Genomic DNA, 57,671 nt, shown 5'->3' with positions numbered 1-57,671 from the left:
CGAACCGAATGAAGTGGCGCGCGCAGTCCTTTTCCTGGCATCCAGCGAGAGTAGCTTTGTCGCCGGACATGAACTTTTCGTCGATGGCGGTGTTGCTGCGGTTTAGGCCTTGGGGCAAGTCTCGTCCGGTTCGTCACGGACAACTCCCCATCACGTAATACCCCGCTGCCGTCTGCGCCAACGTGCTGGTCAAAAACACGTTGTACAACCCCATCACCTGATTCGACCCGTTTGCGCGCGCATAGCCGCTGGACACATACGCGCGGCCCGCCCCCACGTGCGCGTAGCTGCTGGCCGTGCTCGTCGTGCAGGTGAACGTGGGCGGTGGCGTGCCGGGGTCGGGTTCAGGCCCCGGCCCCTGCGCCACGCGCAGATTGTGATCGAACCAGAAATCCATGACAAAGGCCGGGTAGTTCACCCGCGTCGCATTGACGTAGTTGGCGTTCTGCCCGCCGCTGCCGGCCGGCCAGGCATGGGCCAGACCAGTCACCGTGACCTGCGAGGTGCGCACTTTGCCGTTGGTGTCCAGGTGGCGCACGTCGCTGCCGCTGCCCGGCACGCTCACGGCCGCCGCCTGCGTCCAGGCGCCGCCATACACCTGGCGCATCGCCGCCGCGTCGAGCGGGCCGTAGGCTTGCGCCACCGTGTAGTCGCTCGTGCCCAAGATGACGCCCGCGATTTGCGTGGCGAATGCGCCCGCTGCGCTGCCGGCCATCGCGCTGCATGCACTGGCGGCCGTGCTGGCGCTGTAGCCGGACGGGACCAGCGAAATCTGGCCGGTCGTCACACCGGGCGGCGGCGCGGCGGAGAGGCCCAGGCCGGCGAATACCTCGGGCGCCGTGCAGCCGAGTACCATCGCCTTGGCGCCGCCCGACGACAGCCCGGTGACGTACACCTGTTTCGGATCGATCGCATACTGCGGGTTGTTCAGAAAGCGGTTGATCAGGTCGAGCAGCACTGCCGTGTGGCCGTAGCTGCGGCTGCGGTTGGTGGCGGCCCAGTCCCAGCAATGCGCACTGTACAGGTTGCCGGTGGCGTTGGGCGCCAGGATCACGGCGCCATAGGTGTCGGCGACCGCCTTCCAGTTGTAGCCGGCGTCGCCGCTGCCGTTGATGACGTCGCCGCCGGCAGTCTGGCCGCAGCCGTGCAGCACCAGCACCAGCGCGCGCCCACTGTTCAGCAGGGGGGGCGTGGCGGGCCAGTAGTAATAGCCGTTCAGGGCGCCGCCGTGGGTGGTGTCGTTGGCCCAGACCTGGTTGGCGCTCCAGGCGCCGGGGCCGGCCTGAATGGGTGTTTGCGCCGCTGCATGGGGCGTCGGCAGGCATAGCGCAACGCAGAGCGCGGCGTACGCCGCCAGTCGGTGGAAGGTAGTCATGCGGTGTCTCCGTCGATGTTGTCGTGGGCCGGTTCTTGCGACCGTCCAGTTTCATCATAGTTCGGGAGAAACCACGCACAAGCGCGCGTGGAAGCACGCTGCTTGTGCGGTTTTGCACAGTTATTGCATCAGTTCCGAGATCATCTTCACGGGCGCATTGCCGTAGCTGAGGAACTGGTCGTGGAACTGCTTGAGGTTGAAGCGCTCGCCCAATGCTGCCTTGCGGCGTTCGCGCAGTTCCATGATCTGCTCGTAGCCGCTGTAGTAGCTGGTCAGCTGCACCGACGTGAGCGTCGCGCGGCGCCATTTTTCATCGGCTTCCTGGCGCGTCTGGAAGGCCTGGCGCGTCAGCAGGTCGATCGCCTGCGCCTGGTTCATGCCGTTCACGTGCACGCTGTAGTCGAGGATCGTGTTGGTCACGCTGCGCAGGTTCCACTTCGAGTACATCAGCCACATCTCGGGCGCGTTGTCGCCGTAGCCAGATTCGAGCATCATGCGCTCGCCATATACCGCCCAGCCCTCGACCATCGCGCCATTGCCGAACAGCGACTTGATCAGCGACGGCGAGCGATTGGCGTGCACCAGCTGCGCGTAGTGGCCCGGAATTGCTTCGTGGATGTTCAGGATCTGCAGGATCCATTCGTTGTACTCGCGCAGGCTGCTCTCGGCCTGGGCGTCGGTCAGGCTGTCCATCGGCGTGACGTTGTAATACGTCTTGTCCTTCGAGCGGTACGGGCCCGGCGCGTCGATGCTGGCGCCCGCCACGCCGCGCTGGTACATCGGCGTCTCGCGCACCTCGAGCGGCTTGCTCGGGTCGAGCGTCAACAGGTCATGCTTGATCACCCAATCCTGCAGCAGCGGAATCTGGCGCCGGATCTCGGTGAAGAAGTCCTCGCGCTTGACGTGGCGGCTTGATAACTTGTCGATCATCATGCCGATCTTCTGGAAGCGCTCGGCCGGTTTCGCCACGCCCGCCATATAGCGCGGCCACAGCTCGTCCGAGATCTTGTCCATGTGCGTGAGCAGCTCTTCGCGCGTGGCCAGCGCCTTCTTGTAGGTCTGCTCGGCGCTGCTCGACGACTGGATGTCGAGCGCGAACTTCTGCTCGTACATCGCCTTGCCGATGCGGAAAGGACGGGCCTGGCCATTGGCGGCCTGGCGCTTCTCGACGCCGGTCAAAAAGTCGACATAGCCCAACACCGCAGTGCCGGCGTTGGCGATGCGCTGCGCGAAGATGGCTTTCTCTTGCGTGGTCAGGATCGACTCTTGCGCCGCCTTGCCCAGGTCGGCCAGCACGGCCAGCGTGCCCGGCGCCTGGCTGATCGCGAGCTGCGTGTGCTCGCGCGTCGGCGTCGTGATCGACGCCTGCGCGGCCGCGTAATAGGCCGGCACATCGGTCAGGCGCTTGAGGATCGTGCGCAGGCGCTGCGGCTTGGCGGCGTAATCGGTATTCAGGATCAGGTCGAGCGGCGCGGCGATATTGTAGGCCGACGGGTTCCACTCGAATTCACGCCAGGTGGTCAAGGCCCAGCGGTCTTTTTCCAGCTTGTTGATCAACAGGACCAGGTCGGTGCGGTAGCGCGGCGAGAGCTGCTTCGGATCGAGCTTGCCGAATTTTTCCAGCCACTCGTTGGCAAACGCCAGCTGTTTCGCGCGGGTGGCGGGGTCGGGCAGGGTCAGGTTGGCGGCCTGGTCGAACTTGCCGGCATAGATGCCGCCTTCCGGGTCGACGCGCCACAGCGCCGTCAGGTATTGCATGCTCAGGGTGGACATGCGGCGATCCAGGCGGGCTTCACTGGCCTGGGTCGACGTGGCCGCAGACGTGCTGGCTGCGGCGGCAGCGCCACCAAGCGCGGCGGCGCCGACGACGGCCTTCTTGGCCTTGGTCGACTTCTTGACGACCTTGGAAGATTTCGCCTTGCCCTTGGCGGGTTTGGTGGCGGCGCTGGCCGGCGCCAGTGCGAAGCAGGCCAGCAAGGCTGCCAGCGCAATTTTGGTTTTAATCATCGTGTTCTGCCCTGTAACAATAGTGAATTCGCGTGCAGATTAGCACCAAACGTGGCCGTTGCGGACCGTTGAAACATTCCGACACGAACGCGCAAAATGCAATGTTATCAATTGGATAAACCGGTGCGCAGCATGTCCAGCATCTCGCCCGGCGACATGCGCGCTGCCAGTTCGGTGCCTTCGAGCAGGCTGTCGGCCAGGTCGCGCTTGTGGCGGTGCAGGTCGACGATGCCTTCTTCGATCGTGCCGCGCGCCACCAGCCGGTAGATCGTTACCGGCCGCTGCTGCCCCATGCGGTGCGCGCGGTCCGAGGCCTGGTCTTCCACCGCCGGGTTCCACCATGGGTCCATGTGGATCACATAGTCGGCCGCCGTCAGGTTGATGCCCACGCCGCCCGCTTTCAGGCTGATGAGGAACATGTCGCCGTCGCCGGCCTGGAACGCATCGACCCGTTTTTTACGCTCCTGCATCGGCGTGGACCCGTCGAGATACTGGTAGCGCACGCCCTGCGCATCGAGGTAGGTGCGAATCAGCGAGAGGTGGTCGACGAACTGGCTGAACACCAGCACCTTGTGCCGGTTCTCGATCAGGTCTGTTGTCAGCCGCGCGAACGCGGCCAGCTTGCTGCTGACGATGCCGGCGCCGGGTGCGACCAGTTCGGGATTGCAGCAGGCGCGGCGCAGCCGCATCATCTCGGCCAGGATCTCGATTGCCTTCTGGCCTTCGGGCGCCTCGAGTGCTGCCAGCTTGTCGAGCGCCTGGCGGCGCAGCGATTCGTACAGCGCGCTCTCTTCGGCGCTCAGTTCGACCGGGACCACGATCTCGGTGCGCGGCGGCAGTTCGGCCAGCACCTGCGCCTTCGTGCGGCGCAGGATGAACGGGGCGGTCAGGCGCCGCAGGCGCGCGCGGGCGGCGACTTCGGCGCGCCGGTCCTTTACCTTTTCTGACTGGGCTTTCTCGATCGGCCCGGCAAAGCGCAGCTGGAACTGCTCGGCGCTGCCCAACAGCCCCGGATTGATGAAGCGGAACAGGTTCCACAACTCGCCCAGGTGGTTCTCCAGCGGCGTGCCGGTGGCCGCCATCCGGAAGTCGCCCTGCAGCGCCATCACGGCCTGCGAGCGCTTGGTGTGCATGTTCTTGATGGCCTGCGCTTCGTCCAGCACGATGCTGTGCCAGCGCCGCCCCTTGAAGCGCGCCGCCTCTTGCTGCAGCAAGCCGTAGCTGACGATGACGACGTCGAACGGCCCGGCATCGTCCACGGTCGCGGCGCGCTCGCCGGGCCCGAACAGTTTCAGGTTCAGCGTCGGCGCAAAGCGCGCCGCTTCGTCGATCCAGTTCAGGCACACGGTGGTGGGCGCCACCACCAGCGCCGGGCCATCCTTGGCGCGTGTGAGCAGCAGCGCCAGTGCCTGCAGCGTTTTACCCAGGCCCATATCGTCGGCCAGGCAGGCGCCCACGCCCCACTGGGCCAGGCGCGCCAGCCACTGGAAGCCTTCGATTTGATAATCGCGCAAGTCGGCCTGCAGCGTCGATGGCAGCACCGGCGTGAATGCCATGCTGTCGGCCATGCGCGCCAGGTGCGCGCGCCAGGCCTTGTCGCCGTCGACGCTGCCGGCATCATTGGCCAGCTCGCCCAGTGCGAAGCTGGCCAGCGCGTGGGTGCGGATGCCGTCGCCATGCAGTTCGCCGTACGCGCCCAGTTCCATCAGGCGCCGGTGCAGTTCGTCGGACAGGGCCAGGTAATCGTTATCGCCCAGCGCCACGAAGCGGCTGCCGCTCTCGCGCAGTTTTTCCAGCAGCGTGCGCAGGCTCATCACGCGGCCTTCGTCGATCACGATGTCGCCGCTGGCGGCGAACCAGTCGCGCTCGCGCCGGATCTGCACGCGCACCGATTTCGAGGTCGCTTTTTTCGTCACGCGGAAGCTTTCGCCTTCGGGCCAGGCCACGACAATCGAGGTCGGATCCAGTGCCCTGAGTTCTTCCACCAGTTCCAGCGCCAGCACCGGCTGTCCGAGCAGCCATTCGCCGTGTTCCTGCTCCGCCTGTTCCAGCACGAGGCAGGCGCCGACCAGCTGGCGCTCGGCTTCGCGCTCGGCGTTCATGTCGCGCTGCGCTTCGGTGCGGATGCCGTCAACGTCGGCGATGACATTGGCCGCGCCTTCGCCGGGGCCGTAATAGGCGCCGTCGGGCAGCGGGCGCACCAGCAGCTGCATGCGCAAGCCTTGCTGATAGGGGCGCAGGTGCAGGTGCATGCGCGCGTCGGCCGGCACCGTGACGATGTCGGCGCTGCTGGCGCCAATGTCCGACTGCACGGTGACGCTGGACGCCACCGCGCCGATGGCGCGCAGCACGCGGCGCTCGGCCGACAGCGGCACTTCCAGGCCGGCGCCGACGATGGCGGCGATGCGGCGGTGTTCGTCGTTGATGCGCACCAGGCGCAGGCGCGTGGGCGTCTCGCGCGTGATGACCACGTCGCCATCCTCGTTGTCGATCGCCGGTTGCAACACGATCGAGACGGTGTCGCCGCGCTTTTTCACGAGCAGTTCCGGCTCGCCCGGCAGCAGCTCGACCCGCGTGCCCGGCGACTCCATCCAGAACAGCAGAGGATGGCCAACCAGCGCGGCAAGGGCCTTGTGCACTTCGAGCTCGAAGCGGATGCCGCTGCCGGCGTAATAGCGGCGCCCGGCGATGGCATTGATCGCCTGCAGGTCTTGCGCGGTGAGGAACTCGAGCTGTGCACCTTCTTCGGCCAGGCGTTTCAGGCCCAGCGCGCGGCCGCGGCTCCAGGCGCCTTGCGCATCGCACTTCTGTTCGCGCGGTTCGATTTCCTGCACGCCCAGGTGCGGGTCGTAGCGCACCAGCCAGACCAGGCGGGATTCGCGCACGTGTTCGACGGTGAGCGCCGGCTGCAGGTTGATCAGGGCATTGAGCTGGCGCTCCCACGGTTCTTCGCGCGTGAACCACAGGGCCATGTCACTGAAACGGTGGCGCTGGCGCAGCTCGCCCGCGCGCGCTTCGTGCAGCAGGTAGCCTGCTTGCCCCATCTGCGCCAGCACGCTGGCCAGCTGGGCCGACCACAGGTCGAAGCCGGCCAGCTCGGATTGCGCCAGCATGTCTTCCAGGCGCGCGCGCTGGCTGTTCAGCGCGGGCAGCGCCAGCCAGTAATGGATCAGCGCGCGAAACACGGTCGGCTCGAGCGCCAGCTCCCAGCTGCGGGTAGCGAACAGGGTCGCGTCGACCGTGCCGCGCCGGATCTCGTGCAGCATGCCGAGCTGGAACCAGACCGCGTTGTCGGGCCGCTGCACGGCGCGCGTTTCGATCTCGAGCCAGGCGTCGGCCAGCTTGCGGTGCGCCGGCTCGCTGCTGCGCAGCAGGGCGGCCACGGCGATGTGCGCGCAATGGCCGCTGAAGGTGGCCTTGCGCTTGCCGGTCTCGCGCCGCAGCTGTTTCAACGCCGCCTCGACGCCCGCCAGGCCGGCGTCGAGGTCATCGCGCAATAGCTGCACGACGCTGCGCAGGAACAGGCCCGGCGAATCGGCCATGTCGCTCACCAGCGCGAGCGCGTCATCCAGGCGCCCGCACAGGATGTAGTGCTCGCCGAGGGAACGGCGCAGCAGGCTTTCCGGGCTGCTGCGCGCGATGTAGCCCTCGGCGCAGGCGCGCACCGCAGGCGCCAGCGCCGGCTCGCTGCGCACGTGCACGACCAGGATGTGCAGGACGGTCTCGCGCAGGCGCGGGTGGATGCGTTCGATCAGCGCCGGCGTGAACGGGCGCGCGCAGACGTCGACCAGCGGGTGCAGGTAGCTCGCTTCATGGCAGCCCAGGCAGGCGTCGAGCAGCGGCGTGACGACATCCAGGTCTTGCCGCGTGAGCAGGGCGATGCGCAGCAGGGCCAGGCCCTGGCGGTAACTGCGCAGCATCAGGTTGCCCTGCCAGTCGCGGCGCACCGTGGACACCGCGCCATAGGCGCCCGCCACGATGTCGAACGTGCCGCTGTCGAGCGCGAAGTCGAGCACGGGCCAGCCCGCGGCCGGCGCCAGTGCCAGCCCGCGCTCGTTGGCGTCGACCAGCAAGCCTCCGGCCTTCAGGCGCGCCAGTTCATCGGCCCACTGCGCGGCCGGCAGCGGCGCGTTCAGGGCGCGCATGTGCTCGAGGATGCGCTGACGGCCCATCGGCTCGCCGGCGATCGCCAGCAGCACCAGGATGACGGCTTCTTCGGCGCTGCAGGCGGCCAGTTGGGCGCGCACGTCTTCCGGTTGCAGGACCGGTTGCAGCCCACCCTTCATGCGGCGAGATTCTCGATCTCGATGGCGGGCAGGTCGGCCGGCACGGCAATGCCGAACACGCGCAGATAGAAATACAGCTCCGCTTCGAGCGTGCGCACGACGCTGTCGGCCTTGCGAAAGCCATGGCCTTCGCCCTCGAGCGTCAGGTAGGCCACTGGCAGCTTGCGAGCACGTAGCGCGTCGACCATGCTTTCGGACTGCTGCGGCGGCACGACCTTGTCGTCCAGGCCCTGGAAGAAGATCATCGGCTGGCGCAATTTGTCGCTGTGGTGGATCGGCGAGCGCTCGCGGTACACGGCCTGCGCGCGCTCGGGCGGCGCGGTCAGGTATTCGTTGTAGCGCGACTCGAACTTGTGCGAATCCGCATCAAGCCCGGCCAGGTCGGATACGCCGTAATAGCTGGCGCCTGCCTTGAACACGTCGTGGAAGGCCAGTGCCGACAGCACCGTCAGGCCGCCGGCGCTGCTGCCGCGAATGAGCAGGCGCTCGGGGTCCACCGCGCCAATGGCGGCCAGGTGGCGCGCGCCGGCCACGCAATCTTCGACATCGACCACGCCCCACTGGTGCTTGAGCAGGTTGCGGTAGTCGCGCCCGAAGCCCGTGCTGCCGCCGTAGTTCACGTCCAGCACGGCAAAGCCCCGGCTGGTCCAGAATTGGGTGGACAGCTTCAGGGTGCTGGCCGCCATGCTGGTCGGGCCGCCGTGGCCGATCACGATCAAGGGAGGAAGCTCACCCTCCAGCGGCGCATGGTCGGCATTGGCCGGCGCATAGTAGAAGGCGTGGGCTGTGCGGCCGTTCGCGCTCGGATAGCTGATCGCCAGCGGCACGGCCAGGTACGAGGTGGCAGGCAATTGCGGGATCGAGTGGGCCAGCACCTCGAGCGGGCTACCCGTCAGGTCGATGCGCGCCAGTTCGGGCGCTATGGTCGGCGCGCCGCCCAGCAGCGTGACGATGTCGCCGCTGACCGTCACGTCGCGGATCTCTTCGTACGGCGTTTCCAGGGGCGTGAGGCTGCCGTCGTGGGTGGAGACGATGCCCAGATGGCTCACGCCCGCTTCGATGTAGGCGCAGACGATCTGTTCTTCCGAGCGGAAGCCGTACAGCGAACCGCCGAAATTCCAGTGCGGCGCGCCGAATTCGGCCTCGCGCGGGCACAGGGCGAGGACGGCGCCATCGAGGTAACGGTACAGATTCCACCAGCCGCTGCGATCGGACACAAAATGCAGCACGCCCGCAGGCGACCATTCGGGCTGGCAGATCGCTTCGGCCGGCCCGCCCGCGATCAGGCGCCGGTTGACGATCGCGCCATCGGCGGCCACGTCGCCCAGCCACAGTTCGGTGCCTTCCCACGGCATGCGCGGCAGGTCCCAGCACAGCCAGGCCAGCTGGCGACCATCGGGCGACAGGCGCGGGGCCGCATAAAAGTCGCTGCCCTCGACCAGTACCGTCTCGTTGCCGTCGAAGCCCACCGCGCACAGCGTGTTGACCGGGTAGGTGGCGCCAGCCGAATGGTCTTCGCGTACCGTCACCAAACGTTCGTGCCCGGCGTCGAGCACGAAGTCGGCGAAACGGTGGCCGGTGGCCGCCGCCGTGACGGCGACCGGCTGTCCGTCGCCTTGTACTCGATACAGGCGGTTATCCACATGATGCGAAAACCACGCCACGCCACCGGTCAGCAGGCAGGCGCCGCCGCCATATTCATGCACGCGGCTGCGCAGGTTGAACGGCGCCGGCGTGGCTTCGCGCGTGCCGTTCGCGTCATGCACCATCAGCGTCATCCGTCCACCTTCGCTGGCGCGCCCTTCGAGCCAGCCGATCGCCGCGCCGTCGGGCATCGGCTGCGCCAGCGGCACCGCGCCGGCGGCGACGACGGCGGCAGTGATCGGGGATGTCCAGGCGCCGCACGGGGTGGCTTGTTTGCTGGTGGCAACGGTCATGGTGGGGCTTTTTCGAAGGGTGGACGAGCATTATAGTGCGCCCCCAAGAATGCGATAATAGGTGTCTGCCTATCAAACCGATGCCGCCCATGCCACAATTTGCCCCGCTCCAGAACGACACCTTCCTGCGTGCGCTGCTGCGCCAGCCGACCGAGTACACGCCGGTATGGCTGATGCGCCAGGCGGGCCGTTACCTGCCGGAATACCGCGCCACCCGCGCGCGCGCCGGCTCGTTCCTTGGGCTGGCAAAAAATCCCGACTACGCCACCGAAGTCACGCTGCAGCCGCTCGACCGCTTCCCGCTGGATGCGTCGATCCTGTTCTCGGACATCCTCACGGTACCCGACGCGATGGGCCTGGGCCTGTACTTCGCCGACGGCGAAGGGCCGAAGTTCGAGCGCCCTTTGCGCACCGAAGAGCAGGTCAAGGCGCTGGCCGTGCCCGACATGGCCTCGCTCGACTACGTGTTCCAGGCGGTCACGCAAATCCGCGGCGCCCTGAACGGCCGGGTGCCGCTGATCGGTTTCTCGGGCAGCCCATGGACGCTGGCCTGCTATATGGTCGAAGGCGCTGGTTCGCGCGAGTTCCACACAGTGAAAAAGATGCTGTACAGCCGCCCGGACCTGATGCACCGCATCCTCGACATCAATGCCCGGGCAGTGATCCAGTACCTGAACGCGCAGATCGACGCCGGTGCGCAGGCCGTGATGATTTTTGACTCGTGGGGCGGGGCGCTGGCCGACGGCGCCTACCAGGCATTCTCGCTGCGCTACATGCAGCAGATCCTGGCCGGCCTGCAGCGCGAGAAGGACGGCGTGCGCATTCCGGCCGTCGTGTTCACCAAGGGCGGCGGCATCTGGCTCGACCAGATGGCCGACATCGGCGCCGACGCGCTGGGCCTGGACTGGACAGTGAATCTGGGCGCCGCGCGCGCGCTGGTGGGTGACCGTGTGGCGCTGCAGGGTAACCTCGACCCGGCCATCCTGTTCGCCGAACCCGAACAGATCGCGGCGGAAGTCGAGCGCTCGCTGAGCGCTTACGGCACGCCATCGAATGGGCACGGCCACGTGTTCAATCTGGGCCACGGCATCTCGCAATTCACCCCGCCGGAATCGGTCACCGCGATGGTCGAAGCGGTACACAGCTTCAGCCGCAAGCAACGCGCGCTGTAGTGTTGTCCACGGCTTGCTGTCGTTTCGCCGTAGCATGATTGCAAGCCAACTACGTCACTTGTTCACAACTTCCGCAAATCCGATAAAACTTCCTGTGGACATCTCCGGCAGTCGTGTTTACGCGTAAGCCGATGATTCGTAAGAATTTTTTGATGACGCTATGCGGCTTGGCTGCCTTTTCCAGTAACGTTGTCCAGTAGAATTCAGGCCGATATGGCGCCTTGTTCACAAAGTTATCAACAGGCGCCGCAACCTGGGGGAAAAGTGCTTCGTTTACCGGTACTTAGCGCGCAACCTCAAGTAGTGCCTTAACTGTATGACGCATTGCAGCGAGTTTTCCACGGAAAATTGCAGAGTTATGCACAAGGCGCGAAATGTGGTCAAGCTTGTTAACAGGTTTTGCGTTGATTTTCCAAGTCATTGATTATGAAGATTTAATTTCTCTTGAGCTCGGGAATTATCATCCGCGACTTGATCTAACGTAAACCTTTGATGGGGTCAAGTCCCCGGCTATTCACAAAGTTCTCCACAGATTTGCACAGGATCCAGATTGGCAACCAGCAACCAAGCATCGATCGAACCGCACTGCTTTCTTGAAGTGGTGATCGATACGCCGCTCAACAGCAGTTTCGACTACCGCTGGCCCTGCCAACCCGGCGACGAACCGCTGCCGGGCCAGCTGGCGCTGGTGTCGTTTGCGCGGCGCGAGGTGATGGCGCTGATCGTCGCGGTCAAGTCGACCAGCGACGTGCCGCCCGAAAAACTCAAGGATGCGCTGGCCGTGCGGGGCGAATTGGCGCCCCTGTCCGAGCGCTGGCTGGCGCTGGCGCGTTTCGCCGCCGAGTATTACCAGCGCCCGCTCGGCGAAGTGGCGCTGCCCGGCTTGCCGAAGAACCTGCGGGTGCCGAAAACGGTGGCGCTGGCGCGGGGGCTGAAGAAACTGGCCAAGCTGGACCCGGGGCAGGATGCCACCGCGGTGGGCATGCCAGCGCTGAACACCGCCCAGCAAGAAGCGGCCGACGCCATCGGCGGTGCCATCGGGTTCAATCCCTTCTTGCTGTGGGGCGTGACTGGCAGCGGCAAGACCGAGGTCTATCTGCAAGCCTGCGCCCAAGTGCTGGCGCGCGACCCGCAGGCACAGATTTTGATCATGGTCCCCGAGATCAACCTCACGCCGCAGCTCGAAGGCAATATCCGCGCGCGCTTTCCCGGCATGATGCTCGCCACGCTGCACAGCAGCCTGTCCGAGGGCGAGCGCATGCTGCACTGGCTGGCGGCGCACCTGGGCCAGGCCCGCATCGTGCTGGGCACGCGCCTGGCGCTGCTGTCGTCGCTGCCGCATTTGTCGCTGATCGTCATCGACGAAGAGCACGACCCGTCGTACAAGCAGCAGGAAGGCTTGCGCTATTCGGCGCGCGACCTGGCTGTCTGGCGCGCGCACCAGCTGGGCATCCCGATCGTGCTGGGTTCGGCCACGCCGTCGCTCGAATCGTGGCACCACGCGCGCTCAGGCCGGTACCAGCGCCTCGACCTGCGCGAACGGGCCGTGCAGGACGCCGTGCTGCCCAAGGTGCGCCTGATCGACATGGAGCGCGACCGCGGCCGCGATGGCCTCACCGCCGAGATGGTCGCCGCGCTGCGCCTGCGCCTGGAGCGCGGTGAGCAGTCACTCCTGTTCCTGAACCGGCGCGGCTACGCCCCGGTCATCTGCTGCGACGCCTGCGGCTGGATCAGCGATTGCACGCGCTGCACCGCGTTCATGGTGCTGCACAAGCCCGAGAACCGGCTGCGTTGCCACCACTGCAGCCTCGAGCTGCGCATTCCGCGCTCGTGCCCGACCTGCGGCAACGTCGACATCCAGCCGCTGGGACGGGGCACGCAGCGCGTCGAAGAGGGTTTGCGGGCGATGTTCCCCGAGGCGCGCATCCTGCGCATCGACGCCGACTCCACGCGCCTGAAGGGCAGCGCGCAGGCGGCGTTCGACAGCGTGCACCGGGGCGAGGTCGATATCCTGATCGGCACCCAGATGGTCGCCAAGGGGCACGACTTCAAGAAGCTCACGCTGGTGGGGATCTTGAACCCGGATACGGCGCTGTTCTCGCAAGACTACCGCGCCAGCGAACGCCTGTTCGCGCAGCTGATGCAGGTGGCGGGGCGCGCGGGCCGGGCCGGGGCGCCGTCCGAGGTGCTGGTGCAGACCCGCTACGTGCAGCATCCGCTGTACGGCGCGGTGATGCGCCACGATTACGAGCGCTTCGCCGGCCAGTTGCTCGACGAACGGCGCGAAGCGGGGTTGCCGCCATATATGTACCAGGCCTTGCTGCGGGCCGAGGCGCGCGAGCTGCCGATTGCCATCGCATTTCTGGAGGCCGCGCGCGACTGCCTGGAGCACGACGGGATCCTGATCAACGACCCGATCCCGATGACGATGACGCGGGTGCACAATATGGACCGCGCCCAGCTGCTGGTGGAATCGAGCTCGCGCCCGGCCCTGCAGGCCTTCCTGCGCGAGTGGATGGCGCAGCTGCGGGCCATGAAGGCCCGCGTGAAGTGGTCGCTCGAAGTCGATCCGCTCGATATTTAGGCGCGCTGGGCAGCCTTGCCCGCAGCCTTGCGGCGACGCCCGGCGTAGCCCATCATCGCCAGGCCGGCGCCCAGCAACAGGCCGGTGGCCGGTTCCGGCACCTGTCCAGGCGCCTCCACCTCCAGGGTCAGGGTGCCGAAATTCCAGATGCCATCGGCGCCTGGAAAGTCGTCGAAGAGTTCATTGAATTCCAGGCGCAGGATGCCGTCGCTGCCGACCGCGAAACTATCGTTGTCGGCGGTCAGGTCGACGAACTCCGTGTAGCTCGCCGTGCCTGGGAATGCGTCATCGATGCCGGGTCTGTAGTTGATGCCGGTCGAGAGCGCCGAGTCGGTGAGGGTCAGGGTCAGTTCGGACAGGAAGCTGGCAGGAATAGCGGTCAACAGGCCGGAAAAGGTAAAGCTGGTGATGACCGAGTTGGCGCCGATTTGGTATAGCTGCACGATATTGGCACTGTCCCCGAATTCGCCGTTGCTTTCAATATTGGCAAAATTGATGACAAACGGCGCGGCAAAGGCGGACGAGCAAGCACACAGCGACAGGCCAACGAACATTTTTTTAATAGCGGTTGACATGGAACATCTCCTGAATGGATATGCTCGAGATACAAGCAATTATCGTTCCGCCACCATAAATTTTCCTATGTTATTGATTCTTATCAAAAAATATATAAAGTTTACGTAAGGCATGTTTGGTATGTAAGATTGCTCGACAAGTTTGTGTGATGTTCAGCAATACCGAACTGGTGTGAAGCCTGAATGCCACCCGCTGGCGTGAAATAGCGTATCGTTTTGCCAGTCAACAGCGAAAGAGCACCATGAAACAACTGAACGTGGACGTCGCCATTATCGGCACCGGCACTGCCGGCATGACGGCCTACCGCGCGGCCAAAGCCCAAGGCGCGCACACGGTCGTGATCGAGAGCGCGCAGTACGGCACCACCTGCGCCCGGGTTGGCTGCATGCCGAGCAAACTCCTGATCGCCGCCGCCGAGGCGGCCCACGCGCTGCACACGGCCGGTCCGTTCGGTGTGCATGCCGGCGCTGTGCGCATTGACGGCCCGGCCGTGATGGAACGCGTCCAGCGCGAACGCGACCGTTTCGTCGGTTTCGTGCTCGACGCGGTGGAAGCCATTCCCGTCCACGACCGCCTGCAGGGAAAGGCGCGCTTTACCGGTCCGTGCACGCTGCAGGTCGATGACCATACCGAGATCCACGCCGGGCGCATCGTGATCGCGACCGGTTCGACGCCGCTGCGCCTGCCGCAGCTCGAACATGTCGGCCCCGGCATCGTCACCAGCGATGATGTGTTCTATTGGAATGACCTGCCATCGTCGGTGGCCGTGATCGGCACCGGCGTGATCGGCCTCGAATTGGGCCAGGCCCTGGCGCGCCTTGGCGTGCGCGTGCGCTTCTACGCACGCGGCGGCTCCATCGCCAACATCAGCGACCCCGAAGTGCTGCGCTGCGCGTCGCGCGTGCTGAACGAAGAACTCGACATCGCGTTCCAGACCGAGATCGTGAAAGCGGAACAGGACGGCGCCGAGGTCGTCCTGCACGTGCGCGACGCATTGGGCAAGGACAGCAGCGAGCGGTTCCAGTATGTCCTGATGGCGGCCGGCCGCACGCCGAACGTGCACGACCTGGGCCTTGAATTGACCGGCCTGGAGCGGGGCGCCGACGGCATCCCGGCCTTTGACGCGCGCACCATGCAGTGCGGCAGCAGCCCCATCTTCATCGCAGGCGACGCCAACAACGAGCGCCCCTTGCTGCACGACGCCGCCGATCACGGCAAGATCGCCGGCGACAATGCCGGCCGTTACCCGGACGTGCGTCCCGGCCTGCGCCGCACGCCGATCGCGGTGGCCTTCACCGAACCGAATATCGCCACGCTGGGCAAGACGTACCGCGCCCTGTGCGCGGGTGGGCAGCGCAAGTTCGCGGTGGGCAGCGTCTCGTTCGAGAACCAGGGCCGCAGCCGCGTCATGTTGCAGAACAAGGGGATCTTGCGGGTATATGCCGAGTACGGCTCGCGCCAGTTTCTGGGCGCCGAGATGATCGGGCCGCGCGCCGAACACCTGGCGCACCTGCTGTCATGGGCGTGCCAGATGCGCCTGACGGTCGACCAGATGCTGGAGATGCCGTTCTATCACCCGGTGATCGAAGAAGGCGTGCGCACCGCGCTGCGCGACCTGGCGACCAATCTGTCGACGGGCGAGAGCGCGACCCACACGGGCGAGACCGAACCGGGTATCTAGCTCAGTTGATCGATCAGTTGAGCAGGTTGGTGGCGAGCTTGCCCTCACCGGCCAGCTGGCGCAGGATGCGCACCGTGTCGATGTCGGCTTCTTCGTACGCCGACTTCTTGAATTCGTCGTACATCGCATTGGCCTGGTCGACGTGCTCGCCCATGCCGTCGTCATAGCAGAAGCGCACCAGCAGCATGGCGCTGGTAGGCGCTTCGATCACCATGCGCAGGGTCGAGGCGGCGATGTCGCCCTGGGCCGGCACGTCGTAGTGCACCTCTTGCAGCGGGGTGAGGGTGACCTTGTCTTCGATGACCAAGGGGCCGAAGGTCAGGCGGCGGCGCATGACGCCGGCGTCGCGCTCGAGGATCTCGCAGGCATCCAGGTGCGGAATGAACAGCTTGGGCTGCTCGGCGCGCAGCACCAGGCCGTGCCACAACTGCTCGCGGGTGAGCGTGTCGAGCAGCGGGTTCATCGGATCGTTGATTTCGACGAGATGTTCGAATTTCATGGGGCAAAGTTCCAGAAAAAATAGGGCTGCAGCGCAGCGCGCCGCAAAACGGGAATGGTACCCGATTGCACACGCCATCGCCCGGTGGACGCGCCAGATTGTTACAATCGTTCCCCGTCCCACCGAAAACTTTCCCATGTCCAACGCACCAAAGTTCGGCCTTAACGGGCCGCAGAGCGAAGCCGCGCTGTATCTCGACGGCCCTTGCCTGGTGCTCGCTGGCGCCGGGTCCGGCAAGACGCGCGTGATCACGCAAAAGATCGCCTACATGATCGAGCACTGCGGCTACGACCCGCGCACCATTGCCGCGCTGACATTCACCAACAAGGCGGCGCTCGAGATGCAGGAGCGCATCGCCAAGCTGCTCAAGCAACCGAAGCAGGCCAAGCAATTGACCGTGTCGACCTTCCATTCGCTGGGCGTGCGCATCCTGCGCCAGGAGGCGGCCGGGGTGGGGCTGAAGGACAAGTTTTCGATCATGGACAGCGACGACTGCTACACCATCGTGTCCGACCTGGCGCTGAGCACCGATAAACAGGAAATCCGGCGCATCCAGAACACGATTTCGCTGTGGAAGAATGGCCTGGTGGACCCGGACGACGCCATCAAGGCGGCGCGCGATGAAGACGAAGCCCAGGCCGGGCGCGTGTACCGCAGCTATGTGGCCACGCTGCAGGCCTATCAGGCGGTGGATTTCGATGACCTGATCCGGTTGCCGGTGGAACTGTTCCGCAACAACGAGCCGATTCGCGACCGCTGGCAGCGCCGCCTGCGCTACCTGTTGATGGACGAATACCAGGACACCAATACCTGCCAGTACGAGCTGGTCAAGCTGCTGGTGACGGGCCTGGGCAAGAAGCCGATGTTTACGGCCGTGGGCGACGACGACCAGGCGATCTATGCCTGGCGCGGCGCCTCGGTCGAGAACCTCAAAACGCTGCAGGTCGATTTCCCCGATCTGCGTGTGATCAAGCTGGAACAGAACTACCGCTCCACCACCCGCATCCTGCAGGCGGCCAATGCGGTCATCGGCAACAACCCGAAGATCTTCGAGAAGTCGCTGTGGTCCGAACACGGCCTGGGCGAGCCGATCAAGGTGATGGGCATGCAGAACGACGACCAGGAAGCGGACCAGATCGCGATCCTGATTTCGTCCGAACACTTTCAGCGCAAGAATAACTGGTCCGACTTTGCGATTTTGTACCGCGGCAACCACCAGGCGCGCGTGATGGAGCAGGCGCTGCGCAAGGAGCGCATCCCGTACACGATGTCGGGTGGCCAGAGCTTTTTCGACAAGGCCGAGATCAAGGACATCATTGCCTACCTGCGCCTGATCGCCAACCAGGACGACGACCCGGCCTTCATCCGCGCCATCACGACGCCCAAGCGCGGCGTCGGCATGGCCACGCTGGAAGTGCTGGGCGAGTTCTCGAAGCAGTGGAATTGCTCGCTGTTCGAGGCGGCGCGCAAGGGCGGCATCGAAGCCAAGCTGGCCGAGCGGCAACTGGGCTCGGTGCGCAATTTTTGCCAGTTCATCAGCGAGCTGGAAGACCGCGCGACCCGGCCCGGTCCGCTGGGCGCGGGCGACCATGCCGCCGAGGTGCTCGACGACATGATGAAGGAAATGAATTACGAGCATTACCTGTACGAGGGCTTCGATGACCGCGCGGCCCAGGCCAAGTGGCAGAACGTGCTGGAATTTACCAACTGGCTGAAAGACCGCGGCCGTGGCGGGCGCGACCGTGATGGCGAAGAAAAGAACCTGCTGGAACTGACGCAGATGGTTGCGCTGATGTCGATGCTCGAAGGCCAGGACGAAGAGCAGGATGCGGTGCGCATGTCGACCCTGCACGCGTCGAAAGGACTGGAGTATCCGCACGTGTACCTGGTTGGCGTGGAAGAGGGCATCCTGCCGCACAAGGGCGATCCGGATGCATCCATCGAAACCATTTCGGCGCGCATCCAGGAAGAACGACGCCTGATGTACGTAGGCATCACGCGTGCCCAGCGCACGCTGCACGTGAGCTGGTGCAAGCGCCGGAAGCGTGCGGGCGAGCTGGTCAATTGCGATCCGTCGCGCTTCATCAAGGAAATGGCACTGGACGTTGGCGAAGCGGCGCCGATGGAATCGGAAATACTTAGTCCTAAGGAAAGGTTGGCCAATCTAAAAGCGTTATTGGCAACGCCAAAGCCTGTTCCGGAGTAAACCGTTGCGTGCAAGCCTTGATGGATTGCCAAGATGTGCGCACGATTGAAAAGCCATTTGACTTCAAGTGTCGGGCAAGAAATACTTGCCGGGATAAGATTTGATATCTAAATTTCCACGGCAATTACCTTGCTGCAACGCTGCGATACTCTCCGACTGATTCATGACTACCCCTTCCGACATCACCGTCACCCCGCTTACCGGACTGAACCACATCGATGCCCTGCTGGACAAAGGCCCGGACTGGAACTACCTCAGCAATAACAATGCAAACGTGCTGTTCTATACGTTCTCGACAACCTCGGGCAACGAAAGCAGCCGGAGTGGCCAGGAAACGTTCAGCGCATCCCAGCAAGCAGCTGCCCGCACGGCGTTCAGCTATCTGCAGCAAGTGACGGGCATCGTGTTCCAGGAAACGGCGTCGGGCACCGGCGCGCAGTTCCACCTGGCCAACCTGAACCTCGACGGCGCCTATACAACCGGCCTGAACAGCTGGCTGTCGTCGCGCAGCGGCACCGATACCACCGTGACCTCGTACACCGCCAACGCCTATGTGTACCTGGACAATGCCGAGTGGCGCGCGATGACGCAGAACCTGACGGTCGGCAGCCAGGGCTATGAAACCCTGCTGCACGAGCTGGGCCACGCGCTCGGCCTGAAGCACCCGTTCACCGAGCCCGGTGACGAAGGACTGGCCGTGCTGCCTGGTAGCGAAGACAACACGAGCAATACCCTGATGTCGTATGACTCCGTCGGCGGCTGGCACAGCACCTACAGTCCCTACGACATCGCCGCGCTGAACTGGTTGTATGGCGGCGATGGCCTGCGTGGCGACCTCGGCATCAACAGCACGACCGGCGCACGCTATCTCACGGGCAGCTTCAAGGACGATGTCCTGAACGGCACCCAATTCGACGACAAATTGCAAGGCAACGGGGGGAACGACATGATCGACGGCGGAGCAGGAACGGATACCGTGATATTCAGTGGCAATCGCGGCGCGTATGCGTTCACCACGCTGGCCGATGGTTCGCTGGCGGTCTCGGGCGCCGATGGCACCGATACCCTGCGCAATATCGAATTGCTGCAGTTTGCCGACATGCGCGTCGAGCGCGCCAGTGTGACGGGCGATAATGTCGCGCCAGCGGCGCCGGTGATGGCGGTGACGCAGAATGGTTACCTGTATGCGCGCGGCAGCCAGCCGACCATGAACGGCACGGCTGAAGCCAATTCGACCGTCAAGGTCTATCTCAACGACCAGGTGATCGCCACCACCACGGCGGACGCCAACGGCCTGTGGAGCGCCCGCTCGAGCGTGGCCCTGGCCGATGGCCTGAACTATCGTGCCTACGCCACCGCCACTGATGCGGCTGGTAACGTGTCGACGGGCAGCAGTGGGGTGACGTTCCACATCGATGCCACCGCGCCGTCGATCCCGACCGTCAATATCGCGCTGCCGCTCGGCGGCAACAAGCCGGTGTTCAATGGCATCGGCGAAGCCGGCACCGCGATCGAACTGTATCGCGACGGCGACTTCACCAAGATCGGCAGCGCCGTGGTTGGCGCGGATGGCACCTGGTCGCTGGCTTCGCAACCACTGCCTAATGGCAACTACAACGTTATCGTGACCTCGCTGGATTTGGCCGGCAATGCCCGCGCCGGACAAGTCACCGCTGCCGTGGTGATCTCGAACACGGGCTACCAGGTCGGCACCGCCAACGCCGACACCATCGTCATGAATCCAGGCAGCACCGCCGTGGACGCCAGTGTCGGTATCGATACCGTGGTGTTTGCCGGCGCACGCGCCGACTTCGCCGTCAAGAAGGAAACCTGGGGCTACTCGGTGACGGGCGCCAATGGTGAGGTCGATGGCCTGTTCAACGTCGAGCGCATCCAGTTCAACGATGGCTGGAAAGCGATCGACGACAACTCGGCCAAGATCTTCCGCCTGTACCAGGCCATCATGGGCCGCGAGTCCGATGAAGGCGGCCTGGGCTTCTGGACCAACCACCTCGATAAAGGCACCCTGCTCACCACGATCGCCGCCGGTTTCATGGAAGCGCCGGAATTCGACACGCTGTACGGCGCCGCGCCAACTGATCAGGAATTCATCTACAAGCTGTACGACAACGTGCTCAATCGCGAGCCCGATGCCGGCGGCCTGCTGTACTGGACTGCGGAAATCGGTCGTCTTGGCCGCGAACAGCTGGTGATCGAGTTCAGCGAAAGCCCGGAAAACCAGGCGCTCGTCATCGAGACGGTCGGCCAGGGTCTGGACTTCATTCCTTACGCCTGATCGCCAAGGCGCGCGGCGCACCCGGCCATGCTGGCATAATGCCGGCTTTACCGGAGTGCGCCGTGGACCAGGAAGAACGTTTCGTCAATCTTGAAATCAAGCTCTCCCAGCAGGAAGATCTGCTCGATGAGCTGAACAAGACCATCTACCGCCAGGAGCGCCGCATCGACGAGCTCGAGGCGATGGTCGGCAAGCTGGCCGACCATTTGCGCTCCCTGCGCGACGCCGGCCAGGCGCCGCTCAACGAACGTCCCCCGCACTATTAAATCTTAACCCTGGCGCGCCAGGTGCTGCCCAAGGCGCTTGCCCAGGCACAGCAGGGTGAGCGACGGCGGCAAGCCCCACGGCTGCGGGATCACCGATGCATCGCACACGTACAGGCCCGGCGTGCGCGTCTGCAGATGCGCATCGACGCCAGCGCCAATGCGCACGCTGCCGCCCGGGTGCGCCGCGAAATGCCAGCTCTTGAACACGTGGTGCGCACCGGCCTCTTGCAGGATCGCGCGCGCCATCCGTTCGCCCGTGCGAAACCGGGCGCGGTCGCCATCGCTCAGACGCTTGTCGGCCCAGCGCGGCCCGATGCGCCCGCCGATGTCATCGCGAATCTTGACCATCACGGAGAGGGTGCGCTGGTGCGCGAACAAGCGGTCGATGCGCCCGACCTGCGCCGCGAAGGCCTGGTACATCGGGCGCGGCAAGGTCAGGTCGGCCAGCGCGATGCCGGCCTGCGGATCGTGCCAGCCGGCCGCCATCGGCACTTCGGCGCCGCCATCGATGTCCGCCACGCTGCCCATCACCGCGACCACGGGATCGCTGAAGAACGGCGCATGGCGCGGTGCCAGGCTTGATGCATGCAGGATGCGCGGGCTGCCGATGCCGCCGCCACTGAGGATCACCAACGGCGCGTGGATCGTCTGCAGCCGGCCACCTTGTAATACCTCGACCCCGCTGGCGCGGCCCCTGTCCAGCAGCACCCGCGCGACACGGCTGCCGGCCGCCAGCGCGGCGCCATGCCCGATCGCCTGCTCGACGAAATCGCGCGCGCTCCACTTGGCGCCGAACGGGCAGCCATAGGTACAGCGCCAGCAGCCGCGTCGGCACAGCGATGGCCGGATCATCTTGTCGAGCTTTTGCCAGTCGATGCCGACAGCGCGGGCCGCCGTCATGATGCGCGTGGCCATTGGCCCGACCAGGGCATCGGGCAGGGGCGCCAGCGGCAATTCGGCGCGCAGTTCGGCCAGGCTTGGGGCCAGGTCAATGCCATACGCGGCGAAGTACGCCGCCGGCGGCGCGGCGGCGGTGGCAAAGTTGACGGCCGAACTGCCGCCCAATGTGGCGCCGCCCACCAGCAGCGAGGCGTCGCGGTGGATGAACGCGCCGCGGCCGGGCACGGCCGCCATCGCCGCCATCTGCGTCACGGTGCCGGCCAATGGCACGGCGCCGCCCTGTTCGAGCATCAGCACGCGGCTGCCGGCGCGCGCCAGTTCACGCGCGACGCTGGCGCCGCCGGGGCCGGTGCCGACCACGATGGCGTCGAAGGAGGGGGAGGGGAAGGTCATGGGAAAACTCGAGGGATGGCTGCCGATGCTAGCACGGCGACCGCGCCGGGGCAGTCAACACGGGGCCCCGGCGTTGATACATTGCGCTACTTTTTAATTGTTACAACGAACATGCAAGCCTGCTATGATCTTTAGCGCACTGCTGTCGAGCACCTCTGACAGCCCCTTCCTCAGTGTTAGCGAAAGACCTCATGATCCGTCCTCAACTGCTCATCGTGGCTGCCAGTGTCGCGCTGGCGTGTTCCGCCATCGCAGCGCCTGCCGCACCCGTCCTCGACGCCTCCAACCCGTTCGCCAAGCCAAGCAGCCTGCCGCTGCAATACCCGGCGTTCGACAAGATCAAGGACGCGCACTATCTGCCCGCGTTCGCTGCCGGCATGCGCGAAGAACTGCGCGAAGTCGAGGCGATTGCGGGCGACAAGGCCGCACCGACGTTCGACAACACGATCGTGGCGCTGGAAAAATCCGGCCAGTTGCTGGCCCGCGTAAACGCGACCTTCGGCAATCTGCACGGCGCCAATACCAACGACACGCTGGATGCGGTCGATCGCGAGATGTCGCCCAAGCTGGCGGCGCACTCCGATGCGATCCACCTGAACGCCAAGCTGTTCGCGCGCGTGAAAACGCTGCACGACAAGCGCGCCTCGCTGGGCCTGGACGCCGAATCGACGCACCTGCTCGAGCGCTACTACAAGGAATTCGTGCGCGCCGGCGCCAACCTGTCGGCCGCCAACCAGGCCAAGCTGAAGGCCTATAACGGCGAGATCGCCTCGCTGCAGTCGGACTTTTCACAGCGCGTGCTCAAGGGCGCGAACGCTGCCGCCCTGATCGTCGACACCCGCGCCGAACTGGCCGGTCTCTCCGACGCCCAGATCAACGCCGCCGCTGCCGAAGCAGACAAGCGCGGCCTGAAGGGCAAGTTCGCGATCCCGATCGTCAACACCTCGATCCAGCCAGGCCTGTCGGTGTTGACGGTGCGCGCCACGCGCGAGCGCCTGATGAAAGCCTCGCTCGAGCGCGGCACCAAGGGCGGCCAGTTCGACACCACCAAGCAGGTGCTGCGCCTGGCCAAGCTGCGCGCCGAACGCGCCGTGCTGCTCGGTTACCCGAACTACGCGGCCTACTCGCAAGAGATGGAAACCGCGCGCAATCCGGCCGCCGTCAACAAGCTGCTGGGCGACCTGGCCAAGCCGGCCGTGAACAACGCCAAGAAGGAAGCAGTCGAGATCCAGGCCGCGATCAATAAAGACGGTGGCAAATTCGAGCTGGCAAGCTGGGACTGGCCGCTGTACGCCGACAAGGTGCGCGCCGAGAAATTCAACTTCGACGACAGCCAGCTGCGCCCGTACTTCGAACTGAACCGCGTGCTGGTCGATGGCGTGTTCTTTGCCGCGACCAAGGAATACGGCATCACGTTCAAGGAGCGCAAGGACCTGCCGACGTATAACGAAGACGTGCGCACTTTCGACGTGTACGACGTCGACGGCAAGCTGCTGACGATCTTCATCTTCGACCCTTACGCACGCGGCAACAAGCAGGGCGGCGCCTGGATGAACGAGTACGTCTCGCAATCGCACCTGCTGAACCAGAAGCCGGTCATCGGCAACCACCTGAACATTCCAAAGCCGCCAGCGGGCGAACCGACCCTGCTGACGTACGACGAAGTGGTGACCACGTTCCACGAGTTCGGCCACGCGCTGCATGGCATGTTCTCGGATGTGAAGTACCCGAAATTCTCGGGCACGAACGTGCCGCGCGACTTCGTCGAGTATCCGTCGCAGGTCAACGAGATGTGGGTCACCTGGCCCGAGGTCCTTTCCAACTACGCCAGGCATTACAAGACCGGCGCGCCGATGCCGAAAGACCTGCTCGACAAGGTCGTCGCCTCGAAGAAGTTTGGCCAGGGTTACGCCACCACCGCCTATCTGGCGGCCGCGCTGCTCGACCAGCGCTGGCACCAGATCACCCCGAGCCAGGTGCCGACCGACGTCTTGTCGTTCGAAGCCAAGGCCCTGCAGGACGCGGGTGTCTCGTACGCCCCGGTGCCGCCGCGCTACCGCAGCGCGTACTTCTCGCACTCGATGGGCGGCGGCTATTCGGCCGGCTACTACGCCTACCTGTGGAGCGAGCGCCTGGACGCCGAGACGGTCAAGTGGTTCACCGAAAGCGGTGGCCTGACGCGCAAGAATGGCGACCATTTCCGCAAGACGCTGCTCTCGCGCGGCGGCACGCAAGAAGCCATGGACCTGTTCCGCAACTTCCGTGGCCGCGATCCGGTCATCGAGCCGCTGCTGGAACGCCGCGGCCTGAACTAAAGCACGCAGGCACGGGCCGGCGCACGACGCCGGCTCGTGCAGTCCCTATCGCCACACTCAGAATCAAGAACATGAAACGTACCCATTTCCTGCTGGCCGCCGCGGTCAGCGCAGCCCTCGTCAACGTCGCAGTCGCCGCACCGGCGCCAGCGACTGCCGCACCGGTCACCGCCGCTGCACCATTCGACGCGAGCAACCCGTTCGCCAAAGAGAGCACCCTGCAATACAACTACCCGGCCTGGGACAAGATCAAGGACGAGCACTTCGCCCCGGCCTATGCCGAAGCGATGCGCCTGCACGCCCTGGAGATCGACAAGATCGCCAACAACAAGGCCGCGCCGACGTTCGAGAACACCATCGTCGCCATGGAACGCGCCGGCCGCATGCTGAACCGCGTGAGCAGCGCCTTCGGCACGCTGTCGGGGTCCTACACCAACGACACGCTGATCGCGCTCGGTCGCGACATGGCGCCGAAGCTGTCGCAGCACGGCGACGCTATCCGCCTGAACGGCAAGCTGTATGCGCGTATCAAGGCCCTGTACGACAAGCGCGCCAGCCTGAAGCTCGACAGCGAATCGGCCTACCTGCTCGACCGCTACAACAACGATTTCGAGCGCTCGGGCGCCAAGCTGTCGAACGCCGACAAGGAAAAGCTGAAAGCCTTCAACAGCCAGCTGGCCGCCCTGCAGACCAAGTTCGCGCAAGACACGCTGAAGGAAGCCAATGCTTCGGCGCTGGTGGTCGATTCGCGCGCCGAACTGGCGGGCATGAGCGAAAAGGCGATCGATGCTGCCGCCGCCGAAGGTAAAAAGCGCGGCCTGGATGGCAAGTTCGTCCTGCCGGTGGTGAACACCACCCAGCAGGCATCGCTGTCGGTACTGACCAACCGCGCCACCCGCGAAAAACTGCTGGCCGCATCGCTGGCGCGTGGCAGCCGCGGTGGACAATTCGACACCCGCGACACCGTGCTGCAGATCGCCAAGCTGCGCGCCGAACGCGCCGTGCTGCTGGGCTTCCCGAACCACGCCGCCTACAACCTGGAAGAGCAGACCGCCAAGACCACCGGCGCCGTCAACAGCCTGCTGGCCGAACTGGCCACGCCTGCCGTGAACAACGCGAAGAAGGAAGCGGCCGACATCCAGAAAGTGATCGACGCGGAGAAAGGTGGTTTCAAGGCCGCCGCGCATGACTGGAGCTTCTACAGCGACAAGGTGCGCGCCGAGCGTTACGCGTTCGATGCCAGCCAGCTGCGCCCGTACTTTGAGCTGAACCGCGTGCTGGTCGACGGCGTCTTCTTCGCCGCCACCAAGGAATTCGGCATCACCTTCAAGGAACGCAAGGACCTGCCGGGTTACAACGAAGACGTGCGCGTGTTCGACGTGTTCGACGTCGACGGCAAGCAACTGGCGATCTTCACGCTCGATCCGTACGCCCGCTCGAACAAGCGTGGCGGCGCCTGGGCCAATGCCTGGGTCGGCCAAAGCAAGCTGCTCGGCACCAAGCCTGTCATCGCGAACAACCTGAACGTGCCGAAGCCGGCCGCCGGCGAGCCGACGCTGCTGACGTACGACGAAGTGCGCACCACGTTCCACGAATTCGGCCATGCGCTGCACGGCATGTTCTCGGATGTGCAGTACCCGCGCTTCTCGGGTTCGCGCGTGCCGCGTGACTACGTCGAGTTCCCGTCGCAGGTCAACGAGATGTGGATGGCCTGGCCCGAGGTCCTTTCCAACTACGCCAGGCATTACCAGACCGGCGAGCCGATGCCGAAGGAACTGCTCGACAAGGTGCAGGCCTCGTCGCAGTTCAACGAAGGCTTCCGCACGACCGAGTACCTGGCCGCCGCGCTGCTGGACCAGGCCTGGCACCAGCTGTCGCCGAACCAGATCCCGACGGACGTCCTGGCATTCGAAGCGCAGGCGTTGAAAACGGCCGGCGTTGACTTCGCCCTGGTGCCGCCGCGTTATCGCAGCACGTACTTCTCGCACACGTTCTCGGGCGGATACTCGGCCGGTTACTACGGCTACCTGTGGGCAGAGAAGCTCGACGCCGATACCGTTGAGTGGTTCAAGGCCAACGGCGGCCTGACGCGCAAGAACGGCGACCATTTCCGCAAGACGCTGCTGTCGCGCGGCGGTACGCTGGATGCAATGCAGATGTTCCGTAACTTCCGTGGCAAGGATGCGGATATCAAGCCGCTGCTGGAGCGTCGTGGTTTGACGGGGAACTGATAGCGTCGCGGGGTTGCGAAGTAACTTGGGCTCCCGCCTTCGCGGGAGCGACGTTGTCTTAGTGCGGTGGGAGGGTAGGGGACTACTCTTTAGCCAGAATACTAAGCACGTCGCTCCCGCGCAGGCGGGAGCCCAAGTTCGTATGCACACCACCACCCCCGCACAGCCGTGTTATCCCTCCCGCCCCCCATGCCTTACAATGAAATCGACCAATCCACGGAGACGACGATGCAACCCGAATACGATGCCGATCTGAAGGCACGCCTGAAAGCCCTGCACCGCGAACTGCAAGAAACCGGTGAGACCGACGTCGAACTGGAAACGCTGCTGCGCCAGCTCGATGGCGACATCGAAAAAGTCCTCGACCGCCGCGCCGAGCAAGAGCTCGATGCGAATACCTATGGCCTCGGCTCGCGTACGCAAGAACTGGCAGCACGCTTCGCCGCCCGCCACCCGCGCGTCGAGCACGGCCTGCGCGAACTCGGTCAGATCCTGTCGAACATGGGCATTTGATTGTAGGCGTAATAGCCACAAGTCATTGATTTTAAGCCATTTTTCGGGGCCTTCCATGCTCCGCAAATGGTTTTCCGGTACAATGCCGGCAAATGAGCTCCCCTTCCAATCTCTTCGCGACGGTCGCCAAGCGCTCCAGCCGCGCCCCGACCGCACCCTTCCTTCCGATGTCACGCGCCGAAATGGACGTGCTCGGCTGGGATACCTGCGACATCATCCTGATCACGGGCGACGCCTATATCGACCACCCGAGCTTCGGCATGGCGCTGGTCGGCCGGCTGCTCGAGGCGCAGGGGTACCGGGTCGGCATCATCAGCCAGCCCGACTGGACGTCGGTCGAGCCGTTCCGTGCACTGGGCAAGCCGAACCTGTATTGGGGCGTCACCGCCGGCAATATGGATTCGATGGTCAACCGCTACACGGCCGACCGCAAGATCCGCTCCGACGACGCTTACACGCCGGAAGGCGCGCCCAATAAACGCCCCGACCGCGCCGTGACCGTGTACTGCCAGCGCGCCCGTGAAGCGTTTCCGGGCGTGCCGGTGATTGCCGGCAGCATCGAGGCCTCGCTGCGTCGCATCGCCCATTACGATTACTGGTCGGATAAAGTGCGCCGCTCGGTGCTGTTCGAGTCGAAGGCCGACCTGCTCATCTTCGGCAATGCCGAGCGCGCGCTGGTCGATTTCACGCGCCGCATCGCCGCCGGCGAAAACGTCAAGACCATCCGCGACCTGCGCGGCACGGCGTTCCTCGTGCCGCTGGGCTGGCTGCCGGACGAAGAATGGTCGGTGCACAACTCCACTCGCGTGGACGTGCCCGGCCGCATCGACAAGCAGCCGAATCCGTATGCGATGGCGCTGGAAGACCCGAAAGCCTGCGCGCTCGACAACGCCGCGCCGGAACCCGAGGTCAAGCCGATCATGATCATGACGCGCGAGCAGCGCCAGGCCGCGGCCCGCGAAAAAGCGGCCAAGACCGTGGTGCGCCTGCCGAGCTTTGAAACGGTCAGCGTCGATCCGGTGATGTATGCGCACACCTCGCGCGTGTTCCACCTCGAGTCGAACCCGGGCAATGCGCGCGCGCTGGTGCAGGCGCACGGCGACCGCGACGTCTGGCTCAATCCGCCGCCGCTGCCGCTGGCGATGGACGAGATGGACAATGTCTACGACATGGCCTACGCCCGCGCGCCGCACCCGAGCTACGGCAAGGCCCACATCCCGGCCTGGGAAATGATCCGCTACTCGGTCAACATCATGCGCGGCTGCTTCGGCGGCTGCACCTTCTGCTCGATCACCGAGCACGAAGGGCGCATCATCCAGAGCCGCTCCGAGCCGTCGATCCTGCGCGAGATCGAACTGATCCGCGACACGACCAAGAACTTCGCCGGCACCATCACCGACCTCGGCGGCCCGACCGCGAACATGTACCGCCTGGCGTGCAAGGAAAAAACGATCGAAGAGAGCTGCCGCCGCCTGTCGTGCGTGTACCCGACCATCTGCAGCAACCTCGGCACCGACCACAGCAAGCTGATCTCGCTGTACCGCAAGGCGCGCGCGATCCCGGGCATCAAGAAGATCCTGATCGGTTCCGGCCTGCGCTACGACCTGGCCGTGCGCTCGCCCGAGTACGTCAAGGAGCTGGTCACCCACCACGTGGGCGGCCTCTTGAAAATTGCGCCGGAGCATACCGAAGCGGGCACGCTGTCGAAGATGATGAAGCCGGGCATTGGCGCGTATGACGAGTTCAAGCGCATGTTCGACAAGTACTCGCTCGAAGCCGGCAAGAAGCAATACCTGATCCCGTACTTCATCGCCGCCCACCCGGGCTCGACTGACGAAGACATGCTGAACCTGGCGCTATGGCTCAAGAAGAACAACTTCAAGCTCGACCAGGTGCAGACCTTCACGCCGACGCCGATGGCGATGGCAACGACGATGTACCACTCGCGCCGCAATCCGCTGGCGAAGGTGACCGAGGATTCGGAAATCGTCGAAACCGCCAAGAGCGGCAAGACGCGCAAGCTGCACAAGGCGTTCCTGCGCTATTACGATCCGCAGAACTGGCCGATCCTGCGCGAAGGCCTGTACCGCATGGGCCGCGGTGACCTGATCGGTAATACCGACCGGCACCTGATCCCGGCCGTGGGTGGCGAGATGGCCACCGGCTCGCTGCGTGAAGAGCGCCGTGGGCCAGGCATGGCGCCGAAAGGGCGTGCGACCGACGGTACGCCGAAGCGCGCCATCGGCGCTGGCGCGCCACGTGGCCGCAACGAGCGCACGCCGGCGACCACGCCATTCATGGCGCCGCCGTCGAAGGTCAAGCCGTCGATCCTGTCGACCATCAAGGCCAAGCCGAAGACGGTGCGCAAGTAAGCGGTGTGAAACCGAGCGGAGTCGCTCAAGTTCGTCGCGCAATCAGCGCTAAATACGTCGTTCCCGCGGAGGCGGGAACCTGAGTTTGCTTGTTATGCCATAGACGTCAAACCAGGTGGCAACGCATCGAACTTGGATTCCCGCCTCCGCGGGAATGACGTTTTTACGCTAGCGGGGCAATCAAGCCTGCGTGACTGGCATTCGTCGCAGGGCTATTGCGGCTTCTTCAGATTGGCATTCGGCGTCGGCGCCCCGCGCCGCTCGCGCGCAATATCCAGGTCCATGCTTGCCTGCCTCGTGCGCAGCGCTTTTGCATACCGGTGCCGCGCCCGCAAGCGCGGATGCGTGACCAGCACGCCGAGCGTCTCGCCGATCACCATCACCACACCCAGCAGCGGCAGCACCAGCATCAGCCCCACCACCCCCGCCAGCATGCCGCCGACAAAGATCATCAGCACAGTCACCAGCGGATGAATATGCAGGCTGCGCCCCAGCGTGGCCGGCATGAACAGAAAATCATCCAGCAGGCGCACCAGCACGAACACGCCAATGGCGCCGTAGGCCATCAGCGGATTGCCCGGCGCATCGGTGGAGGCCACGATGACCACCAGCGCGCAACCGGCAATCGAGCCGACGAACGGCACCCAGGCCAGCACCGCCGAGATCAGGCCCAGCAGCAGGGGCGACGAGACGCCGATGATCCACAGCCCCAGCGCCAGCACGATCGTGTCGAGCACGGTCAGCTTGAGCAGCCCTTCGAAGTAGCGGCGCGCCGTCTGGTCGACTTCGTGCAGCAGGTACAGGGCCGGCTCGAAGTAGGCGTTGGGCACCGCGCGCGCCAGGAACTTTTTGAAACGCACGCCGTCGCGCAGCAGGAAGAAACTGAGGAACGGCGCCAGGAACAGCGACGGCACCCAGGTGACGATGCCGACCACGATGTCGCCCAGGTGGTTCTGCGCGAAGTCGTTGGTGTAATCGGTGAACGCGCGGTTGACGATCGAGGTCAGGCGCATCTCGGCCAGCAGCGGGAATTTCGCTTCCAGCAATCCCATCGAGTTGCGCACGAAGGCCACGCCACCGTCGAGGTACAGGCTGATCGTCGCTTCCCACGAGTCTTCTTCGGGGCCGTCGCCCCAGGTCATGGCCGCTGTCAGCGCCAGCGCGGTCAGCGCGAAGAACAACGCGATCATCCACAGCGCGGCGGCGTTGCGGCCAAAGCCGGCGCGCACCATGCGCTGCATCGGCCCCAGCAGGATGTAATACAGGACCGCGCCGAAGATGAAGGGCAGGGCGAGCCACAGCAGCTTCTGCACCACCAGCAGCAGCAGGCAGGTGCCGCCGATGATGCCGGTCCAGACGACCGGGCCGGCGCGCTCGGGACCGTGGGCGGCGTCGAGGTGGGTGCTCACAGCGCTTCCAGCTGCGGCCGGCCGGTGCCCATCCATTCACGCAGGCGCAGGCCAATGTGGCGCGCCAGCGCCAGCGAGATCTTGTAGCCGATGACGGCGTCGGTTTCCATCAGGCCCAAGAAGTCGGCGCGGAAGAACACGGCCACTTCGCACGGTTCGAGCGCGCGCGCCTGGGCATTGCGGGGCGAGTTGTCAAGCAGCGCCAGGTCGCCGAAGAAGCCGCCCGGTTCGAGCTCGGCCACGACTTGCGTCATGCCTTCGTGCAGGCGGCTGATGCGCACCCGGCCGCTCATCAGGAGATACAGCGCCTGACCCTCTTCGCCCTCGTCGAACATGATTTCGTCTTTCAGGTAGCGGCGCTCGTGCAGCAAGCCATCGACGATCTTCAGTTCCAGCGGCGTGAGCGCCGCAAACAGCGATGAACTCTTGAGCCGGTGCAGACGCGGCGACATGCGGGGCGGTTTGAGAAAACGAAAAATCAAGGAGTGCTCCAGGGTGGTGCGGTGTGTTGTTTTTTGATTATCCGCGATCGGATGCTGCCATGCATCAAAAAGCGTCGCGTGCGCAAGCCGGTGTGGTGGCCTGTCCATACCTTCTGCAAGCGTGCGCTCGCCTGACGTGAAAAACGTGTAACATTGATTCTTTAAGGCAATATATATTATTGTTTTTGAAACCTTCGCCAATGGTGTCGCGCGAGGCGGGCCACCAGTGCCTTATCAAGGACAGGCAGTGATCGATATACAGACTTTTCTTCTTGCACTCGGCATTGGCAACGTTGGTTTCGCGATCCTGATGGCGGGATACACCCACGGCGCCGCGCCGAGTGCCGGGCTGCGCCTGTGGATGTGGGCGCGGCTCGGCATCGGCGTAAGCCAGCTGATCGGCTGGGCGCGTCCCATGCTGGGCTTGCCGCTGGTGGCAGGCGTGGAAGGCGTCAGCTGGATCCTGGCGATGTCGCTCGAGATGGCCGCGTATTGTGTCTTCTTCGGCTTCCCGCGCTGGGGGCGGGTGCTGCTGCCAATTACGCTGCTGTCTTCGGCCATCGTGCTGGCGGCCGCACATGGCGGGGCCAATCATATCCAGCTCAGTGCGCTCGTGGGCGCTGTCGTGGCGCTGTTCGCCATGGCCATGGCGTGGGCGCTGCTGCGCCGGCGCAGCGCCTCGCTGCTGCAGCGGATTATCGGCATCAACGACGCCCTGTTCGCGGCCGCCGTCGTCATCTGGGTCGCTTCGGTATGGCTGGGCAAGGGACCGCTTGACCACAGCGGCGCCCAGCAGGCGGCGTACCTGGCCGGCTACATGCTCATGATCGTCAACGGCTTCGGCTTCCTGTTGCTGTGCAAGCAGAAGGACGATACGCACATGGCCAAGCTGGCCGCGACCGATTCTCTCACCGGCCTGTACAACCGGCACGCATTTCTCGTCCGTGCCGACGGTGCGCGCGTGGTGGCGCAGCGCCAGCGCACCGGCCTGGGCCTGTTGATGATCGACATCGACCATTTCAAGCAGATCAATGACCGGTGGGGCCATGCCACCGGCGACGAAGCATTGGTCGTGTTCGCCCGCACTGCGCGCGGCATCGTGCGCGACCATGAAACAATCGGCCGCCTGGGCGGCGAAGAGTTCGCGCTGCTGCTGCCGGGCGCCGACCTTGATGAGGCGGTGCAGGCCGCCGAGCGCCTGCGCCTGGCGATTCGCGAAGCAACCATCGTCACCAGCGGCCCGAGCTACCGGATGACGGTCAGCATCGGCGTGGTGGTGCTCGATCCGCACGAGGACCTGGGCGGGGCGATGGCGCGTGCCGACCATGCGCTGTATGCGGCCAAGCGCGCGGGACGGGATCGGGTTGAAATCGGGGAATTGGTGCGCAAGCGCGCGTAGGGTCGCGCGGCTACGCCGCCGACGCGGTGATCGTTTGCGGCGAAATCATCCGGCACGAAAACTAAACGCGAAAAAGAAAAAGGGCCCGACGAATCGGACCCTTCTTCAGTGATGCTGGCGGAGCGGACGGGGCTCGAACCCGCGACCCCCGGCGTGACAGGCCGGTATTCTAACCAACTGAACTACCACTCCGTTTTACTAAGATCAGCCTTCGATCCATCGTCGAGATGCTTGGTGGGCGCTGAGAGGCTCGAACTCCCGACCTAATCCGTGTAAGGGATCCGCTCTACCAACTGAGCTAAGCGCCCATCTCGTTGATGTCTACTGACGCTTGTCATTGCGTCGAAGAGGACCGAATTATAGAGGGTGGCTTTCAGGGTCCGCAAGGGATTTTTCGAAAAAATATTGAAAGCGCTATTTTTCTGGTCATCGGACCGGCGCCGGGGTGGGATATCTGCATGTGTTGTAATCATGGCGTCATGGCGGTATTCACTTGCCGAGCCTATAACCATCACGGACAATACCGCCTTTAGCAAGTCGGCAACCTTAAGACATCGGAAAGATGGGCGCCATAGATGCGCGTTGCCGAGGGCGGGATATCACCGCCCGCGCACCCGGCGGGGGAGCGTTTGGAGAATAAGAACGGAGACATCGGTTCTTTTATCATCACCAGGAAAATACTCCATGACCAAGATGTCCAAGATGCACAAGCGCGTCACCTGCTCCCATGGCGCAGCGCTGGCGTTCATCGCCCTGCTGCCGATCGCCCAGGCGGCGGCCCAGACCGCGGCCCCAGCCGAACCGGCACCGGAATCCCTGCAGCTGCAATCGGTCACCGTGACCGCGCAGCGCCGCACCGAGAACATCCGCGACGTGCCGGTGTCGGTGACGGCGCTCAAGGGTGACAAGCTGGACGTGCTGGTCTCGGGCGGCGACGACATCCGTCTGCTGGCCGGTAAAGTGCCGAGCCTGAACGTGGAATCGTCGAACGGCCGTACTTTCCCGCGCTTTTACATCCGCGGCTACGGCAATACCGACTTCAACACCTTTGCCTCGCAGCCGGTCTCGCTCGTGTACGACGACATCGTGCAAGAGAACCCGATTCTCAAGGGCTTCCCGATCTTCGACCTGGCCAGCGTCGAAGTGCTGCGCGGCCCGCAGGGCACGCTGTTCGGCCGTAATACCCCGGCCGGCGTCGTCAAGTTCGAATCCGAAAAGCCACGCCTGAACAGCACCGAAGGCTACTACAACGTCTCGGCCGCTTCGCACTACACCTTCAATGCCGAAGGCGCCGTGAACGTGCCGCTGTCGAGCAATGTGGCGATGCGCGTGTCGGCCGTGGGCCAGCACCGCGACGACTACGTCGACAACTACAGCACCCCGGCCAAGACCACCAAGCGCGGTGAACTCGACGGCTACAACGAACACGCCGAGCGCGTGCAGTTCTTGTACAGCAAAGACGGCTTCAGCGGCCTGCTGGGCTTCCATCAGCGTCAGACCAATGGCAGCGCACGTTTGTTCCGCGCCAACCTGATCAAGAAGGGCAGCAACACCTTCGCCGACGGCACCGATCTGGACCAGATCGTCACCAATGCCCAGAATGACCAGGACCTGAAAACCAACGGCATCAACCTGCGTCTGGAATGGGATCTGGGCAACTACAAGTTCCACTCGATCACTGGTTACGAGCACATCATCGGCTACTCGAGCCGCGGCGACATCGACGGCGGCACGCCGACCGGCCCGGGCTTCATCCCGTTCCAGGTCGAGACCAACGGCTATATCAGCAACCTCGACCAGTACACGCAAGAGTTCCGCCTCGAATCGCAGAACGAAGGCCCGTTCAACTGGCAGACCGGCGTCTACTTCTTCGATGAAGACGTCACCGGCGGCAGCGACAACTTCGACAGCACCACCTACGCGCGCACCTCGCGCCTGGTGTCGACCCAGAAGAACGAAGCCTGGGCTGCGTTTGCCTCGGCCTCGTACAACCTGACCCCGGACTGGACCATCCGCGGCGGCGTGCGCTACACCAAGGACGAGAAAGAGTTCCGCACCATCGAAGCGACCAACGTCGCCCAGATCGGCCCGTCGTCGGTCGAAACGAGCCAGAACAAGGTCAACTGGGATCTGTCGGCTACCTACAAGCTCACGCCTGACGTGAACGTGTACGGCCGCGCTGCAACGGGCTTCCGCGCCCCGAGTATCGCCGCCGCGTCGGCCGCAGTGCCGATCACGGTTGCCGATGCCGAGACCATCAAGTCGGTCGAGCTGGGCATCAAGGCCGACCTGTTCGAACGTCGCGCCCGCACCTCGTTCTCGATCTATGACTACACGATCGAAGACCAGCAGCTGACCGTGGTGGGTGGCAATTCAAACGTCAACCGCCTGATCAACGCCGACAAGACCAAGGGCCGCGGCGCCGAGTTCGACTTTGAAGCGGCGATCAGCACCGCCCTGCGCATGAGCGCCGGCGCGAGCTACAACTACACGCAGATCCGCGATGGCAGCCTGTCGGTCAACAAGTGCGGTTCGTGCACGATCACCGATCCGATCAACGCCGCTGGCCGTGTCGTGATCGATGGTAACGCGCTGCCACAAGCACCGCGCTGGACCTTCAACGCGACTGCCCGCTACGGCGTGCCATTCCGTGACGGCGAGCTGTACTTCTACACCGACTGGTCGTACCGCAGCAAGGTCAACTTCTTCCTGTACGAGTCGACCGAGTTCACCGGTGCACCACTGACCGAAGGCGGCGTGCGTGTCGGCTACATCTTCGGCAACGGCAAGTATGAAGTCGCCGCCTTCGGCCGCAACGTGCTCGACCAGCGTCGTATCACTGGCGCGATCGACTTCAACAACCTGACCGGCTTCACCAACGAGCCGCGCCAGTGGGGCATGCAGTTCAAGGGCAATTTCTAAGCTGTTGATATCAGCCTCGCCAGGGGCTGAAGTTTGACCCGAAGGGCCGCGCTTGCGCGGCCCTTCTTGCATCTGATCACCATCACGTGAATGTTAAATAACAATCTGAGATGTCAACTATTTTGTGAAATAGTCTGTTTTCCGAAGAAAACATGTTTTTGCGCGTGCACGATGTTGAACTGTTGTATGCACGCCGAAAACGCCATGCTTTGTTCCCTGTTCGCTCTTCCTTTCGCGCTACGCTGGCGCTGTCGCCTCGACGCGACGCCCCGGCCCTGGCCGGTATGACAACGACACGGGCGAGTCTCTCGCCTGACGGAAAACCTTGAACAAGGAAGAAAAATGAAGCAAACGCATTCGATTCGTCCTGCAGTGTTGAAGATGTGCGCCGCGGTCTCGCTGGCGCTGGCCTCCGGTGCGGCCCTCGCGGCCGCCGGTGAACCGCAGTTCATCGTGGAGACCGACCGTATCATCGTGAAGTACCGTGACGCGCAGCCTGCCGTCAATGGCGTGGCGGCACGCGTGGCCGGCACCAGCAGCGCGCGCAAGGCTGTGCTGGATCGTGCCGGTCAGCAGTTCGGGGTCGTGGTCCAGGAAAGCCATGCGATCTCCACCGGCGCCCAGGTGTTCAAGCTCGACCGCAAGCGCGACCTGGCCGAGGTGCGCTCGCTGGCGGCCGAAATGATGGCGCGCGACCCGTCGATCGAATACGCCGAGCCCGACCGCATCATGACGCACATGGCCACGCCGACCGACCCGCGCTACGCCGACCAGTGGCACTACTACGAAACCGCCGGCGGCCTGCGCCTGCCGGCCGCCTGGGATGTCTCGACCGGTACCGGCGTCGTGGTCGCCGTGATCGACACCGGCTACCGCCCGCACGCCGACCTGAGCGGCCAGCTGCTGGCCGGGTATGACTTCATCAGCACCGCTGCGATCGGCAACGACGGCAATGGCCGCGACAGCGACGCGAGCGACCCGGGCGACGCCGTCACGGCCGGTTCCTGCGGCAATGGTCAGCCGACCTCCGACCAGCCATCGAGCTGGCATGGCACCCACGTGGCCGGCACGGTGGCGGCGCGCACCAACAACGGCGCCGGCGTGGCGGGCGTGGCCTACAACGCCAGGGTCGTGCCGGTGCGCGTGCTGGGCAAGTGCGGCGGCTACACGTCCGACATCGCCGATGCGATCACCTGGTCGTCGGGCGGCACGGTCTCGGGTGTGCCGGCCAACGCCAACAAGGCGCGCGTGCTGAACCTGTCGCTGGGCGGCGGCGGCGCCTGCGACGCGACCACGCAAACTGCCATCAACGGCGCCCGCTCGCGCGGCGCGGTGGTGGTGGTCGCGGCCGGCAATTCGGCCGTCAATGTCAGCAATGCCAGCCCCGCCAACTGCTCGGGCGTGGTCGCGGTGGCAGCCACCGGCCGCACCGGCGGGCGCGCGTCGTATTCCAACTTCGGCACGCTGATCGACGTGGCCGCGCCAGGCGGCGACGGGGCGTCCGGCGTGCTCTCGACGCTCAATACCGGCACCGGCGCGCCGGCCTCGGACAGTTACGCGGCATACCAGGGCACGTCGATGGCCACGCCACACGTGGCCGGCGTGGCGGCGCTGATGCTGGCAGTGAACACCAACCTGACGCCGGACGAGATCGAATCGAAACTCAAGTCGACGGCGCGCGCGTTCCCCGCGACCTGCTCGGGTTGCGGCACGGGCATCGTCGATGCAGCCGCCGCCGTGGCGTCGGCCACGAGCGGTGGTGGCGGTACGCCCGCCACGACGCTGGCCGAGAGCGAGTCGAACAACACGACGGGCACGGCCGATCCGGTCACGGCCAGCAACACGACCGTCACTGGCAACCTGGGCAGCACGACCGATACCGACTACTTCCTGGTCAATCTGCCGGCTGGCAAGACGCTGACGGCATCGCTCACGGCGACCCTGAGCAGCGCCGACTACGACCTGTACGTGTACAACAGCGCCGGCACACAGTTGGGCACGAGCCAGAACGGCGCCGGCGCGACCGACACCGTCAACTCGGCCAACGCCGGCAGCAGCGCGGCGGTGCGGTATGTGCGGGTGCGTTACTACAGCGGCGGCACGGGCGCGACCAATGGCCGGTACACGCTGACGCTGAACTGGTAATGGCTGGACAATGATGGATAAACGCGCGACCTGGTCGCGCGTTTTTCGTTGATGGACGGTCATTGCGCACCCTGCCGGTGCATGAGGCAGAGTGATAGAACGTTAATTGATGCAATTTCGCATGGCACATCGATTGCTTGCGTAACAGGGTTCCCTGCCACGCTTCATCGACCGGAGTCACAATGAAATTGCACACAATCACCTTCATGACCGCATTTGCCGTGGCAGCGTTTGCGCCAGCGGCGTCCGCATTCGCCCGAGGGGCCGATGGCCTGCCGCTGCAGCCGCTGGCCGACAAGCCGGGCAAGGTCGTCGTCCCGGGCACGAAGCACGAGGTGTATTACGTGCCATCGACCGTCGACACGGTGACCTGGGGCTATCTGCCGAATGCGGCGACGAAACCGGTGCTGTCGATCCCGTCGGGCGCGACGATCGTGTTCGATACGCTGTCGCACGAAGGCCTGGTCGAAGACCAGGGCCGCGACCCGCTCAAATATTTCGGCAGCAAGGGCGTTCCCGCGAACATGGTGCTGAACGACGGCATCGCCATTACCGGCTCGAAGATGGCCCATGATTTCGCCAAGGACGGCCCGCATATCGTGACCGGTCCGGTGGCGATCGAAGGCGCCGAACCGGGCGATGTGCTGAAGGTCGAACTGCTGTCGGCCGTGCCGCGCGTGCCGTATGGCGTGATCTCGAACCGCCACGGCAAGGGTGCGCTGCCGGGCGAATTCCCTGAAACAGCCAAGCCGGAACAAGGCGCCTCGGCCGCCAACCCGGGCGCTTACAACAATGTCTCCATGTTTACGCCGATCCGGCGCGGCAAGGGCGGCAAGTGGGAAGCCGTCATGAAGACCGCCGACGGCACCGAGGTGACCTTCCCGACCGCGCCGTTCATGGGCGTGATGGGCGTGGCGCCCGATACCACCAAGCCGGTGCATTCGGTGCCGCCAGGCCTGTATGGCGGCAATATGGACATCAACGACCTGGGCGTCGGCTCGACCGTCTACCTGCCGGTGCTGGTCAAGGGCGGCAATTTCTACACCGGCGACCCGCACATGGCGCAGGGCGACGGCGAAGTGGCGCTGACCGCGCTCGAGCATTCGATGCGCCCGACCTTCCGCATCACGGTGCTGAAAAAGGGCGATGCCGGCATCCCGTCAAGCTCGGGCAGCCTGGCCAAGCCGCTGGGCGAGACGGCCGATCATTGGGTGACCATCGGCTTGAATCCCGACCTGGACGAAGCGATGAAGGACGCCACGCGCGAATCGATCCGCTTCCTGACCGAGATGCTGGGCATGGACCGCGCCACCGCCTTCGCTTACCTGAGCGCGGCCAGCGACTTCCAGGTCAGCCAGGTGGTCGACGGCACCAAGGGCGTGCACGGCATGATCCGCAAGGCCGACTTCAGCAAGGTGAAGAACAAGTTCACCGAGAAACCTCCCAAGAAGTAAGCAGCATTTGCACGGGAAAGATTTTTAGAAGATACTGTATGCAATTACAGTAATCGACCCCGGCAGTGTACGACCGCATGGGGCGGCCCCGCCAGCGTGAACGCCCCAGCCCGAAAAATCATCCACTGCGATTGCGATTGTTTCTATGCGTCGGTCGAGATGCGCGACGATCCGTCGCTGCGGGGCCGGCCGCTGGCGGTCGGAGGCCGCGCCGACCAGCGCGGCGTGGTCGCCACCTGCAATTACGAGGCGCGCCGCTTCGGCATCCATTCGGCCATGGCCACGGCCCAGGCGATGAAGCTGTGCCCGGAACTGGTGGTGATTCCGCCAGCGATGGAAAAGTACCGCATCGCGTCCAGCCAGATCATGGCCATTTACCAGGATTACACCGACATTGTCGAGCCGCTCTCGCTCGACGAAGCCTACCTGGACGTGACCGATTCGCCGCACTGCAAGGGCAGCGCGACCTTGATCGCGCAAGAGATCCGGCGCCGCATCGTCGAGACGGTGGGCATCACGGCCTCGGCCGGCGTGGGCCCGAACAAGTTCGTCGCCAAGATCGCCAGCGACTGGAACAAGCCCGACGGCCTGTTCCTGGTGCGGCCCGACGAGGTGGACGCGTTTGTTGCAGCACTGCCGGTCAAGAAGCTGCATGGCGTGGGCAAGGTGACTGCTGAAAAATTGAACCGGCTCGGCGCCCAGACCTGCGCCGACCTGCGCGGCTGGAGTCTGGACAAGCTGCAAGAGCATATGGGCAGCTTCGGCGTGCGGCTGTATGACCTGAGTCGCGGCATCGACCATCGCGAAGTGAATACCTCACGCGAGCGCAAGTCGATCAGCACTGAAGAAACGTACACGCCGGACGTGCCCGACCTGGCCGCTTGCCTGAAGCTGCTGCCCGATTTGCATGAACATTTACTTGGCCGCATCAAGCGTGCAAATGCCGAAAAATTCATCAACAAATTGTTTGTGAAGATTAAATTTTCGGACTTCCAGCAGACAACGGTCGAATGCGTGGGATATGCGCCCAATATCCCGACCTATGCGCGTTTGCTGGAAACCGGCTGGGCGCGCGCCAGCCGTCCGGTGCGTTTGCTGGGCGTCGGCGTGCGCCTGAGCGATACCGAGATCGTCGAGCAATTGCGGCTGTTCGACGATTCTCTGGACGACTCGACAACACCCTGACATTTTTGACGCTCCGGCTGCCGCCGCAGCGTAGAATGTCGTTCCCTTGAAATACTGAAACAATGGATTAAGCCTATGTGGTTCAAGAATCTCCAGATCTACCGCCTGCCGGCCCCTTGGGCCTACACCCCTGAACAGCTGGAAAAGGCCCTCGAGCCGGGCAGCTTCGTGCCTGCCAACAGCAACGAATTGCTGCGCCAGGGTTGGGACGCGCCGCGTCCGAACGGCGGCCTGGTCCACGTCGTCAACAAGCAGATGCTGATCATGCTGGGCACCGAAAAGAAATTGCTGCCGGCATCGGTCATCAACCAGGTGGCCAAGGCCAAGGCGGCCGAGATGGAAGAAGCGCAGGGCTTCCCTCCAGGCAAAAAAGCCATGAAGGAACTGAAGGAGCGCGTGGCCGACGAACTGCTGCCGCGCGCCTTTACGCTGCGCAGCAATGTCTGGACCTGGATCGACCCGGTCAATGGCTGGCTCGTGGTCGACGCGGCCAGCCCGGCCAAGGCCGACGACGTCGTCAAGCTGCTGCTCAAGGCAGTCGACAAGATGCCGCTGGAGTCGCTGCGCGTGCAGCGCTCGCCGGTCGCCGTGATGACCGGCTGGCTCGAAGCCGATGAAGCGCCGTACGGCTTCACGATCGACCAGGACACCGAACTGCGCGCCACGGGCGAAAGCCGCGCCGCAGTGCGTTACGTGAAGCACACGCTCGAGCCGGACGACATCCGTCGCCACATCGCCGCCGGCAAGCAGTGCACGCGCCTGGCCATGACGTGGAACGACCGCGTCAGCTTCGTGCTGACCGAATCGCTGGCGATCAAGGGCATCAAGCCGCTGGACGTGATCAAGGAAGGCGAAAGCCCGACCCACAACGACGATGAACGTTTCGACAACGATATCGTGTTGATGACGGGTGAACTGTCCAAGCTGCTGGCCGACGTGGTCGAGGCGCTGGGCGGCGAAGCCAAGGCGTAAGCACGAGGTCCCGGTACGATAGGACGGCTGGACATCGCGTCCGGCCGTTTTCTTTTGTTGGCTTAAAAACGTCGTTCCAGCGAAGGTGAACCCAAGTTTCTCGGCACACCGCTGGGCAACGAAGCGCGCTAACGGTTGCGCAACGAACTTGGGTTCCCGCCAAGGCGCCCGGCGAGCGCGGGAACGACGGTTTTTCGGGCAGCGGTATTATCCCCGGACAGCAGGGCGCCTGCGCCGGAACGACGGCTGAGCAGGCTACAATCCCTGAAACACACCCGCACTACGGTTCTTCGTCACGTTATCCCATGGGAACACCTGGCCGTTCATGGCCACGTACACGCCGGCCGGCAATACCTGCGCCACGCCGCAGGCAAAGCCCAGGTTGAACAGCGCGTCGGAATTGGCGATCGAATACGGGATCATGGCGCCGGTCAGCACGATCGTCTGGTCGAGCCTGGCGGCGCCCAGCACGGCGGCCGTTTCGCTCATGGTGTCGGTGCCGTGCACGATCACGATGGCTTTCTCGGCTGCGGCCTGGCAGGTCGTGAGCACACGCTCGCGATCAAGGTCGCCCATCTCGAGCGAATCGAGCAGCGGCAACACGTCGAGCGCGACTGGCACGGTCATGCGGCTACGCTTGATAACCTCTGGCAAATGGCTTTCGGCAAAGCCGAGTACACCGTTCAATTCGTTGTAATGCTTGTCGAAAGTGCCGCCGGTGGCGATGAGTCGCAAAGTCATGTTGGTTTATCCACTCGCTGAAAAAAGGTGCTCATGATAGCTCTAAACCATCGTTTTTCCCCAGGCGACTGCGCTAGAATCGTTCGGATCGGATGAGTATCTGCGCCATCGTTTTACTTTTTCTCCCGTCCATTTTCCTTTTGCCATGAAAGCAGTCGCCCCCGGAACCGTGATCTTCCAGCGCCATCGCGGCTATGGCGTGATCACGCACGTCAACCTGCTGACCGGCTGGGTCTCGGCGCGTTTCGGCAACGAGTCGCGCTCGCAAGACCTGAACCTGTCGAACGACGAGGTGCAGCATGCCGACGGCGAGCCCATCCTGTTCCGGCGCGCCCCGCCCGATCGCATGCCACACGCGCGCCTGATGGCCGTCGTGCGTGCACTGCACGAGGCCGGCTACCAGAAACTGTATCTGTACTCGTGGCCCAAGCCGTCGGGCCTGCACTGGCGCTGGCACCTGTTCACGGGGCCGCGCAACTGGATGCAGCGTACCTGGCGCGAAGGCTGGTATGGCTCGGGCGCCGAGTACAACAACAATCCGGTGATGGGCTGGAACGATGTGCCGGGCGCGAGCACCGATGAGCTGATCCACGCGCTGGCCAGGTTCGATCCGCAAGGGCTGGCCGAGGCGCTGGGCCGCGACGAAGACCACACGGCGTGGTTCGCGCAGGCGTGCGACCTGCTGCTGCCGGGGTATATGTATAGCCTGAACATGGAACGCCCGCCAGGCGGCGGCCTGATCGAAGCGCCGCCGGTGCCGATCGTGCCGGTGCGTGCGGGCCTGAAACCGTATGCCGGGCCGGATATCGGCTGGCCGCCGGGCTGGGCCGGTTTGTGGACCGGCACGCATGTGCTGCCGGCGCCAAAGATCAATATCACGGGCGAGCCCGAGCTGCGCTGAGCGTTTCGGCCTGCCACCGATGAACGCCGTTCCAGCGAAGGCTGGAACCCAAGTCTTCTTGCAGACAACATTGCCCCGCTCAGCGCCGAAGTTCGCCTACTGCTTACCCAGCGCTTCCGGATTGAGAATATTGCTCGGCGCACCTTGCGCGAAGTGCACAATATTTTCGAACGCTGCCCTGAAGTACAGCTCGTAACTATCCTGCTCGACATACCCCAAGTGCGGCGTCGCCAGGACGGTCGGAATGCGCAGCAACTCGGCATCCGGCGCCAGCGGCTCGCTGGTGAACACGTCCAGCGCTGCCGTGCCGGGCCGGCCCTTCTTCAAGGCGCTTTCCAGCGCGCCTTCTGCCACCAGCTCGGCGCGGCTGGTATTGACGAACAGTGCATCCGGTTTCATCCGCGCCAGGTCGCTCGCCGTAACGATGCCACGGGTCGAATCGGCCAGGCGCAAGTGCAGGCTCAACACATCCGCCATGGCGAACAGCGCCTCGCGCGATGGCGCCGCCTCAAAGCCATCGGCGAGCGCCGCTTGCCGGCTGGCGTCGCTACCCCACACCACCACCCGCATCCCGAATGCACGCGCATAGCCCGCCACCAGCTTGCCGATCTTGCCGTAGCTCCAGAGGCCCAGCGTGCGACCGTGCAGCACGCGGCCCACGCCATTCAATACCGGGTTGGTCGAGGCCGTCTGCCATAGCCCGTCCTTCAGATTGGTGGCATATGGCACGATCTTGCGGCTGGCCGCCATGATCAATGCCCACGTCAATTCCGCTGGTGCAATCGGCGAGCCAACACCTTCGGCAATCGCGATGCCGCGCGCGGTTGCAGCGGCGACGTCGACGTGACCGCTGACCTTGCCGGTCTGCGAAATCAGTTTCAGGTTGGGCAATTTGGCCAGCAGGGCTGCGGGGAAGACAGTACGCTCGCGGATCAGAACCAGCGCGTCGAACGGCGCCAGCCGGATGGCAAGCTGACCCAGGCCACGGGTCGAGCTTTGGAAGATCTTGACCTCATGGCCGTCCAGTAGCGAAAAACAATCCAGGCGACGTGCAGCGTCTTGATAGTCATCAAGAATCGCGATTTTCATTGGTGTTGTCACAGTTATATGATCTGCATGTAAACAAATAACACGATAGGGCAAATGCCCAAATAGCCTACTACATTACTAGGGCAATTTTCCTACTTTTTTGTAGTGAACCGCTCCGAAACGCTGTTTTGCGGGTGTACAATCGGCGCAGAACTTAAGTGAATGACACGTATCCAACGGTGCTCACGAGACGCACCGAACAGCTTTATCAGAAGCTGCCGACCCGACCGCTGCATCGTTTTATTGCTGCCCCAGAGCGCTCGCCTGACGTCGATATCGACCGCAGGTCGCCCCGGCAAACCACGATCCCAGGCAACGGTCTACCCGAATTCTTAATTGGCATTTGGAGGTATCCCCATGAACCAACCCGTGATGGGCGGCGTTGCCGCACTCAACGTCCCAGCTTACATCAAACATCAAAAACTCATCAATTGGGTCGCTGAGGTTGCTGCGCTGACCAAACCTGACAGCATTTACTGGTGCGACGGTTCGGAAGACGAATACGACCGCCTGTGCGCCGAGATGGTGGCCGCAGGCACGATGAAAAAGCTGAACCCGGCCAAGCGCCCGAACTCCTACCTGGCCTGGTCCGATCCTTCGGATGTGGCGCGCGTCGAAGACCGCACCTATATCTGCTCGGCCACGAAAGAAGAAGCCGGCCCGACCAATAACTGGATGGAACCGGCCGACATGCGCCGCACGCTGCACGGCCTGTTCGACGGCTGCATGACCGGCCGCACGCTGTACGTGGTGCCGTTCTCGATGGGCCCGCTGGGTTCGCCGATCGCCCACATCGGCGTCGAACTGTCCGATTCGCCGTACGTCGCCGTCAATATGCGCATCATGACGCGCATGGGCCGCGCCGTGTACGACGTGCTGGGCCAGGATGGCGAGTTCGTGCCGTGCGTGCACTCGGTCGGGATGCCGCTGGCCGAAGGCCAGCCTGATGTCGCATGGCCATGCAACGCCACCAAGTACATTGTTCACTACCCGGACACCCGCGAAATCTGGTCGTTCGGCTCCGGCTACGGCGGCAACGCGCTGCTGGGCAAGAAGTGCTTCGCGCTGCGCATCGCCTCAAACATGGGTTACCAAGAGGCGCAAGCCGGCGGCACCGGCTGGCTGGCCGAGCACATGCTGATCCTGGGCGTCGAATCGCCAGAGGGCGACAAGAAATACATCGCCGCCGCGTTTCCGTCGGCCTGCGGCAAGACCAACTTCGCCATGCTGATTCCGCCACAAGCATTCAACGGCTGGAAAGTCACGACCATCGGCGACGACATCGCCTGGATCAAGCCGGGCGCGGACGGCAAGCTGGTGGCAATCAATCCGGAAGCCGGCTACTTCGGCGTGGCCCCGGGCACCAACGAAAAAACCAATCCGAACTGCATGGCGTCGCTGCGTGAAAACGTCATCTTCACCAACGTGGCGCTGACTGACGATGGCGACGTGTGGTGGGAAGGCATGACGAAAGAAGCGCCAGCCCACCTGATCGACTGGCAGGGCAAGGACTGGACGCCGGCATCCGGCACCAAGGCTGCGCACCCGAACGCGCGCTTCACGGTCGCCGCCACGCAGAATCCCGTGATCGATGCCGCCTGGGACGATCCGGCCGGCGTGCCGATCTCGTCGTTCATCTTCGGTGGCCGCCGCTCGACGACAGTGCCTTTGGTAACCGAAGCGCGCGACTGGGTGGAAGGCGTCTACATGGCCGCCGCGATGGGGTCGGAGACCACCGCCGCCGCCGCCGGCCAGATGGGTGTCGTGCGCCGCGATCCATTTGCGATGCTGCCATTCATCGGCTACAACATGAGCGACTACTTCCAGCACTGGCTCGATCTTGGCAAGAAAGTCGAAGCCATTGATCCGGCGGCATTGCCGAAGATCTTCTGCGTCAACTGGTTCCGCACCGATGACCAGGGCAACTTCGTGTGGCCAGGCTACGGCGACAATATGCGCGTCCTGAAATGGATCCTGGACCGCACAGGTGGCGCCACCGGCGGCACCGAGCACCTGTTCGGCACCACGCCGAACTACACCGACCTGAACTGGGATGGCGTGGACTTCAGCGAGCAGCAATTCCAGCAGATCACGTCGATTGACAAGGATGCCTGGCGCGAAGAACTGAAACTGCATACCGAGCTGTTCGAGAAGCTGGCCTACCACCTGCCGCAAGAGCTGGTGGCCACGCGTGACCGGCTGGAGAAACAATTGGTGGCTTGAGTACAAGCTTGAACTCGAGCAGCCTGGTGGGGGAGGCGCCGCCGTCAAGGCGGTGAACACATAAAAAAAAGAACAGGGGCAGCGCCGGTGGCGCTGCCCCTGATTCATTTGTGGCCTGTGACGTGGCAGGCCGGCTACGGTTTTATGCCTTCAACAACGGCTTCAAATACTTGCCCGTCGCGCTGCCCTTGTTCTTGGCCACGTCTTCCGGCGTACCGGTCGCCACAATGACGCCGCCGCCGGCGCCGCCTTCCGGCCCCAGGTCGACCACCCAGTCCGCCGTCTTGATGACGTCCAGATTGTGCTCGATGATCGCCAGCGTGTTGCCCTGGTCGCGCAGACGGTGAATGACCTTGAGCAGCAGGTCGATATCGGCAAAGTGCAGGCCGGTCGTCGGTTCATCCAGGATGTACAAGGTGCGGCCCGTGTCGCGCTTGGACAGCTCGAGCGACAGTTTTACACGCTGCGCCTCGCCGCCCGACAAGGTCGTCGCACTTTGCCCCAGCTTGATGTACCCCAGGCCCACGTCCAGCAGCGTCTGCAGCTTGCGCGCAATCACCGGCACCGGCTTGAAGAACTCGTGCGCATCTTCCACCGTCATTTCCAGCACTTCGGTGATGTTCTTGCCCTTGTAGTTCACTTCCAGCGTTTCGCGGTTGTAGCGCTTGCCGTGGCACACGTCGCACGGCACATACACGTCCGGCAAGAAGTGCATCTCGACCTTGATCACGCCGTCGCCCTGGCACGCTTCGCAGCGCCCGCCCTTGACGTTGAACGAGAAGCGGCCCGCGCTGTAGCCGCGTTCCTTGGCGGTCGGCACCGTCGAGAACAGGTCGCGGATCGGCGTGAACAGGCCCGTGTACGTGGCCGGATTCGAGCGCGGCGTGCGCCCGATCGGCGCCTGGTCGACCGAGATCACCTTGTCGAAGTGCTCCAGGCCGTGGATCGACGTGTGCTCGGCCGGCTCGGTTTGCGAACCGTACAGGTGACGCGACAGCGCCGGGTACAGCGTGTCGTTGATCAGGGTCGACTTGCCCGAGCCCGAGACGCCCGAAATGCACGTCATCAAACCCACCGGCAGCGTCAGGGTCACATCCTTGAGGTTATTGCCCTTGGCGCCCGTGATCACGAGCTGGCGCGCCGGATCGGCCTTGGTGCGCTTCTTCGGCACTTCGATCCGGCGCCGGCCATCGAGGTACTGGGCCGTCACCGAATGCTCGTTCTTCATGATCTGCTCGAGCGTGCCTTCTGCGATGATCTGCCCGCCATGCACGCCCGCGCCCGGCCCCATGTCGACGATGTAGTCGGCGGTGCGGATCGCGTCTTCGTCGTGCTCGACCACCAGCACGCTGTTGCCGATGTCGCGCAAATGCTTCAGCGTCGCGATCAGGCGATCGTTGTCGCGCTGGTGCAGGCCGATCGACGGCTCATCGAGCACGTACATGACGCCCGTCAGGCCCGAACCGATCTGCGATGCCAGGCGAATGCGCTGCGCTTCGCCGCCGGACAAGGTGTCCGCGCTGCGGTCGAGCGACAGGTAATCCAGGCCGACGTTGTTCAGGAACTTCAGGCGCGAAATGATCTCCTTGATCACGCGCTCGGCGATGTCTTTCTTGGCGCCGGTCAGTTCCAGCGTTTCGAAGAACTCCAGCGTATCGCGCAGCGGCTTGTCGGACACTTCATAGATGGCGCGCTGCTGGGCGCCCTGGCCGATTTTCACGTAGCGCGCTTCGGTGCGCAGGCGCGCGCCCTCGCACGACGGGCACTTCTTCTCGTTGATGAACTTCGCCAGCTCTTCCTTGACCGCCATCGAATCGGTCTCGCGATAACGGCGCTGCAGATTGTTCACGACGCCCTCGAACGTGTGCTCGCGGATCACGGTACGGCCGCGCTCGTTCACATAGCTGAACGGGATCGACGTCTTGCCGGAGCCGAACAGCACGGCCTCTTGCGATGCCGCCGGCAATTTGTCGAACGGCACGTCGAGGTCGAATTCGTAATACGCCGCCAGGTTCTGCAGCATCTGGAAGTAGAACTGGTTGCGGCGATCCCAGCCCTTGACGGCGCCGGACGCCAGCGACAGGTGCGGGAAGGCCACGACCCGTTTCGGATCGAAGAATTCGATGTGGCCCAGGCCGTCACACTCCTGGCAGGCGCCCATCGGGTTATTGAACGAGAACAGGCGCGGTTCCAGCTCTTGCAGCGAGTAGCCGCACACATTGCACGCGAACTTGTTCGAGAACACCGTCATGTTCTCGGTGTCCATTTCATACGCAACCGCGCGGCCATCGGCCAGGCGCAGTGCGGTCTCGAAACTTTCGGCCAGGCGCTGCTTGATGTCCGGATTGACCTTGATGCGGTCGATCACGACGTCGATCGTGTGCTTCTCGGTCTTCTTCAGCTTGGGCAGCTCGTCGATCTCGTAGATTTTCGCCGCGGCCACGCCGCTGGCGATACGGAAACGCACGAAGCCCTGGGCCTGCATCGCCAGGAACAGGTCGCCATGCTCACCCTTGCGGCCGGCCACGACCGGCGCCAGGATCATCAGCTTGGTGCCTTCCGGCATGGCCAGCACCGAGTCGACCATCTGCGACACGGTCTGCGCGGCCAGCGGATGGTGCGGGTGCTGCGGGCAATACGGCGTGCCGACGCGCGCGTACAGCAGGCGCAGGTAGTCGTGGATCTCGGTGACGGTGCCGACGGTCGAGCGCGGATTGTGCGAGGTGGCTTTTTGCTCGATCGAAATCGCCGGGGACAGGCCCTCGATCAGGTCGACGTCGGGCTTTTCCATCAACTGCAGGAACTGGCGCGCGTAGGCCGACAGCGATTCGACATAGCGGCGCTGGCCTTCTGCGTACAAGGTGTCGAAGGCAAGCGACGACTTGCCGGAGCCCGACAGGCCGGTAATCACGATCAGCTTGTTGCGCGGCAGGTCGAGATTGATGTTCTTCAGATTGTGCGTGCGGGCACCACGAATGCGAATTTCTTCCATTAATTGGGCAGACTTTCTATTAGTTTAATGCGGGGCCGCGAACGCTAAATGACGGAGTCAGCGGGCCAATCGGGGAGAACCCATAAGTGTAGCTGGTTTTTGTTGCGGCTGTACATTTGTCCAGTAGTTCTGGTGTGCGCGATGCCGGAACAGCAAGCATATTCGGGCGCGTAATGGCCTGGAAAACGACAAGTCCGCCGTATGTGGGTCGATCCGCAATCGGTTCAATGACAAAGCGTTCAGATTCTGAAAATAAATTCTCCTGCTGAGCTATAGCCGAGGTCGAAATGACAATGAAAATGACCCGATGACGCCCGCATGAGGGCTGACGCAAACGAACAAAGTGCTATCCCAAATCCCGGCGCCGGCCTCATAATGGTGAGCTGTACCACCACGTTCCCTGACGCCTAGATATACGCAGAGTCAGGGCTGATCATACCCAGCAGGAGTAATCAAATGGCATCAGTTAACAAGGTCATCATCGTCGGCAACCTCGGCCGCGACCCGGAAGTGCGCTACATGCCGAGCGGCGACGCCATCGCGAACATCGCGGTCGCTACCTCGTACAAATCCAAAGACCGCAACACCGGCGAGCAAAAAGAACTCACCGAGTGGCACCGTATTTCGTTCTTCGGCCGCCTGGCCGAGATCGTTGCCCAATACCTGAAAAAAGGCTCGTCGGTCTACGTCGAAGGCCGCCTGCAGACCCGCAAGTACACGGATAAAGACGGCATCGAGCGCTACGCAACCGATGTCATCGCTGAAAACATGCAAATGCTGGGCGGGCGCCAGGGCATGGGCGGCGGCGACAGCATGGGCGGCGGTGGCGGCATGGACGACGACTACTCGGCGCCACAGCAGCCACGCCAGCAAGCGCCACGCCAGGCGCCACCGGCACCGGCAGCACGTCCGCAGCCGAAGCCGGCGCCGAACTTCTCGGATATGGACGACGACATTCCGTTCTGAGGCCTACTTCGTAGTATTTTTGTTGATATGGCCCGCGTCCTCCAAGGACGCGGGCTTTTTTGTTTACCCACACTTCGTTTTGTGATTTCCTAGAGCAGTTGTTCTGCTACTACTTAACGAGAACGGTGGGTAGATGAATACATTCGTTGCAAAGCGCGTCAAATTTCGGAATGGGGAGCGTTGCTCAGTTCTGAGCCGACCCGGCGGCTTACCGGTCCACGAGGTTACCCTTTACTTGGCAGGGTGCCGCAAGCGCGGCCTAGCCGCTAACACAATTCATGGTGTATGCAGGGTGCTGGCCTTGCTGTATCGGGAGCTTGCCAAGGCGGGAATTGACTTAATCCACCGGCTGGGCCGGGGCCAGTTCTTGACGATACCCGAGCTCAACAGATTGGCCGATGCTGCTCAATACAGGCTTGATGATCTTGCTGACGAAGATGTAGACGAATCGTGCAGTTCGAACGTCATTGCTATCAAACGAATCCGAATGCGCCGCAAGGTGGCCGTCGGGAAAGAGTTGGCGGCAGTCTGTGTGACGAGTCATGCTTCCCGACTGCAGTACATGGCGGACTACCTGGAATTTTTGGCGACATATGTGGGCGCGACGCTGTCGTCGGTCTTGGGAACAAGGCTAGCGCAGGAAACCGCCCAAGCCCTTAGGGCATTTCGTGCCGAGGTGCCCCGGGTTTCTAAGCGAGCCAAGTTAGGAGCCCGTGAGGGACTTTCAAGGGAGGATCAGGATCGGCTCCTCAAGGTGATTCACCCGAATTCGCTCAACAACCCGTGGAAGCGACGTTTCGTCCGTCAGCGGAACTGGCTGATTGTTGTGCTCTTGCTCGCCACTGGAATGCGTCGCGGCGAACTGCTCGGTCTACAGATTCGAGACCTTGACCAACGGCTCCCGAAGCTGCGAATCCTCCGACGGGCAGATGCAAACGACGATCCTCGTGACACTCAGCCTGGTACCAAAACCTACGACCGGGAGATCGAATTACGACCGGCCATCATGCGGTCCGTCTGGAGCTACATCAATCGCCAGAGAAGGAAAATCAAGGCTGCCCGAAAGTATCCGCAGCTCATCGTGGCGGATGACGGCCAGCCGTTGTCCTTGAAGAGTATCGACAAGATTTTCATGCAGATTCGCGATGCTTGCCCGGGCTTGCCCGATACCCTGACAAGCCATGTGTTGCGCCATACCTGGAACGACCGCTTCTCTGACGAGGCTGAAATAATGGGGCTGACGGATGCCGTCGAAGAGAAGGCGCGAAACGAGCAACAAGGGTGGACCGATAACTCGAAGTCTGGTGCAACCTATACTCGTCGTCACGCTAGCCGCAAAGGGCGGGAGCTCTCCCTAAAACTGCAGGAGCAACTCGATGTCGCAGACCATTGAACCTGGCTCGTCCACCGCTCTTGCCATTACGTTGCCTGAGCGTGTGTTTACCCGCAGCGGTACCAGTTTCGACCCAGGGGAAAACCTTTGGGAGTGGGCCGACGGCCCATTCAACGCGCGAATCGACTTTCGCCGCTACAGGGATGGATTCGAAGTGTTTGTCCCTGCGCTCAAGCAGGCCCTTCTCCCCTTCGTTAAGGGACACTCGTCGGCGCATGTCGTGAATCTACAGAATGCCTTCTACTATTTTCTACGAACAATGCAGACATGTCCCGAAGGGGCGATAAGTGCACAGCACATCGCCGACTACGCTGCAAAGGTTGGCGTTGACGAAAGCTGGCGGGTTGGAACGCTCAACGGACTGCTACAGAAGTGGGTTGCGCTCGCTCTGCCCGGTGTCGAGCCGCAGTGCGCTACGTACTTGCTAGAGCGACGGAAGTGCGGGAACAAGAAGGGTGAGGCCGTCAGGACGCGGAATCCGGTCGAAGGACCTTTGAGCGAAGAGGAGTACACCGCACTGTACTCGGTGGCCAATGCTGCGTACGGCCGCGGGCATTTTCCGTTATGGATGCTTTTGCTCACCCGATTGCTCTTGGCTTGCGGCGGGAGAATCTCTCAATACGCCTCACTGAAGCTTTGCGACTTCGACGGCGACAAGTCGGAGTTGAGTCTGCCGCAGGCCAAAACGGGAGAGGAACACACGCGGAGCAGCTTTATTCTCTTTGACATTAGCCCGCAAACGGGACGGCTCATCTCTGATTACATCAATGGCTTGTGCGCCGAGGGATACGACGGCAATTCCGCTTTCTTCCCCCAAAGTTTGGTCATGCCGCGGGGAACCCGCAAGCAGCTGCGGGGCATTGACCACTTGTTTTACGGGCACTGCGACCCCAACGGCTTGTCGAGACGTTTCAAGACTCTTGTGGCCGAGATCGCCCCGCCGACGTCCCGGCTTGACTTTGCGCCGCTGCCACTGACGCCCCAGCGGTTCCGGTACACCTTTGGCACTCGGCTAGCTGAGGAGGGGGCAAGCAGAGTAGTCATCGCAAATCGCCTAGGCCACGCGGACCTGCAAAACGTTGAGGTGTATGTTTCGGCCTCGCCGAAGATTGTCGAGAACATCGATCGGACCATGGAAGCATTACTTGCTCCGTTAGCACGTGCATTTAAGGGGCAGGTCGTTGAAGATGAGGCCCACAGCACCCACAAGGGGGCGCCAGGCAGCCGCATTATTGATTTCCGAGTCTCCAACGACCCGGTAGGCAGCTGCGGCGGAAAGGGAAGCAATTGCGCATTCAACAAACCTTTAGCTTGCTATACGTGCTTCCGGTTTGAGCCGTGGTTAGATGCTCCACACGTGAAAGTACTTGAGCGGTTGCTGGGCGAGCGGGAGAAGTGGTTGACAGACGATCGGATGGCAGCCATAAACGATGGGCCGATCTGGGCTGTCCAGGAGGTCATCGTCCATTGCACTCAAATTTGGCAGCAGCGTGCCCAACGGGCATCGGAGGCTGCATCGTGAGCGCGCCAGTCCTCAACTTTACGCCTCGGGCCGAACTACAGCCCTCGGCCAACCTTGCCGCTTTCGTAGAACTCTGCAGAAACTCGGAGGTCCTCGATGCCAAGAGACAGTTTGCCAAGGATGTTTGGGATGTTGGCTACCTGAAAGGACATAATAAGGTGCATCGGGCGGTTTTCAGCACTCTTGAAGCGGCTAGTGACAATAAGCCCCAGCCGAGCCTGCCTCCTCCCTTCCTAGACTTTGCGAAAGCGACCCTCATCTATCTCCACGACAAGCAACCTGTCATATCTCAAGCTACGCGTATCGCCTCGCTTCGATGTTTGGAAGCAGCGTTGCGGGAGTCGGGAAAGGGCTCGCGACCGACGGCAGTTGACCAAACCATACTGGACAGCGCGGTTGAAATTGCAACGAAACAGGTGTCACCAGGTGTGGCATATGGAATTGGTTGCCAATTGAAACTTATTGCTGGGTTCATGTGCTCCAAGGGATTCATCACCCTTCGTCAGCGCTGGGCACACGGTTTGAAAAATCCTCAGGAGCTGGGATCCCGCATCTCCAAGGAGGCATTTACGGCGCGTCAGGAGAGACTGCCTTCCCGTGCCACGCTTCGGGCGCTGGGGGCCATCTTCTACCAAGCCATCGAGCCTGTTGATGTGCTGGTATCGAGCAACACCGCTTTGATGCTCTGCGCACCAGAGCGCATCAATGAAACGTTGCGGCTTCGGCGAAACTGCCTTGTTGAGGGGGCCGGCGAATACCGTGGGAAGTTGGGGTTACGGTGGTCTGGATCAAAGGGCTTCAAAGACACCACAAAGTGGCTCCCTACAGAAATGGCCCCGATTGCGCGGCAGGCTGTCATACGCATCATCCAAGTGACAGGCCCGTCTCAGAAGCTGGCAGCATGGTATACCGCGAATCCGAACAAACTATACCTTCATGAGGGAGCAGAGCATTTAAGAGACCGACGAGTTTTGACGCTGAGTGAAATCGGGTTAGTGCTATGGGGTGATGAGACAGCTAAGGAATCGGCGAGTGTGTGGGCGCAGCATAGAAATAAGCTGCCTAAGCTAAAACTCGGTGATCGCAGTATCGGTTTTTTCTTACAGGATGTGGAGCGCGCTGTTATTGCGATGCTGCCAGCGACATTCCCGTCTGTGCCCGGTTCTCCCGAGCTCTTATGCCTAGACGCGCTGGCGATCATGCGAACTAACGAACTAAATCCGACAAGGCCTACATATCTATGCATGTTCACTTGCGTTGATTACAGCGCTCTAACGAACCACTTCGGAGGATACAAGGACAAAACGTCTATCTTTAAGCGTTTTGGGTATTTCGAAGATGATGGCTCACCGATCGAGCTCCAGAGCCACAGTCTGCGTCACTATCTGAATATGTTGGCGCAGACCGGTGGCTTGAGCAGTACCGAAATCGCCATCTTCTCTGGTCGGACGGATGTTAAGCAGAATCGTTCCTACGATCACATGACTTCTGACGAGGTCCAAGCGCCCATCAACCAAGCCTTGAAGAATGGATTCACGTCAGAGCTAGAACCAATTTTCGACGCCTCGCGCCCCCTTGTCACACGCGGCGAGTTCAAAAGGCTTAGTCTGACGGCAGCACACACTACAGAATACGGCTGGTGCATTCACGACTTCGCAAGTGAGCCGTGTCAGATGTACCGGGACTGTATCAACTGCGAGGAGCAGGAATGCTTTAAAGGCGAGGAGCAAAAGGAAGCGAACCTCCGGATGCTCAAGGAGGAGACCGAGTACCTGTTGAACCAGGCGCGGGAAGCCTTGGGGGAAGAAGAATACGGCGCGGACACGTGGGTCAAACACCAAAGCAACACGCTGCACCGGGTCAATGCCCTGCTGACGATTTTGGAAGATCCCGCGGTTCCGGATGGCGCGCGGATCAGGTTGGACGTCGCTAACGCTCAACTCATCACCGCCGACAACGTCCGCCCTGTCAAGGTTGTAAAGAAGATGCAAGGAAGGACGCTGCCATGAAGAAGGACCGCGCACCCGATTTAACCGATGAACGCATAATTACAGTCATCGAGATGTTGGACGAGTGGAAGGGAAAACTGACCTGGGAGCTTTTGCTGAGCGCGGTCGAAAAAGCTACTGGTCACCGCTATTCAAGGTTCACATTTTTCGAGTACCCCCAGATTGCTAATGCATTTTCTCTGAAGAAAGACGTCTTGCGTGGCACTTTACCGCGTGCGCGCGGTGAACCTCGAGACGAACGACTTCGTGGCGCATTCGCTCAGGTAGAACGCTACCAAGCTAAAATCGATCGGCTTGAAGCAGAGAACCGACTACTAACCGAACAGTTTGTGACGTGGGCGACTAACGCCGAGCGCAAGGGTGTCACAATGGACATCTTAAATACTCCGCTACCCAAGCCCGAGCGCGAAAGAAGCAAAGAGGTAAAGTGATGGCTAGAGGGGCAGAAAGTTGTGGAGTAAAATTTTCAAGCGTTCATCGCTTGGCTGTCTAGCCACGCCGACGAGGACTTCAGACAACAGGTGGCCCCGCAGCAGCTGGTCGAGGAAAGAAATTTCGGCGCAGTGCCAATCTGCGGTTAGCTCGTTGAATCAAATCCTGTATCAAATCCGCGCTTCTGGCAAGGAATGCACTCCTGCGCGAAACGGGCGTATTGCTTGCGATTCCAGTAAGACTGACCACGCTAACGCGACCTCATCGGTCCTTCTCGAATCCGTCCGCAGCTTGCGCGATGCCAATACATAAAATATTCCCAATATAAAGGATCGTATTTTGCTACGGTCAGCATCTGCATGCCGGGCTATTCTCTGCGTGAGACGAAACGCTGAGCGTCCGGAATGGGGGCGAAAGCAGACCCGCTCGCACCAGAATCTACCAGCTCTCCACTCTCAACAGTTGGTTTGACAAATCCTTAGCGTGTCTCGGCTGCGGCAGCTGGGGGCGCATCGCAGTCAAACGAGTCTATCTCAGCAGCAATGGTTTCCCAAAACTGGCCGCGTTCCGCAGAGCTCGAGGGGAGATATGCGTACGCGATGAGCGATAAAGGGTGTACGCCAAGCACCGTCGCAATTTCGTCGATTTTTGTGATCGTAGGCGCTTTGATCCCACGTTCTAAGCTGCTGAGATAGGTTCGACTTGACACATTTGAGAAGTCTTCTTGAGTCAGTTTGCGACTCTTCCGTGCTCTCTGCAACCCTATTCCGAACCTTTTGAGCAACACCACAAGTACCTCCGCACAAAAGGTACGATGTACTCATGGCGAACACTTTAGGGCTACAATCTATAGTGTTCATTCTCTAGCCATGGGGTAGCAAATGATTACGACGCATGAGGCGGATGAGGCAGCAATGTTCTCAATTGGACCTGGATTTTCGACCTGGCGTACGGCAACTCTCACATTGGGAATGCTTTATATCTTTATCAACTACGCCCAAAAGGATGGACGTAGCTGGATTTACCAGACTTCAATCCTATGGGACAGTCGCGACGTGCTCGATTTTTGCAAGCGTTTTAAGAACAATCAATCTGCGAAAATCGTTGATATTTCTCTTCTGGAACCTTTCAGACGGGATAAGATGTATACATGGCGTTGGACAAAGGTCTTGGAAGTTCGCTCTTACGAAGAGGATTTTGTAGAACACCCTGTCTACATTACTGATGCTGGTGAAGCAGTAGGGCTAACTCCACAAGAGGCAAAGCGAAAAATGAAGCTGATATACAAGGCCCGACGCAAGGTTGCTTGCCCTCCGGCGCTGGATTAGGGTTGGCTGCCCCGGTGAATAATTCACTGAAGCTGGTCCTGGTAATCCTCCATTTTTAGAGCGTGCTAGAGGTAGAGGTAGAGGTTGAGCAGCAAGTGCCAATTTCTGTTTTGGCGTGATACCGCCGAGCGCCATGTTGGCCGGCCGTGATTGTAGTCCACAGCAATCAGTAGCAAAGTCTTGAATCTCCTCGATCGTTTCAAACAGATGATGTGAAAGCCAGTCATTGCGAACCGTCCTGATGTAGCGCTTGACATAAGCGTTCTGCTGCGGCTGTCCGGGTTGGATAAAATCGATCCAGATTCCCCGCTTCGCTGCCCACGCCCATGCCAGCGTCACTGCGCTAATGTATTCCGGCCCGTTATCGCATCGGAGTACACGCGGCTTGCCGCGCCATTCAACATTCCGGTCTGGTGCGCGGATGACACGTTCGGATGGCAGCGAGAAATCAACTTCGATCCCGAGTCCTTTGCGGTGTAGTAATCGATGAAGTTGAAC

38 protein-coding genes, 2 tRNA genes and 1 pseudogene (2 of these 41 only partly in view) are annotated in these 57,671 nt (G+C 62.8%); 25 read left to right on the top strand and 16 right to left on the bottom strand.

Features of this window, described 5'->3' with window-relative positions; translation table 11 throughout:
- Positions 1 to 106: the 3' portion of an SDR family NAD(P)-dependent oxidoreductase gene (locus AB2N08_RS07360; RefSeq protein WP_367609984.1), read on the top strand. The gene continues 638 nt to the left of window position 1, outside the view; the window shows 106 of its 744 coding nt (coding positions 639-744); its start codon lies beyond the left edge, outside the window; the stop codon is at positions 104 to 106.
- Positions 107 to 133: 27 nt separating this feature from the next.
- On the opposite strand, the gene AB2N08_RS07355 is transcribed toward AB2N08_RS07360, so the two are convergent.
- The 4 genes from AB2N08_RS07355 to AB2N08_RS07340 form a co-directional block, all read right to left on the bottom strand.
- A complete protein-coding gene (locus AB2N08_RS07355) occupies positions 134 to 1,375 on the bottom strand; it encodes an extracellular catalytic domain type 1 short-chain-length polyhydroxyalkanoate depolymerase (RefSeq protein ID WP_367609983.1) in 1,242 nt (413 codons plus the stop codon).
- 120 nt (positions 1,376 to 1,495) lie between these two features.
- Entirely contained in the window at positions 1,496 to 3,382 is a 1,887-nt protein-coding gene (locus tag AB2N08_RS07350; RefSeq protein ID WP_367609982.1) for a DUF885 domain-containing protein, read from the bottom strand.
- A gap of 107 nt (positions 3,383 to 3,489) precedes the next feature.
- Complete coding sequence (locus tag AB2N08_RS07345; RefSeq protein ID WP_367609981.1) at positions 3,490 to 7,668, bottom strand: SNF2-related protein; 4,179 nt, start codon at positions 7,666 to 7,668, stop codon at positions 3,490 to 3,492.
- Positions 7,665 to 9,605, bottom strand: coding sequence for a dipeptidyl-peptidase 5 (locus tag AB2N08_RS07340; RefSeq protein WP_367609980.1), 1,941 nt, complete (start codon positions 9,603 to 9,605; stop codon positions 7,665 to 7,667). The genes AB2N08_RS07345 and AB2N08_RS07340 overlap by 4 nt, the downstream gene beginning before the upstream one ends.
- Before the next feature lie 89 nt (positions 9,606 to 9,694).
- Here AB2N08_RS07340 and hemE point away from each other — a divergent pair, with 89 nt between their 5' ends.
- Positions 9,695 to 10,777, top strand: a complete 1,083-nt coding sequence (gene hemE / locus AB2N08_RS07335) for a uroporphyrinogen decarboxylase (protein WP_367609979.1) — start codon at positions 9,695 to 9,697, stop codon at positions 10,775 to 10,777.
- Between the two features lie 550 nt (positions 10,778 to 11,327).
- Positions 11,328 to 13,361, top strand: coding sequence for a primosomal protein N' (locus tag AB2N08_RS07330; RefSeq protein WP_367609978.1), 2,034 nt, complete (start codon positions 11,328 to 11,330; stop codon positions 13,359 to 13,361).
- Here the strand turns inward: AB2N08_RS07330 and AB2N08_RS07325 are convergent.
- Positions 13,358 to 13,936 carry a PEP-CTERM sorting domain-containing protein gene (locus AB2N08_RS07325; RefSeq protein WP_367609977.1) on the bottom strand — a complete coding sequence of 193 codons (579 nt, stop codon included), beginning with the start codon at positions 13,934 to 13,936 and terminating at the stop codon, positions 13,358 to 13,360. The genes AB2N08_RS07330 and AB2N08_RS07325 overlap by 4 nt on opposite strands.
- A 242-nt stretch (positions 13,937 to 14,178) precedes the next feature.
- Here AB2N08_RS07325 and AB2N08_RS07320 point away from each other — a divergent pair, with 242 nt between their 5' ends.
- A complete protein-coding gene (locus AB2N08_RS07320; protein WP_367609976.1) occupies positions 14,179 to 15,618 on the top strand; it encodes a dihydrolipoyl dehydrogenase in 1,440 nt (479 codons plus the stop codon).
- Between the two features lie 13 nt (positions 15,619 to 15,631).
- Here AB2N08_RS07320 and AB2N08_RS07315 read toward each other — a convergent pair whose 3' ends face one another.
- On the bottom strand, positions 15,632 to 16,117 hold the full coding sequence (locus tag AB2N08_RS07315) for an SRPBCC family protein (protein WP_367609975.1): 486 nt from the start codon (positions 16,115 to 16,117) through the stop codon (positions 15,632 to 15,634).
- 136 nt (positions 16,118 to 16,253) lie between these two features.
- On the opposite strand from AB2N08_RS07315, the gene AB2N08_RS07310 reads away from it, so the two are divergent.
- The 3 genes from AB2N08_RS07310 to AB2N08_RS07300 all read left to right on the top strand — a co-directional run bounded on the left by AB2N08_RS07310 (position 16,254) and on the right by AB2N08_RS07300 (position 20,885).
- Positions 16,254 to 18,323: a UvrD-helicase domain-containing protein gene (locus tag AB2N08_RS07310; protein ID WP_367609974.1), complete on the top strand. Its 2,070-nt coding sequence runs from the start codon at positions 16,254 to 16,256 to the stop codon at positions 18,321 to 18,323.
- A 163-nt stretch (positions 18,324 to 18,486) separates the two neighbouring features.
- Positions 18,487 to 20,619 (top strand): DUF4214 domain-containing protein, encoded by a 2,133-nt coding sequence (locus AB2N08_RS07305; protein ID WP_367609973.1) that lies wholly within the window; start codon positions 18,487 to 18,489, stop codon positions 20,617 to 20,619.
- Between the two features lie 62 nt (positions 20,620 to 20,681).
- Positions 20,682 to 20,885: a SlyX family protein gene (locus AB2N08_RS07300; protein WP_183555154.1), complete on the top strand. Its 204-nt coding sequence runs from the start codon at positions 20,682 to 20,684 to the stop codon at positions 20,883 to 20,885.
- Between the two features lie 3 nt (positions 20,886 to 20,888).
- On the opposite strand, the gene AB2N08_RS07295 is transcribed toward AB2N08_RS07300, so the two are convergent.
- Positions 20,889 to 22,178 (bottom strand): GMC family oxidoreductase N-terminal domain-containing protein, encoded by a 1,290-nt coding sequence (locus AB2N08_RS07295; protein WP_367609972.1) that lies wholly within the window; start codon positions 22,176 to 22,178, stop codon positions 20,889 to 20,891.
- A gap of 191 nt (positions 22,179 to 22,369) precedes the next feature.
- Here AB2N08_RS07295 and AB2N08_RS07290 point away from each other — a divergent pair, with 191 nt between their 5' ends.
- The 4 genes from AB2N08_RS07290 (at position 22,370) to AB2N08_RS07275 (ending at position 29,609) form a co-directional block, all read left to right on the top strand.
- Positions 22,370 to 24,493, top strand: a complete 2,124-nt coding sequence (locus tag AB2N08_RS07290) for a M3 family metallopeptidase (protein ID WP_367609971.1) — start codon at positions 22,370 to 22,372, stop codon at positions 24,491 to 24,493.
- 71 nt (positions 24,494 to 24,564) lie between these two features.
- Positions 24,565 to 26,724: a M3 family metallopeptidase gene (locus tag AB2N08_RS07285; protein ID WP_367609970.1), complete on the top strand. Its 2,160-nt coding sequence runs from the start codon at positions 24,565 to 24,567 to the stop codon at positions 26,722 to 26,724.
- Positions 26,725 to 26,952: 228 nt separating this feature from the next.
- Complete coding sequence (locus tag AB2N08_RS07280) at positions 26,953 to 27,237, top strand: DUF4404 family protein (protein ID WP_367609969.1); 285 nt, start codon at positions 26,953 to 26,955, stop codon at positions 27,235 to 27,237.
- 92 nt (positions 27,238 to 27,329) lie between these two features.
- Positions 27,330 to 29,609 carry a YgiQ family radical SAM protein gene (locus AB2N08_RS07275; protein WP_367609968.1) on the top strand — a complete coding sequence of 760 codons (2,280 nt, stop codon included), beginning with the start codon at positions 27,330 to 27,332 and terminating at the stop codon, positions 29,607 to 29,609.
- Between the two features lie 212 nt (positions 29,610 to 29,821).
- Here the strand turns inward: AB2N08_RS07275 and AB2N08_RS07270 are convergent, their stop codons facing one another.
- A complete protein-coding gene (locus AB2N08_RS07270) occupies positions 29,822 to 31,018 on the bottom strand; it encodes an AI-2E family transporter (protein WP_367609967.1) in 1,197 nt (398 codons plus the stop codon).
- The gene (locus tag AB2N08_RS07265) at positions 31,015 to 31,500 is read right to left on the bottom strand and encodes a cyclic nucleotide-binding domain-containing protein (protein ID WP_221290483.1); all 486 of its coding nucleotides are present in this window, start codon (positions 31,498 to 31,500) and stop codon (positions 31,015 to 31,017) included. Before AB2N08_RS07265 ends, AB2N08_RS07270 begins: the two co-directional genes overlap by 4 nt.
- A 247-nt stretch (positions 31,501 to 31,747) precedes the next feature.
- On the opposite strand from AB2N08_RS07265, the gene AB2N08_RS07260 reads away from it, so the two are divergent.
- Complete coding sequence (locus tag AB2N08_RS07260; RefSeq protein ID WP_367609966.1) at positions 31,748 to 32,899, top strand: GGDEF domain-containing protein; 1,152 nt, start codon at positions 31,748 to 31,750, stop codon at positions 32,897 to 32,899.
- 115 nt (positions 32,900 to 33,014) lie between these two features.
- Here AB2N08_RS07260 and AB2N08_RS07255 read toward each other — a convergent pair.
- Together AB2N08_RS07255 and AB2N08_RS07250 are read right to left on the bottom strand one after the other, a co-directional pair.
- Positions 33,015 to 33,091 (bottom strand) — tRNA-Asp (locus tag AB2N08_RS07255).
- A gap of 40 nt (positions 33,092 to 33,131) precedes the next feature.
- A tRNA-Val gene (locus tag AB2N08_RS07250) sits at positions 33,132 to 33,207 on the bottom strand.
- A 376-nt stretch (positions 33,208 to 33,583) separates the two neighbouring features.
- On the opposite strand from AB2N08_RS07250, the gene AB2N08_RS07245 reads away from it, so the two are divergent.
- The 5 genes from AB2N08_RS07245 to AB2N08_RS07225 all read left to right on the top strand — a co-directional run bounded on the left by AB2N08_RS07245 (position 33,584) and on the right by AB2N08_RS07225 (position 41,577).
- Positions 33,584 to 35,821, top strand: coding sequence for a TonB-dependent receptor (locus tag AB2N08_RS07245; protein ID WP_367609965.1), 2,238 nt, complete (start codon positions 33,584 to 33,586; stop codon positions 35,819 to 35,821).
- A gap of 342 nt (positions 35,822 to 36,163) precedes the next feature.
- Positions 36,164 to 37,966, top strand: coding sequence for a S8 family peptidase (locus tag AB2N08_RS07240; protein WP_367609964.1), 1,803 nt, complete (start codon positions 36,164 to 36,166; stop codon positions 37,964 to 37,966).
- Positions 37,967 to 38,148: 182 nt separating this feature from the next.
- Positions 38,149 to 39,420, top strand: coding sequence for an acetamidase/formamidase family protein (locus tag AB2N08_RS07235; protein ID WP_367609963.1), 1,272 nt, complete (start codon positions 38,149 to 38,151; stop codon positions 39,418 to 39,420).
- A gap of 96 nt (positions 39,421 to 39,516) precedes the next feature.
- Positions 39,517 to 40,605 (top strand): DNA polymerase IV, encoded by a 1,089-nt coding sequence (gene dinB, locus AB2N08_RS07230; protein ID WP_441907096.1) that lies wholly within the window; start codon positions 39,517 to 39,519, stop codon positions 40,603 to 40,605.
- Between the two features lie 75 nt (positions 40,606 to 40,680).
- A complete protein-coding gene (locus tag AB2N08_RS07225) occupies positions 40,681 to 41,577 on the top strand; it encodes a recombination-associated protein RdgC (protein ID WP_367609962.1) in 897 nt (298 codons plus the stop codon).
- Between the two features lie 255 nt (positions 41,578 to 41,832).
- Here the strand turns inward: AB2N08_RS07225 and AB2N08_RS07220 are convergent, their stop codons facing one another.
- On the bottom strand, positions 41,833 to 42,318 hold the full coding sequence (locus AB2N08_RS07220) for an asparaginase domain-containing protein (protein WP_367609961.1): 486 nt from the start codon (positions 42,316 to 42,318) through the stop codon (positions 41,833 to 41,835).
- 145 nt (positions 42,319 to 42,463) lie between these two features.
- On the opposite strand from AB2N08_RS07220, the gene AB2N08_RS07215 reads away from it, so the two are divergent.
- Positions 42,464 to 43,219: an L-asparaginase gene (locus AB2N08_RS07215; RefSeq protein WP_367609960.1), complete on the top strand. Its 756-nt coding sequence runs from the start codon at positions 42,464 to 42,466 to the stop codon at positions 43,217 to 43,219.
- Between the two features lie 96 nt (positions 43,220 to 43,315).
- On the opposite strand, the gene AB2N08_RS07210 is transcribed toward AB2N08_RS07215, so the two are convergent.
- Complete coding sequence (locus tag AB2N08_RS07210; RefSeq protein WP_367609959.1) at positions 43,316 to 44,308, bottom strand: D-2-hydroxyacid dehydrogenase family protein; 993 nt, start codon at positions 44,306 to 44,308, stop codon at positions 43,316 to 43,318.
- Positions 44,309 to 44,665: 357 nt separating this feature from the next.
- Here AB2N08_RS07210 and AB2N08_RS07205 point away from each other — a divergent pair, with 357 nt between their 5' ends.
- Complete coding sequence (locus AB2N08_RS07205) at positions 44,666 to 46,531, top strand: phosphoenolpyruvate carboxykinase (GTP) (protein WP_367609958.1); 1,866 nt, start codon at positions 44,666 to 44,668, stop codon at positions 46,529 to 46,531.
- A gap of 142 nt (positions 46,532 to 46,673) precedes the next feature.
- Here the strand turns inward: AB2N08_RS07205 and uvrA are convergent, their stop codons facing one another.
- Positions 46,674 to 49,523: an excinuclease ABC subunit UvrA gene (gene uvrA / locus AB2N08_RS07200; RefSeq protein WP_367609957.1), complete on the bottom strand. Its 2,850-nt coding sequence runs from the start codon at positions 49,521 to 49,523 to the stop codon at positions 46,674 to 46,676.
- A 456-nt stretch (positions 49,524 to 49,979) separates the two neighbouring features.
- Here uvrA and ssb point away from each other — a divergent pair, with 456 nt between their 5' ends.
- From ssb to AB2N08_RS07175, 5 genes are all read left to right on the top strand, one after another.
- Complete coding sequence (ssb, locus tag AB2N08_RS07195) at positions 49,980 to 50,489, top strand: single-stranded DNA-binding protein (RefSeq protein ID WP_367609956.1); 510 nt, start codon at positions 49,980 to 49,982, stop codon at positions 50,487 to 50,489.
- A 292-nt stretch (positions 50,490 to 50,781) separates the two neighbouring features.
- The gene (locus AB2N08_RS07190) at positions 50,782 to 51,882 is read left to right on the top strand and encodes a tyrosine-type recombinase/integrase (RefSeq protein ID WP_367609955.1); all 1,101 of its coding nucleotides are present in this window, start codon (positions 50,782 to 50,784) and stop codon (positions 51,880 to 51,882) included.
- Complete coding sequence (locus tag AB2N08_RS07185; RefSeq protein WP_367609954.1) at positions 51,866 to 53,404, top strand: site-specific integrase; 1,539 nt, start codon at positions 51,866 to 51,868, stop codon at positions 53,402 to 53,404. The genes AB2N08_RS07190 and AB2N08_RS07185 overlap by 17 nt, the downstream gene beginning before the upstream one ends.
- Entirely contained in the window at positions 53,401 to 55,413 is a 2,013-nt protein-coding gene (locus AB2N08_RS07180) for an integrase (protein ID WP_367609953.1), read from the top strand. Before AB2N08_RS07185 ends, AB2N08_RS07180 begins: the two co-directional genes overlap by 4 nt.
- Positions 55,410 to 55,844, top strand: coding sequence for a hypothetical protein (locus tag AB2N08_RS07175; protein ID WP_367609952.1), 435 nt, complete (start codon positions 55,410 to 55,412; stop codon positions 55,842 to 55,844). Before AB2N08_RS07180 ends, AB2N08_RS07175 begins: the two co-directional genes overlap by 4 nt.
- A 479-nt stretch (positions 55,845 to 56,323) precedes the next feature.
- Here AB2N08_RS07175 and AB2N08_RS07170 read toward each other — a convergent pair whose 3' ends face one another.
- Positions 56,324 to 56,632 (bottom strand): helix-turn-helix domain-containing protein, encoded by a 309-nt coding sequence (locus AB2N08_RS07170; RefSeq protein WP_367610144.1) that lies wholly within the window; start codon positions 56,630 to 56,632, stop codon positions 56,324 to 56,326.
- Between the two features lie 94 nt (positions 56,633 to 56,726).
- Between AB2N08_RS07170 and AB2N08_RS07165 the strand changes: the two genes are divergently transcribed.
- On the top strand, positions 56,727 to 57,173 hold the full coding sequence (locus tag AB2N08_RS07165; protein ID WP_367610149.1) for a hypothetical protein: 447 nt from the start codon (positions 56,727 to 56,729) through the stop codon (positions 57,171 to 57,173).
- 87 nt (positions 57,174 to 57,260) lie between these two features.
- On the opposite strand, the pseudogene AB2N08_RS07160 reads toward AB2N08_RS07165, so the two are convergent.
- A pseudogene (locus AB2N08_RS07160) lies at positions 57,261 to 57,671 on the bottom strand (IS3 family transposase); its annotated part runs 673 nt beyond the window's last position; the annotation flags it as partial.

Source organism: Massilia aurea, from assembly GCF_040790145.1.
Classification (GTDB): domain Bacteria; phylum Pseudomonadota; class Gammaproteobacteria; order Burkholderiales; family Burkholderiaceae_D; genus Telluria; species Telluria aurea_C.
Note: the sequence above shows the minus strand (reverse complement) of the source record. Positions and strands in the feature narration are given on the sequence as shown.

Excerpts from the sequence above, each read along its gene's own strand:
- AB2N08_RS07355 (WP_367609983.1), bottom strand. The coding sequence starts at position 1,375 with ATGACTACCTTCCACCGACTGGCGGCGTACGCCGCGCTCTGCGTTGCG.
- AB2N08_RS07350 (WP_367609982.1), bottom strand. The coding sequence starts at position 3,382 with ATGATTAAAACCAAAATTGCGCTGGCAGCCTTGCTGGCCTGCTTCGCA.
- AB2N08_RS07345 (WP_367609981.1), bottom strand. The coding sequence starts at position 7,668 with ATGAAGGGTGGGCTGCAACCGGTCCTGCAACCGGAAGACGTGCGCGCC.
- AB2N08_RS07340 (WP_367609980.1), bottom strand. The coding sequence starts at position 9,605 with ATGACCGTTGCCACCAGCAAACAAGCCACCCCGTGCGGCGCCTGGACA.
- hemE (WP_367609979.1), top strand. The coding sequence starts at position 9,695 with ATGCCACAATTTGCCCCGCTCCAGAACGACACCTTCCTGCGTGCGCTG.
- AB2N08_RS07325 (WP_367609977.1), bottom strand. The coding sequence starts at position 13,936 with ATGTCAACCGCTATTAAAAAAATGTTCGTTGGCCTGTCGCTGTGTGCT.
- AB2N08_RS07320 (WP_367609976.1), top strand. The coding sequence starts at position 14,179 with ATGAAACAACTGAACGTGGACGTCGCCATTATCGGCACCGGCACTGCC.
- AB2N08_RS07315 (WP_367609975.1), bottom strand. The coding sequence starts at position 16,117 with ATGAAATTCGAACATCTCGTCGAAATCAACGATCCGATGAACCCGCTG.
- AB2N08_RS07310 (WP_367609974.1), top strand. The coding sequence starts at position 16,254 with ATGTCCAACGCACCAAAGTTCGGCCTTAACGGGCCGCAGAGCGAAGCC.
- AB2N08_RS07305 (WP_367609973.1), top strand. The coding sequence starts at position 18,487 with ATGACTACCCCTTCCGACATCACCGTCACCCCGCTTACCGGACTGAAC.
- AB2N08_RS07295 (WP_367609972.1), bottom strand. The coding sequence starts at position 22,178 with ATGACCTTCCCCTCCCCCTCCTTCGACGCCATCGTGGTCGGCACCGGC.
- AB2N08_RS07290 (WP_367609971.1), top strand. The coding sequence starts at position 22,370 with ATGATCCGTCCTCAACTGCTCATCGTGGCTGCCAGTGTCGCGCTGGCG.
- AB2N08_RS07285 (WP_367609970.1), top strand. The coding sequence starts at position 24,565 with ATGAAACGTACCCATTTCCTGCTGGCCGCCGCGGTCAGCGCAGCCCTC.
- AB2N08_RS07280 (WP_367609969.1), top strand. The coding sequence starts at position 26,953 with ATGCAACCCGAATACGATGCCGATCTGAAGGCACGCCTGAAAGCCCTG.
- AB2N08_RS07275 (WP_367609968.1), top strand. The coding sequence starts at position 27,330 with ATGAGCTCCCCTTCCAATCTCTTCGCGACGGTCGCCAAGCGCTCCAGC.
- AB2N08_RS07245 (WP_367609965.1), top strand. The coding sequence starts at position 33,584 with ATGACCAAGATGTCCAAGATGCACAAGCGCGTCACCTGCTCCCATGGC.
- AB2N08_RS07240 (WP_367609964.1), top strand. The coding sequence starts at position 36,164 with ATGAAGCAAACGCATTCGATTCGTCCTGCAGTGTTGAAGATGTGCGCC.
- AB2N08_RS07235 (WP_367609963.1), top strand. The coding sequence starts at position 38,149 with ATGAAATTGCACACAATCACCTTCATGACCGCATTTGCCGTGGCAGCG.
- AB2N08_RS07225 (WP_367609962.1), top strand. The coding sequence starts at position 40,681 with ATGTGGTTCAAGAATCTCCAGATCTACCGCCTGCCGGCCCCTTGGGCC.
- AB2N08_RS07220 (WP_367609961.1), bottom strand. The coding sequence starts at position 42,318 with ATGACTTTGCGACTCATCGCCACCGGCGGCACTTTCGACAAGCATTAC.
- AB2N08_RS07215 (WP_367609960.1), top strand. The coding sequence starts at position 42,464 with ATGAAAGCAGTCGCCCCCGGAACCGTGATCTTCCAGCGCCATCGCGGC.
- AB2N08_RS07210 (WP_367609959.1), bottom strand. The coding sequence starts at position 44,308 with ATGAAAATCGCGATTCTTGATGACTATCAAGACGCTGCACGTCGCCTG.
- AB2N08_RS07205 (WP_367609958.1), top strand. The coding sequence starts at position 44,666 with ATGAACCAACCCGTGATGGGCGGCGTTGCCGCACTCAACGTCCCAGCT.
- uvrA (WP_367609957.1), bottom strand. The coding sequence starts at position 49,523 with ATGGAAGAAATTCGCATTCGTGGTGCCCGCACGCACAATCTGAAGAAC.
- ssb (WP_367609956.1), top strand. The coding sequence starts at position 49,980 with ATGGCATCAGTTAACAAGGTCATCATCGTCGGCAACCTCGGCCGCGAC.
- AB2N08_RS07185 (WP_367609954.1), top strand. The coding sequence starts at position 51,866 with ATGTCGCAGACCATTGAACCTGGCTCGTCCACCGCTCTTGCCATTACG.
- AB2N08_RS07175 (WP_367609952.1), top strand. The coding sequence starts at position 55,410 with ATGAAGAAGGACCGCGCACCCGATTTAACCGATGAACGCATAATTACA.
- AB2N08_RS07165 (WP_367610149.1), top strand. The coding sequence starts at position 56,727 with ATGATTACGACGCATGAGGCGGATGAGGCAGCAATGTTCTCAATTGGA.